Origin of the sequence: Cytobacillus gottheilii, from assembly GCF_001636345.1 — a bacterium.
Classification (GTDB): domain Bacteria; phylum Bacillota; class Bacilli; order Bacillales; family Cytobacillaceae; genus Cytobacillus; species Cytobacillus gottheilii.
This window is the reverse complement of record NZ_KV440945.1, coordinates 1,775,631-1,833,301: the sequence shown is the minus strand read 5'-3', so window position 1 is coordinate 1,833,301 and position 57,671 is coordinate 1,775,631. Positions and strand designations below refer to the sequence as shown.

54 protein-coding genes and 2 other annotated features (1 of these 56 only partly in view) are annotated in these 57,671 nt (G+C 41.2%); of the genes, 9 read left to right on the top strand and 45 right to left on the bottom strand.

All coding sequences use genetic code 11. The features are described 5' to 3' along the window. The 4 genes from A6754_RS08810 to A6754_RS08795 form a co-directional block, all read right to left on the bottom strand. Positions 1 to 695, bottom strand: partial view of a hypothetical protein gene (locus A6754_RS08810; protein WP_066443909.1) — the 5' portion only. The gene continues 19 nt to the left of window position 1, outside the view; 695 of the gene's 714 nt are visible here — the first part of the coding sequence; it begins with the start codon at positions 693 to 695; its stop codon lies beyond the left edge, outside the window. Between the two features lie 159 nt (positions 696 to 854). Next, on the bottom strand, positions 855 to 974 hold the full coding sequence (locus tag A6754_RS08805) for a DUF4023 domain-containing protein (RefSeq protein WP_066443905.1): 120 nt from the start codon (positions 972 to 974) through the stop codon (positions 855 to 857). Between the two features lie 66 nt (positions 975 to 1,040). After that, complete coding sequence (locus tag A6754_RS08800; protein ID WP_066443896.1) at positions 1,041 to 1,829, bottom strand: SDR family NAD(P)-dependent oxidoreductase; 789 nt, start codon at positions 1,827 to 1,829, stop codon at positions 1,041 to 1,043. Between the two features lie 96 nt (positions 1,830 to 1,925). Further along, positions 1,926 to 2,894 (bottom strand): MBL fold metallo-hydrolase, encoded by a 969-nt coding sequence (locus tag A6754_RS08795; RefSeq protein ID WP_156495735.1) that lies wholly within the window; start codon positions 2,892 to 2,894, stop codon positions 1,926 to 1,928. 371 nt (positions 2,895 to 3,265) lie between these two features. Further along, positions 3,266 to 3,490, top strand: a binding site (T-box leader). 51 nt (positions 3,491 to 3,541) lie between these two features. On the opposite strand from A6754_RS08795, the gene proC reads away from it, so the two are divergent. Next, positions 3,542 to 4,372 (top strand): pyrroline-5-carboxylate reductase, encoded by an 831-nt coding sequence (gene proC, locus A6754_RS08790; RefSeq protein ID WP_066451524.1) that lies wholly within the window; start codon positions 3,542 to 3,544, stop codon positions 4,370 to 4,372. A 77-nt stretch (positions 4,373 to 4,449) separates the two neighbouring features. Next, on the top strand, positions 4,450 to 5,469 hold the full coding sequence (namA, locus tag A6754_RS08785) for an NADPH dehydrogenase NamA (RefSeq protein WP_066443891.1): 1,020 nt from the start codon (positions 4,450 to 4,452) through the stop codon (positions 5,467 to 5,469). Between the two features lie 87 nt (positions 5,470 to 5,556). Here the strand turns inward: namA and A6754_RS08780 are convergent, their stop codons facing one another. From A6754_RS08780 to rnz, 6 genes are all read right to left on the bottom strand, one after another. Further along, positions 5,557 to 6,417 (bottom strand): phosphotransferase family protein, encoded by an 861-nt coding sequence (locus A6754_RS08780; protein WP_066443881.1) that lies wholly within the window; start codon positions 6,415 to 6,417, stop codon positions 5,557 to 5,559. A gap of 104 nt (positions 6,418 to 6,521) precedes the next feature. Continuing rightward, positions 6,522 to 6,827 (bottom strand): putative quinol monooxygenase, encoded by a 306-nt coding sequence (locus tag A6754_RS08775; RefSeq protein ID WP_066443879.1) that lies wholly within the window; start codon positions 6,825 to 6,827, stop codon positions 6,522 to 6,524. 185 nt (positions 6,828 to 7,012) lie between these two features. Further along, positions 7,013 to 8,356 (bottom strand): sodium-dependent transporter, encoded by a 1,344-nt coding sequence (locus A6754_RS08770; protein ID WP_066443877.1) that lies wholly within the window; start codon positions 8,354 to 8,356, stop codon positions 7,013 to 7,015. Positions 8,357 to 8,480: 124 nt separating this feature from the next. After that, positions 8,481 to 8,707, bottom strand: a binding site (T-box leader). 161 nt (positions 8,708 to 8,868) lie between these two features. Then, complete coding sequence (locus A6754_RS08765; protein ID WP_066443875.1) at positions 8,869 to 9,234, bottom strand: PH domain-containing protein; 366 nt, start codon at positions 9,232 to 9,234, stop codon at positions 8,869 to 8,871. Between the two features lie 49 nt (positions 9,235 to 9,283). Then, positions 9,284 to 9,832, bottom strand: coding sequence for a histidine phosphatase family protein (locus tag A6754_RS08760; protein ID WP_066443871.1), 549 nt, complete (start codon positions 9,830 to 9,832; stop codon positions 9,284 to 9,286). Further along, positions 9,829 to 10,767, bottom strand: a complete 939-nt coding sequence (gene rnz / locus A6754_RS08755) for a ribonuclease Z (protein ID WP_066443869.1) — start codon at positions 10,765 to 10,767, stop codon at positions 9,829 to 9,831. Before rnz ends, A6754_RS08760 begins: the two co-directional genes overlap by 4 nt. Positions 10,768 to 10,998: 231 nt before the next feature. Here rnz and zwf point away from each other — a divergent pair, with 231 nt between their 5' ends. Further along, complete coding sequence (gene zwf / locus A6754_RS08750) at positions 10,999 to 12,501, top strand: glucose-6-phosphate dehydrogenase (RefSeq protein WP_066443866.1); 1,503 nt, start codon at positions 10,999 to 11,001, stop codon at positions 12,499 to 12,501. Between the two features lie 232 nt (positions 12,502 to 12,733). Here zwf and gnd read toward each other — a convergent pair whose 3' ends face one another. The 7 genes from gnd to mce form a co-directional block, all read right to left on the bottom strand. Beyond that, positions 12,734 to 14,143 (bottom strand): NADP-dependent phosphogluconate dehydrogenase, encoded by a 1,410-nt coding sequence (gene gnd / locus A6754_RS08745; RefSeq protein ID WP_066443863.1) that lies wholly within the window; start codon positions 14,141 to 14,143, stop codon positions 12,734 to 12,736. Positions 14,144 to 14,458: 315 nt separating this feature from the next. After that, a complete protein-coding gene (locus tag A6754_RS08740) occupies positions 14,459 to 17,887 on the bottom strand; it encodes a beta strand repeat-containing protein (protein WP_066443859.1) in 3,429 nt (1,142 codons plus the stop codon). 124 nt (positions 17,888 to 18,011) lie between these two features. Beyond that, the gene (locus A6754_RS08735) at positions 18,012 to 19,277 is read right to left on the bottom strand and encodes a DNA polymerase IV (RefSeq protein ID WP_066443856.1); all 1,266 of its coding nucleotides are present in this window, start codon (positions 19,275 to 19,277) and stop codon (positions 18,012 to 18,014) included. A gap of 121 nt (positions 19,278 to 19,398) precedes the next feature. After that, positions 19,399 to 19,875 (bottom strand): chemotaxis protein CheW, encoded by a 477-nt coding sequence (locus A6754_RS08730; protein ID WP_066443850.1) that lies wholly within the window; start codon positions 19,873 to 19,875, stop codon positions 19,399 to 19,401. Positions 19,876 to 20,172: 297 nt separating this feature from the next. Continuing rightward, the gene (locus A6754_RS08725) at positions 20,173 to 21,291 is read right to left on the bottom strand and encodes a M20/M25/M40 family metallo-hydrolase (protein ID WP_066443847.1); all 1,119 of its coding nucleotides are present in this window, start codon (positions 21,289 to 21,291) and stop codon (positions 20,173 to 20,175) included. A gap of 177 nt (positions 21,292 to 21,468) precedes the next feature. Further along, positions 21,469 to 23,019: an acyl-CoA carboxylase subunit beta gene (locus A6754_RS08720; RefSeq protein ID WP_066443845.1), complete on the bottom strand. Its 1,551-nt coding sequence runs from the start codon at positions 23,017 to 23,019 to the stop codon at positions 21,469 to 21,471. A gap of 9 nt (positions 23,020 to 23,028) precedes the next feature. Beyond that, on the bottom strand, positions 23,029 to 23,433 hold the full coding sequence (mce, locus tag A6754_RS08715; RefSeq protein ID WP_066443843.1) for a methylmalonyl-CoA epimerase: 405 nt from the start codon (positions 23,431 to 23,433) through the stop codon (positions 23,029 to 23,031). A gap of 176 nt (positions 23,434 to 23,609) precedes the next feature. Between mce and prli42 the strand changes: the two genes are divergently transcribed. The 3 genes from prli42 (at position 23,610) to A6754_RS08705 (ending at position 24,751) form a co-directional block, all read left to right on the top strand. After that, positions 23,610 to 23,702: a stressosome-associated protein Prli42 gene (gene prli42 / locus A6754_RS22735; protein WP_139785591.1), complete on the top strand. Its 93-nt coding sequence runs from the start codon at positions 23,610 to 23,612 to the stop codon at positions 23,700 to 23,702. Between the two features lie 111 nt (positions 23,703 to 23,813). Then, positions 23,814 to 24,299: a hypothetical protein gene (locus A6754_RS08710; protein WP_066451521.1), complete on the top strand. Its 486-nt coding sequence runs from the start codon at positions 23,814 to 23,816 to the stop codon at positions 24,297 to 24,299. A 59-nt stretch (positions 24,300 to 24,358) separates the two neighbouring features. Then, complete coding sequence (locus tag A6754_RS08705) at positions 24,359 to 24,751, top strand: hypothetical protein (protein ID WP_066443840.1); 393 nt, start codon at positions 24,359 to 24,361, stop codon at positions 24,749 to 24,751. Positions 24,752 to 24,847: 96 nt separating this feature from the next. On the opposite strand, the gene A6754_RS08700 is transcribed toward A6754_RS08705, so the two are convergent. The 14 genes from A6754_RS08700 to A6754_RS08635 all read right to left on the bottom strand — a co-directional run bounded on the left by A6754_RS08700 (position 24,848) and on the right by A6754_RS08635 (position 40,450). After that, complete coding sequence (locus A6754_RS08700; protein ID WP_066443837.1) at positions 24,848 to 25,360, bottom strand: L,D-transpeptidase; 513 nt, start codon at positions 25,358 to 25,360, stop codon at positions 24,848 to 24,850. A 26-nt stretch (positions 25,361 to 25,386) separates the two neighbouring features. Next, a complete protein-coding gene (locus A6754_RS08695; protein WP_066443834.1) occupies positions 25,387 to 26,382 on the bottom strand; it encodes an aromatic acid exporter family protein in 996 nt (331 codons plus the stop codon). A 228-nt stretch (positions 26,383 to 26,610) separates the two neighbouring features. After that, positions 26,611 to 27,333, bottom strand: coding sequence for an amino acid ABC transporter ATP-binding protein (locus A6754_RS08690; RefSeq protein ID WP_066443832.1), 723 nt, complete (start codon positions 27,331 to 27,333; stop codon positions 26,611 to 26,613). Then, entirely contained in the window at positions 27,326 to 27,985 is a 660-nt protein-coding gene (locus tag A6754_RS08685) for an amino acid ABC transporter permease (protein ID WP_066443831.1), read from the bottom strand. Before A6754_RS08685 ends, A6754_RS08690 begins: the two co-directional genes overlap by 8 nt. 190 nt (positions 27,986 to 28,175) lie before the next feature. Beyond that, on the bottom strand, positions 28,176 to 28,964 hold the full coding sequence (locus A6754_RS08680) for a transporter substrate-binding domain-containing protein (RefSeq protein WP_066443829.1): 789 nt from the start codon (positions 28,962 to 28,964) through the stop codon (positions 28,176 to 28,178). A gap of 367 nt (positions 28,965 to 29,331) precedes the next feature. Further along, positions 29,332 to 29,769 (bottom strand): BrxA/BrxB family bacilliredoxin, encoded by a 438-nt coding sequence (locus A6754_RS08675; protein ID WP_066443826.1) that lies wholly within the window; start codon positions 29,767 to 29,769, stop codon positions 29,332 to 29,334. A 304-nt stretch (positions 29,770 to 30,073) separates the two neighbouring features. Next, positions 30,074 to 31,390, bottom strand: coding sequence for a dihydrolipoamide acetyltransferase family protein (locus tag A6754_RS08670; protein ID WP_066443822.1), 1,317 nt, complete (start codon positions 31,388 to 31,390; stop codon positions 30,074 to 30,076). A gap of 48 nt (positions 31,391 to 31,438) precedes the next feature. Then, a complete protein-coding gene (locus A6754_RS08665; protein ID WP_066443819.1) occupies positions 31,439 to 32,422 on the bottom strand; it encodes an alpha-ketoacid dehydrogenase subunit beta in 984 nt (327 codons plus the stop codon). 15 nt (positions 32,423 to 32,437) lie between these two features. Next, entirely contained in the window at positions 32,438 to 33,430 is a 993-nt protein-coding gene (locus tag A6754_RS08660) for a thiamine pyrophosphate-dependent dehydrogenase E1 component subunit alpha (RefSeq protein WP_066443817.1), read from the bottom strand. Between the two features lie 33 nt (positions 33,431 to 33,463). Then, a complete protein-coding gene (gene lpdA, locus A6754_RS08655) occupies positions 33,464 to 34,882 on the bottom strand; it encodes a dihydrolipoyl dehydrogenase (RefSeq protein ID WP_066443814.1) in 1,419 nt (472 codons plus the stop codon). A gap of 11 nt (positions 34,883 to 34,893) precedes the next feature. Continuing rightward, complete coding sequence (gene buk, locus A6754_RS08650; protein ID WP_066443812.1) at positions 34,894 to 36,003, bottom strand: butyrate kinase; 1,110 nt, start codon at positions 36,001 to 36,003, stop codon at positions 34,894 to 34,896. A 110-nt stretch (positions 36,004 to 36,113) separates the two neighbouring features. Continuing rightward, positions 36,114 to 37,208 carry a branched-chain amino acid dehydrogenase gene (gene bcd / locus A6754_RS08645; RefSeq protein ID WP_066443808.1) on the bottom strand — a complete coding sequence of 365 codons (1,095 nt, stop codon included), beginning with the start codon at positions 37,206 to 37,208 and terminating at the stop codon, positions 36,114 to 36,116. An 88-nt stretch (positions 37,209 to 37,296) separates the two neighbouring features. Next, positions 37,297 to 38,202 carry a phosphate butyryltransferase gene (gene yqiS / locus A6754_RS08640; RefSeq protein ID WP_066443805.1) on the bottom strand — a complete coding sequence of 302 codons (906 nt, stop codon included), beginning with the start codon at positions 38,200 to 38,202 and terminating at the stop codon, positions 37,297 to 37,299. A 178-nt stretch (positions 38,203 to 38,380) separates the two neighbouring features. After that, positions 38,381 to 40,450, bottom strand: a complete 2,070-nt coding sequence (locus A6754_RS08635; protein ID WP_066451518.1) for a sigma-54 interaction domain-containing protein — start codon at positions 40,448 to 40,450, stop codon at positions 38,381 to 38,383. Between the two features lie 159 nt (positions 40,451 to 40,609). Here A6754_RS08635 and A6754_RS08630 point away from each other — a divergent pair, with 159 nt between their 5' ends. Beyond that, positions 40,610 to 40,867 carry a DUF2627 domain-containing protein gene (locus A6754_RS08630; protein WP_066443801.1) on the top strand — a complete coding sequence of 86 codons (258 nt, stop codon included), beginning with the start codon at positions 40,610 to 40,612 and terminating at the stop codon, positions 40,865 to 40,867. Further along, positions 40,864 to 41,022, top strand: coding sequence for a YycC family protein (locus tag A6754_RS08625; RefSeq protein WP_066443799.1), 159 nt, complete (start codon positions 40,864 to 40,866; stop codon positions 41,020 to 41,022). The genes A6754_RS08630 and A6754_RS08625 overlap by 4 nt, the downstream gene beginning before the upstream one ends. A 137-nt stretch (positions 41,023 to 41,159) precedes the next feature. On the opposite strand, the gene spo0A is transcribed toward A6754_RS08625, so the two are convergent. The 14 genes from spo0A to accB form a co-directional block, all read right to left on the bottom strand. Further along, positions 41,160 to 41,957: a sporulation transcription factor Spo0A gene (gene spo0A / locus A6754_RS08620; RefSeq protein WP_066443796.1), complete on the bottom strand. Its 798-nt coding sequence runs from the start codon at positions 41,955 to 41,957 to the stop codon at positions 41,160 to 41,162. 581 nt (positions 41,958 to 42,538) lie between these two features. Further along, a complete protein-coding gene (gene ltrA / locus A6754_RS08615; protein WP_066442417.1) occupies positions 42,539 to 43,801 on the bottom strand; it encodes a group II intron reverse transcriptase/maturase in 1,263 nt (420 codons plus the stop codon). A 583-nt stretch (positions 43,802 to 44,384) separates the two neighbouring features. Further along, positions 44,385 to 45,674 carry a SpoIVB peptidase gene (gene spoIVB / locus A6754_RS08610; RefSeq protein WP_066443793.1) on the bottom strand — a complete coding sequence of 430 codons (1,290 nt, stop codon included), beginning with the start codon at positions 45,672 to 45,674 and terminating at the stop codon, positions 44,385 to 44,387. Positions 45,675 to 45,796: 122 nt separating this feature from the next. Then, positions 45,797 to 47,485 carry a DNA repair protein RecN gene (gene recN / locus A6754_RS08605; RefSeq protein WP_066443790.1) on the bottom strand — a complete coding sequence of 563 codons (1,689 nt, stop codon included), beginning with the start codon at positions 47,483 to 47,485 and terminating at the stop codon, positions 45,797 to 45,799. Positions 47,486 to 47,501: 16 nt separating this feature from the next. Next, a complete protein-coding gene (ahrC, locus tag A6754_RS08600) occupies positions 47,502 to 47,951 on the bottom strand; it encodes a transcriptional regulator AhrC/ArgR (protein WP_066443788.1) in 450 nt (149 codons plus the stop codon). 289 nt (positions 47,952 to 48,240) lie between these two features. Then, complete coding sequence (locus A6754_RS08595; protein WP_066443785.1) at positions 48,241 to 49,086, bottom strand: TlyA family RNA methyltransferase; 846 nt, start codon at positions 49,084 to 49,086, stop codon at positions 48,241 to 48,243. A gap of 3 nt (positions 49,087 to 49,089) precedes the next feature. Next, positions 49,090 to 50,982 (bottom strand): 1-deoxy-D-xylulose-5-phosphate synthase, encoded by a 1,893-nt coding sequence (gene dxs, locus A6754_RS08590; protein ID WP_066451516.1) that lies wholly within the window; start codon positions 50,980 to 50,982, stop codon positions 49,090 to 49,092. Positions 50,983 to 51,144: 162 nt separating this feature from the next. Further along, positions 51,145 to 52,035, bottom strand: coding sequence for a polyprenyl synthetase family protein (locus A6754_RS08585; RefSeq protein ID WP_066443782.1), 891 nt, complete (start codon positions 52,033 to 52,035; stop codon positions 51,145 to 51,147). A 4-nt stretch (positions 52,036 to 52,039) separates the two neighbouring features. After that, complete coding sequence (locus A6754_RS08580) at positions 52,040 to 52,273, bottom strand: exodeoxyribonuclease VII small subunit (protein WP_066443781.1); 234 nt, start codon at positions 52,271 to 52,273, stop codon at positions 52,040 to 52,042. Further along, complete coding sequence (xseA, locus tag A6754_RS08575; RefSeq protein ID WP_066443780.1) at positions 52,270 to 53,619, bottom strand: exodeoxyribonuclease VII large subunit; 1,350 nt, start codon at positions 53,617 to 53,619, stop codon at positions 52,270 to 52,272. Before xseA ends, A6754_RS08580 begins: the two co-directional genes overlap by 4 nt. Before the next feature lie 119 nt (positions 53,620 to 53,738). Further along, a complete protein-coding gene (gene nusB / locus A6754_RS08570; protein ID WP_066443774.1) occupies positions 53,739 to 54,131 on the bottom strand; it encodes a transcription antitermination factor NusB in 393 nt (130 codons plus the stop codon). A 196-nt stretch (positions 54,132 to 54,327) separates the two neighbouring features. Next, positions 54,328 to 54,735, bottom strand: a complete 408-nt coding sequence (locus tag A6754_RS08565; RefSeq protein ID WP_066443772.1) for an Asp23/Gls24 family envelope stress response protein — start codon at positions 54,733 to 54,735, stop codon at positions 54,328 to 54,330. A gap of 16 nt (positions 54,736 to 54,751) precedes the next feature. Next, a complete protein-coding gene (accC, locus tag A6754_RS08560) occupies positions 54,752 to 56,110 on the bottom strand; it encodes an acetyl-CoA carboxylase biotin carboxylase subunit (RefSeq protein ID WP_066451515.1) in 1,359 nt (452 codons plus the stop codon). Between the two features lie 23 nt (positions 56,111 to 56,133). Continuing rightward, on the bottom strand, positions 56,134 to 56,637 hold the full coding sequence (accB, locus tag A6754_RS08555) for an acetyl-CoA carboxylase biotin carboxyl carrier protein (RefSeq protein ID WP_066443769.1): 504 nt from the start codon (positions 56,635 to 56,637) through the stop codon (positions 56,134 to 56,136). A gap of 510 nt (positions 56,638 to 57,147) precedes the next feature. On the opposite strand from accB, the gene A6754_RS08550 reads away from it, so the two are divergent. Further along, positions 57,148 to 57,671: transposase (locus tag A6754_RS08550; protein ID WP_180320279.1), on the top strand; the 524-nt coding region annotated here is incomplete at its 3' end.

Here is a 57,671-nt window from a genome sequence, read left to right as displayed (position 1 = left end):
ATTTGATGGGCATCTATAAATTTAGTACTCTCTCTTGTCGATAGATCCAATATATAAGTATTGCCCACAGAGTCAGCAAAGATCCCTTCTAAAATGGTCCCGATTGGCGTAAAGTGTTCCATCGAACGATAGACTAAATAGTTTCCATTTGGTGAAAATCCAATAGAGTCATAGCCTGTATATTTTTCATCATAAATTCCGTTAAATTTCTTAAGTATGCTTTCGTTTCCGTTCTCAGAAAGATAAAGGGACCCTTTTTTGGAAGCAACAGAAAGATCCTGATTCTCGTTCTGCAGATAGTCCGTGTCCATTTCCATTACATCTGCTTGGAGTACAGTCGGATTGCTTTCTCCTTCTTTTAGGGAAAACAAGCTCCAAGAGCCGTTATTCATTGCAATAAAAGTAAACGTTTCACTTATACGATCATAATGAAAATCGATAATATTATGATTAAAATCTCCGTAACCATCATTTCCTTTCCCGTTATGGCTATATACTAAGACTTTGTGTTGTAAAGAGGCATCCGATTTAAATAATGTTAATACACCATCAACTCTTTCGGTAAAGTAAATCGTCCCTTCTAAATCAGACAATAAATCTGAATTGGCGCTGCGTGTAAAAAATTGAAAAGCATTCAAGAAAATAACCAAAATTAAAATAAGCAATAAACTTCCTAAAACCACCTTTTTCTTCACGAGTTCACCTCTTATAAATTCCAAATATCATGTCAAAATCCTTATAATCATTTTACTATAAATACCAATTTCTTCACTATATAATTCTAAATGTGAAAAGACCACATATAAATGCGGTCTTTTCAGGTGGAATTTATGAGATCTTATTTACCTTCATGATTAGTGCTGCTTATTCGGAAGCTTTTCGCTAGCATGCTTCTTACCTTGACGCTCTTCGTTCTTTTTGGCTTTTTCCTGTCTTTCGTGCAGTTTTTCAACAAATTCGTGTGTATTATCCATATGAAAGTCCCCCTTTTCAGAATTCATTTTTAATGTATCCTGATTAGGGAAGTTCATACAGATGCATTACTTTTTATTAAAGGCACGCCTGCCGGCTTTTTCAAATAATCCCGGAAAGAGCGCAAATATTTTACTGCCGAGATTCATCCAGCCTGGCAGATTAATTTCACGGACAGGCATTTCCATTGCGGCTACAATTCTTTGTGCAACATACTCAGGCTTCAGCATATATCTTTGGACATTTTTTACATATGTGCCCTCTGTATCAGCTGTTGCAAAAAAATCGGTTGCAATCGGTCCAGGATTAACAGCTGTGACATGGATGCCAGCTTCCGCTACTTCCATCCGCAGACTGTTTGTAAACCCTAAGACTGCGTGTTTCGTTGCAGAATAAACACTGGATTTTGGTGTCGCAATTTTGCCGGCCTGTGATGCAATATTGATAATATGCCCGCTTCTCCTTGCCCGCATGGCAGGAAGCACTGCGTTTGTGCAAGAGATCAGTCCAAAGACATTTACAGCAAACATGGTCTTTACTTCATCCATCGGCACTTCATGCGCATGGCGAAAAACGCCAAATCCAGCATTGTTTACAAGAATGTCTACATGGCCAATTTCCTTATGTATTTGCTCAAAAACAGCCTGAACTTGATCTGTATCGGAAACATCTAAAGCAAAAACAGATATAGCTGCACCATATTTCGCTTCCCAATCTGCTTTCATTTGCTCAAGCTTGCTGACAGTTCGGGCAAGTAAAACAAGACGGGCTCCCTGCTCTGCACAAAGCTCAGCCATTTTAGCGCCGATGCCGCCAGAAGCTCCTGTTATGACAATATGTTTATGTTTTAAACTCAAAAGTAAATCACCTCAATTAGCATAGTAAAGAAACAAGCCAGCAAAACCACAGGCTTAGTTAGCCAATGCACTGATTTTTTTCCTTGTGCAGCTAAATTATCCTTTCACACAAGTATAAAGAAATGCTGCTGCTTCTTTATTAATACTAATTTCCCCTAATACTTGCAAATAGTCAAGCTGGGCAATGGTTTCGGAAAGAGTTAGGGCAAGCTCTCTTTCATAAACAGAAGGAAAAAGCCGTTTACACACTTGAAAAACCGTAAGCGCTTCCTCTTCAAGCCATTCTTTTACCATCATAGCACGCTCATGCTGACGTCTTAGGCGTTTATCAACTAATTCATTTACATTCTCAATATTTTCACCGTGACCAGGATAGACCAATGAAATCGGCAGCTGCTTCAATTTTTCAAGAGATTCATTAAACTGAAGCTGTGGCTTGGGGCGCTCATTGCTGCCCAGAAGCGGAGGCTCTAATAATGGATTGGCTGAAATATGTGCAAGCAAGTGGTCACCGCCAATAAAAATTCCATCTTTTTCGCGGATTAAGCCAATATGGCTTTGTGCATGGCCTGGTGTTTCAATGACAGTCCAGCCTTCAAGTCCCGGAATGGAATCTCCCTCTTCCAGCACGCCTGTTAAAGAGCGGCTGCATGCAAAGCGCAATGATCTTTTTAATAAAGGAATCACCATTTTATATTTCTCAGGAATTCCAAACTCTGCAAATAATTTAAAATAAAAATCATCATGTGCCTGCAAAAATTCATCTGTACGATTAAGCCATCTTTCATTTAAAAAGTGCCCATAGACCGGGAGATCCTTAGGGAAGAAATCAAGCATCCCCGCATGATCAGGATGATGATGTGTCAGTATTACTTGATCAATATCATCTGGTGTAAGACCCAGCTCCCACAGCTGGCTTTTCAAAATCTGCCATGCCTCTTCTGTCTTTGGGCCGGCATCAACTAAAGTCATCCTCTCTCCCCTAATAGCATAAACATGAACATCACCAACAGGAAAAGGTGTTGGCACTGTAAGTTTAGCCACTCCATTTTTCCATCCTATCACGATCATCACCCTTTATTATGGTTATATAATTTGGTTCATTTGGGGAACCATGCGCAGAATCTCTATGTCTTGTTTCTGGTCCAAATACATTACAACATATTTACTCTTATAAATTTTATGTATGAAATTAGTTTACCTTTCTTCCGAGTAATTGTCATTATTTTCACATAATAATAAAAGGTATGAAGTAAGCATTTACATTTAATTAACCATTTATCCCTTGACAACTTAAGTGGTTTCTTAGATAATCACTGTAAAAATCCACAATATTATAAAAATTAAACACTTCAAAACAGAAGCTATATAAAAAACTTCTGAAGAACTTCTATAAAGAATACCTGCAGAATACACTAACACCCTAAAACTAAATAACAAAAGCAATGAATAAGACTAGTAAATGGAAAAGCGCAAAAGAGAGTGGAGCCCACCGGCTGAAAGGCTTCATTGCCCCCTTGACCATTGAACCTGCTTATGAGCTGTCAGGGAAACCTGCTACCGTGTTTCGGCGTTAACGAAATTGAGATGCTTTTTACATGCTGCATGGTAAAAAGCAAATGAAGGTGGTACCACGGAAGATCAGTCCTTTCGTCCTTTACAGGATGAAGGGACTTTTTATTTTTATCAAGCAAACGAAAGGAGCAAAAATTATGAAAAAGCTTGCTGTTGTAGGTGCTGGATCAATGGCAGAAGCCATTATCGCGGGCATTTTGGAAAGTAACCTTTTAAAGAGTTCGCAAATCTATGTAACGAATAAATGCAATCAGGAAAAGTTAGAGGAATTGAGTTCAAACTATCATGTAAAGATAGGGTATGACATGCAGCAGATCTTTACAGATGCTGACGCTATCATGTTAGCCATGAAACCAAAGGATGCGGCAGACGCAATTCGTGCGATTAAAGACCATTTAACCTCTGATACGCTGATTATCTCTGTTTTAGCAGGTGTATCCATCAGCAGCATCGAGCAGCTGGCCGGGAAAGAGCTTGCTGTTGTAAGAACGATGCCAAACACATCTGCCGCCATCGGAAAATCAGCAAGCGCATTGGCCATCAATGAACGTGTATCGGAACAGCAAATGCAAAAATGCAAAAAAATCTTTGAAACCATTGGCTTCACTGCGATCGTGGAAGAAGAACAGCTGGATGCTGTTACAGGGTTATCAGGAAGCGGCCCAGCTTATGTTTATTATCTGGCTGAGGCGATGGAAAAAAGCGCAAAAGAAATTGGACTTGATAATGAAATGGCAAAAGGACTCATTATCCAAACGCTGATCGGCGCAGCCGAAATGCTGGCAAAATCACACAAAACACCAGCAGAATTGCGCAAAGCCGTTACAAGTCCAGGAGGCACAACAGAAGCTGGGATACAGGTGCTCGAGGCAAATGAGGTGCAGCAATCGGTTATTGATTGTATTAAAACAGCTGCGGAGCGGTCAAAGCAGCTTGGTGAAAACTTTAGCAGCAAAGTAAAAGTGTAGACGGCAGAGCTGAATTTTTTCCAATTGCACGCCCTCCTGCTATACTTGGATTATTGAAGGAAAAAGGAGGCAAAGCAATGAGCACAAAGCTTTTTTCACCAATTACAATTAAAAATGTCACGATGAAAAACCGCATTGTCATGGCACCAATGTGCATGTATTCAAGCCATAATGAAGACGGCAAGGTAGAAAACTGGCACCGTACTCACTATACAACGAGAGCAGTCGGCGGGGTTGGCTTAATCATTATTGAAGCAACAGCCGTAACGGCGCAAGGCAGAATTTCTCAGCAGGATTTAGGCATCTGGAATGATGAACAGGTCGAAGGATTGCGGGAGCTAACATCATTAATGAAGGAAAATGGTGCTGTTTCAGGCATTCAGCTAGCACATGCAGGCAGAAAAGCTGTCATTGATGGTGACATTATTGCTCCATCACCGCTTGCCTTTAATGATCAAATGAAGCAGCCGCTGGAAATGTCAAAAGAAGATATTGTTGAGACTGTTGACGCGTTCCGCAAGGGTGCAGAGCGCGCCAAGCAAGCTGGATTTGATGTGATTGAAATTCATGCAGCACATGGATATTTAATTAACCAGTTCCTTTCTCCTCTATCCAACAAAAGAACAGATGAATATGGCGGCAGTGCTGAAAACCGCTACCGATTCCTGAAAGAAATTATGGAAGCTGTTAATACAGTCTGGGATGGACCTCTCCTCGTCCGTATTTCCGCTTCTGATTACCATGAGGAAGGGCTGAAACCTGAAGATTATGTCACATTCTGTACATGGCTGAAAGAGCAAGGTGCAGATTTAATTGATGTTAGCTCAGGTGCAGTGGTTCCTGCAAGGATCCATAGCTATCCAGGTTATCAGGTGAAATTTGCTGAAACGGTTAAAAACGCTGCAAACATTGCAACTGGAGCAGTCGGCCTGATCACGACCGGCATCCAAGCAGAAGAAATACTGCAAAATGAACGAGCAGACATGATCTTTATTGCACGTGAATTGCTTCGCGACCCCTATTGGCCGCGTACAGCTGCCAAAGAACTTGGCGCAGAGATTGAATCGCCGAAGCAGTATGAGCGAGGCTGGCTGTAAAATAATTGATCAGTAAAATAGTTGATTACATAGATAAACGCACAGTATAAACATTGCTGTGCGTTTATCTTATTTCAAAAAATGGTATTACAGTAGCTTTTTTAAGATTTCCAGGTTTTCCTCATAAAAAGCAGCATTCTTCTTCATCCCGCGCCGTTTGCACCAGCCGATGCTATTAAACGCATCTGTAAAACGATAAAAAGGCAATACTGCCTCTAAATCAATCAAGGTTCTGACACTATTGTAGCCGTCTTTATATGCTTTGTATTTCGCAGAATCCAAACTTAAAAAATCACGGTATAGTTTAGTAAAATCAATTTCGGTGGAACCAAATCGTACACTTTCAAAATCGATTATGCCTGAAACCTTATCATGATCTACTATAATATTAGCTGGGCGAAAGTCCATATGTATAAAGCTTGGTCCATCTGGTGAAGGAAGTTCCTGCTTCATTTTCAGAAACCTTGCGATAGCTTTATTATATAAATCATTATCCAGCACTTCTCTTACATCCTCAGCAAAACTATTAAATTGCTTTTCAATAAAAATCGGCCAGTCTGGTAATTCATTTTTCAAACCAGTCAGCACTTTCCCAGGAGGAGGCTGTACGGAATGCATTTCGGCATGAATGACTCCCACCTGAAAGGCAACTTGAGGTGAAGCTTCCGCAGTTAATACATTCCCTTTTAATTGCGATAATAAAAAAGCGCCAGGACATTCCTCATCTCCCGGCCAATAATTAAGCATTTCTGGAATAGCAACTTGACCTTTCAGAATTTCATAGGCCTCCAATTCCCGCTGAAATTTCAATTGGGTATATGGAATTTTTATAAAAACATTCTCTCTATTAAGCAGCGTACATTTATATACGGTCGAACTAAAAGAATCAGCAGCTTCATTAACAGACAATAGTTGCAAACCAAATTGGCTTATTATTTTGTCTAACATTCAATGATCATCTCTATTCCCTCAAAGGCGTAATGTATATGAAAGCGATAATAAAGTTTTTCGAAACAGCACCTCAGCCGCAAGGCTATAACAGCCGGCTACATTCAGATTCCTTTGCCGCCCATTGTCTTTAACGTGCTGATTCTCTCCATTCCGGTAATAATTGGTTTCGCTCTGCTTATTAACGTTTGAGTTGCTTCAAGCTTTAGAGAGGCTTGATGAGCGTTTTCGCTGCTCCATACTTCATACACGTATACACAATCAGGCTCGCCGTCAGCAGTGTTCACTAGATAGATTTCGCAATCATCCAAATCCCTCATCGACTCTGCTGCTTCCAGCAAAATTCCCACCATCGTATTACGCTCGCCTTCTTTTACAGTAAACTTGCCAAACAAACTGTGTTTGCTCATAATGTGCCTCCTTATATTGACTATCGCAGTTTGTTTCTCCAAACAAATCAAATATCCTTTAAAATGTTTTACTTTTTCGTAAATTTTGTTGCTTCAAATTACCATTAGTACATCACAGGAAACCAGATAAATCAAAAAGCGCACCAATTCTACAGAATTGGTACGCCGTAATGTTGATAACCGTATTAAATGACTCCAAGCACATCCAAAAATACAACAATAATAACGAGTGGAACAACATATCGAATAAGGATAAACCAAACCTTAAACAGGCCATGTAAAGATTTTGATCCTTGAACGACTTCGCTTGTCAAAAGATCCTTCTTCATTTTAAAGGATACAAAAATAGAGATAAGGAAAGCACCAATTGGCATCAGTATATTGCTGACAAGGAAATCAGCACCGTCAAAAATAGTTTTTCCAAAAATCATAAAGTCTGATAACACACTATAAGATAGCGCCGACGGAATACCGACAATAAAAATGGCTGCTCCCATTAACCAGGCCATTTTCCCTCTCGACTTGCCAGGGTTCTTGCTTGTGAACGCCGCGACGACGATCTCCAGCATGGAAAACGCAGAGGTAAGCGTAGCAAACAAGAATAATAGAAGGAATAAAAGTAAAAATACTTGCCCAAACATCAGTTCATTAAAGACAGATGGCAGAACAATAAACAATAGTCCTGGACCTTGTGCGGGTTCGAAGCCTAACGAAAAGACCGCTGGAAAAATCGCTAAACCAGATAAAATTGAAATAAATAAATTCATCCCTACTACAGAAACAGCCGGCTGTACAAGGCTCTCTTTTTTCGATAAGTACGAACTATACGTCACCATAACCGATACCCCGACACTTAACGAGAAGAATGATTGACCCATTGCATATAGAACACTTTCAGACGTAATACTTGAAAAGTCTGGCTTTAAAAAGAAAGACACACCTTCCATTGCATTCTCTAATGTTAAAGAGCGTACAATTAAAATGACAAATAAAATAAATAAAGCAGGCATAAACACTTTATTCATTTTTTCAATTCCATTTTGCACTCCTCTTGAAATAACAAGAACGGTTAAGATTAGAAACAGAGCTTGAGCTCCGATCGCAGTGTATGGATTCGAAACAGCTTGATTAAACAATTCCTCATACCCATTTTCATAGCTGCTTCCCACTCCGGTCACTGCATAATACAAATATTGAATAATCCAGCCGCCAATTACACTATAAAAGGACAAAAGAAGAAAACAGGCAAACACTCCTAAATAGCCAATCCAATGCCATTTCGTATTTGGAGCAATTTGCTTATATGCTGAAATGGCTTCCTTACCAGTGCTTCGTCCAACGATAAACTCTGCAAGCAGCAGCGGCAACCCGATTAAAACAGAAAACAATACAAATAAAAGAATAAATGCGCCTCCACCGCTCATTCCCGTTACATACGGAAGCTTCCATATCGCTCCAAGCCCGATGGCTGATCCTGCAGAAGCTAAAATAAATCCAATTCTTGATGACCATTGCTCATTTTGCTGCATGTGTGTTCCTCCTTGATTATTCCTCTATCTTTTTTAAAACTGCCTCTGGCTAGCCTAAAAGGGCAATGCCAATGGCCTAGTTGTATTTATACTTCTGAAAACACAAAAAAGCCACATGCATCCTGAAAGGGACGTGCAAATTGCACGCGGTACCACCCTTTTTGAAAGCATGTGACTTTCCACTCGAAAATATAACGGTTAAAACCGCCTTGTCTGAAATAACACGCGCGTAATAGACAAGGAAAGCTCAAAGAGTGAAATTCATCTTATTTATGTGCCGGTCTTTCACCAACCGCCGGCTCTCTATAACAGGGAAATAAGACTTAATAGGATTCTTATCATCGCTTAAATCATATGATGTTTTAAAGTATAAGTGTGATTATAGTATGGAGTGCAGTAAGAGTCAATGATAAAATTTTGAAAATATTCGATTCTTTTAATAAAAATACAAACGAGTTTGATGCCCCTATATGAATACAGATACAATAAAAAGTTTATTTCAAAATCATTTTTTATAAAATATATTTGGCAATCAGCTTATCGAGCTTTCGAATATCTACTTTTTTGTTTAAATTCAATTTAAAATGCCCCGCTCTGGTCCACAGCTCAAGCTCGGCATTAAAGTCGAGCCTGCCAGCGTTTTCGGTGGAATACATGACAATTGATTTAAAAGGAATGGTATAAATCTCTGTTTTCTTGCCTGTGATTCCTTGGCGATCTGCAATTATCAGCCGTTTGTTTGTGATAACGGCAACATCGCGGATGGTTTTATACGCCGTCTCTACATATTCACCCTCAACTAATAGATGCTGGACATCTTCGGGCACGGGTACTTCTTCATGAAAGGTCCAAGCCATAATTGTATTCATTTCTGCCATAAATCAATCACTCCCGTAACTGTCATATTTAGGCGGCATAGGTTATTGACTATCGCTGTTCCTCCCACAGTCTGCGCAGTGCCGTTTTCTCATTCTCTACAGTAATTTCAAATACATCTGGATTGCTCATCTTCATTAGATCTTTAAAACCAATTTTTTGGTCAAAATACCGAAGCAGCAAGGTGCTTAGATTGCCATGACTGACAAGGACAATGTTGTTTACTTCCAGTTTTAAAACATGCTGAATCATCTCTTGAGCCCTTTTCATGCCAGAGGTTTGTGATTCTCCCCCTTCATACACAAGCTCAAAATCATCAAAACTCTTTTGTAATTTGTCCTGCCAATCCGGAAACATTTCGGAACTAAGGACCCGCTCTCCCAGCCTCGCATCCTCCACGATCTGCAATCCGCGTTCTTGTGCCAGTGGCTTAATCGTTTCGATTGCACGTATAAAAGGACTGCTGTAAATGACCTCAATCTGTTTATCCTTGAAAAAATTTTTAAGCAAATGAGCCTGTTCCTGGCCGCCTTCTGTAAGCTTTGCATCAAAGTGCTGACCATCTGCTTTTGCATGTCTCACAACATAAATGGTTTTCATAGGATCTGCTCCTTTTTCGCTTCGATATGGATTTCTTTAAAATCTTCAGAAATGACCGTGTTTGGGAAGAGTTCCTGAGCTTCTTTTTCGAGTGTTCTCCATTCGCTGCGTTCATAACGGGAACTAATATGTGTTAAACATAACATTGAGACATTCGCACGCTCGGCGATTTCGGCTGCCTGGGTGGTGGTTGAATGAAAATAGTCATATGCGAGCTGCTCTTCTCCGGCAGAAAACGTGGCTTCATGAATTAATAAATCTGCATTTTGCGCCAGCCGAACTGCTGCATCGCATTTTCTTGTATCACCCAAGATGGCGATGACTCTTCCTTTTTGATCAGGACCAATATAATCATGTGGATTAATAAGACGGCCATCCTCCAGCTCAACGCTCTCTTTTGCTTTAATTTTTTTATAAATCGGACCAGGCTTTATTCCGTCCTCTAACAGCTTATCCGCCAGCAATGTGCCCGGGCGATCCTTTTCCGTTACCCGGTAACCGTAGGAGGGTATTCCATGTTCCAATAGCTCTGCTTCCACTTTAAATTCATCATCTTCGAACACGGTTCCCTGCTCGATTTCAACAACGGAAAGCGGATATTTCAAATATGTTTGACTGATCGCAAGTGATATTTGTATGTATTCCTTCAAACCCTTAGGACCATATACAACGACTTCCGTTTCTCCGCCTTGAAAAGATCTGCTCGAAAGCAATCCAGGAAGGCCGTAGATATGATCACCATGCAGATGCGTGATGAAAATCTTTTCAATTCTGCGCGGCTTTATGCTTGTGTGCAGGATCTGGTGCTGTGTCGCTTCTCCACAGTCAAAAAGCCAGATGGCTCCCCTTTCCTCGAGAAGCTTTAAGGCAATGGCCGTCACATTTCGGGGCTTTGCAGGGACTCCTGCTCCAGTGCCCAAGAAAAAAATATCCAAATAAACTCCTCCCTTGTACCTTTCTTTATAATTATCATACTATAATTGCAAAGGCATTTCACGGCAGTGTTACGGATAGTTCATCAGATTATGCAAAAACTAAGATCATAATGGTTGCTGTTTTTGCAAGAAAAGGCTAAAATTTTATACTTGAGTGGGTACATTATTTTAGGCTACTAAATTGTCATACATATACCACAGCCAATTTTAATGAAAAGAGGTACGGCCTAAATGAAACATACGGAAAAACCAGCCGGGTTAATTATGATTTTCGGGGCAACAGGTGACTTGGCGAAACGAAAGCTGTTTCCTTCACTATACAGGCTATATAAAAAAGGGAATCTCTCCGAGCAATTTGCAGTCGTTGGTGTTGCCCGCCGGCCGCTTACGAACGAGGAGTTTCAAGCTAGCGTCAAAACATCAGTAGAGAATGCAATAGAAGATCACAAAGATCTCGATGACTTTGTCTCTCATTTTTATTACCATTCACATGATGTGACAGATTCAAGTTCCTACCAGACATTAAAAGGAATCGCATCTGATTTAGATCGCCACTATTCGTTAGAAGGAAATCGGATCTTTTACTTGGCAATGGCTCCTGAATTTTTCGGAACAATTGCTGAACATTTAAAAACAGATGGCCTGACAGATGTTTCTGGTTTTAAAAGACTGGTGATCGAGAAGCCGTTTGGACATGATTTAGAATCAGCCAAAGAGCTTAATGAGCGTATTCGAAAAGCATTCTCTGAGGACGAGATCTATCGGATTGACCATTATTTAGGAAAAGAAATGGTACAAAATATTGAAGTTATCCGATTTGCTAACGCCATCTTTGAACCGCTCTGGAATAACCGTTATATTTCCAATATCCAGGTAACATCAAGCGAAGTGCTTGGGGTAGAGGAACGCGGCAGATATTATGAAACAAGCGGAGCGCTCCGCGATATGGTGCAAAACCATATGCTGCAAATGGTTGCCTTGCTGGCAATGGAGCCGCCAATTCGCCTCAATACAGATGAAATCCGTTCTGAAAAAGTAAAGGTGCTTAGAGCCATGCGCACCATTAAGGGCGACGAAGTTAAGGATGCTTTTGTGCGCGGACAATATGGAGCAGGAGAAATGGATGGAAATGCTGTCCCTGCTTACCGTAAAGAGACAATGGTAAATCCAGAGTCTAACACAGAAACATTTGTAGCAGGCAAGCTCTTAATTGATAATTTCCGCTGGGCTGGCGTCCCATTCTATATCCGAACAGGAAAAAGAATGGCTGCCAAGTCAACGAAGATTGTCATCCAGTTTAAAGATATACCAATGAATTTGTACTACGGAACAGAACAAACATTAAATCCAAATTTGCTTGTCATTCATATTCAGCCTGAAGAAGGCATTACCTTATATTTAAATGCCCAAAAATCAGGACAGAACATGGAAGCAACACCTGTTAAGCTTAACTTTGCGAACAAAGGCACCGCAGGCATGAACACACCTGAGGCTTATGAGCGTCTTCTTTATGACTGTATGCGCGGTGATGCCACAAACTTCACACATTGGAACGAGGTTGCCCTTTCCTGGAGCTTCGTTGATAACATTTCTGAGGTTTGGGAAAACACAAAAGCAGAAAACTTCCCGAATTATGAATCAGGCACAATGGGCCCGCGCGGAGCGGATCTCCTTCTCGAAAAAGATGGGTTCTTCTGGTGGCCAGTGACAGATTTAGATGTAGAGAATTGTTAAATTTTAATCTCCACAATTGGTACAGCACGCTTATTCACTGAAGCGTGCTGTTTTTTATGCATATTTTTTCTCAGGAGATCATAGCAGCCCATTTGAAATGAAGAAACTTAAAAAAGATACGCAGATTAGTTTGCGTATCTTTTTATATCTAGAAATTAACAATTATTCAATCAAAAGAAATAAAAAAACCCCGATAATGAACATAAATAGTTCTTATCGGGGGTCTGAGTGATTATTCCATCCAATTTGTATGGAATACTCCTTCTTTATCAACACGCTGATATGTGTGTGCACCAAAGTAGTCACGCTGTGCTTGAAGCAGGTTGGCAGGCAATGTTTCTGTGCGGTAGCTGTCATAATAAGCTAGAGCAGCCGAGAAACTTGGTACTGGAATACCGTTCTGGATTGCAACACCAATGATTTCACGAGTTGCTGATTGATAGCCTTCTACAATTTCCTTGAAGTAAGGATCAAGAAGAAGATTTTTCAAGCCAGCATCACGATCATAAGCATCCTTAATCTTTTGCAGGAATTGTGCACGGATGATACAGCCTCCGCGGAAGATCATCGCGATCTCACCATACTGCAGATCCCAGTTGTATTCTTCAGAAGCTGCACGCATTTGGGCAAATCCTTGGGCATATGAACAGATTTTGCTCATGTATAGTGCTTTTCTAACTGCTTCAATGAACGCTTTTTTATCGCCTTTAAATTCCTGTTGCTCAGGACCAGAAAGGATTTTGCTTGCATGTACACGTTCTTCTTTCATAGCAGAAATGAAACGGGCAAATACAGACTCTGTAATGATTGGAAGCGGCACACCAAGATCTAGAGCACTTTGGCTTGTCCATTTTCCTGTTCCCTTTTGACCAGCTGTATCTAAAATAACATCTACAAGCGGCTTGCCTGTTTCTTCATCTTTTTTCGTAAAAATGTCAGCTGTAATTTCGATTAAATAGCTGTCAAGTTCGCCTTTATTCCAGTCAGCAAATACTTCATGCAATTCATCCGCATTTAGACCAAGAACATTTTTTAAAAGGAAATATGCTTCAGAAATCAGCTGCATATCGCCATATTCGATCCCATTATGGACCATTTTCACATAGTGTCCCGCGCCATCTGGACCGATGTATGTTGTACAAGGCTCTCCGTTTACTTTAGCAGAAATATCCTTGAAAATAGGAGCCACAAGTTCATATGCTTCCTTTTGACCGCCAGGCATGATGGATGGACCTTTTAAAGCTCCTTCTTCACCGCCGGATACACCTGTGCCGATAAAATGAATGCCAAGCTCGCTCAGCTCTTGATTACGGCGCTGTGTATCTGCGAAAAACGTGTTTCCGCCATCGATTAAGATATCTCCTTTATCTAAAAGAGGTTTTAGTTGTTCAATTGTTGCATCTGTTGGTCCGCCTGCTTTGACCATAAGCATGATTTTACGAGGCTTCTCAAGAGAACCTACAAATTCTTCCATTGAATATGTACCAGTGAACTGTCTGCCTTCAACTTCACTCAGCATTTCATCTGTTTTTTCTGATGAACGATTATAAACAGAAACCGTATAGCCTCTGCTTTCAATATTCATTGCGAGATTTTTTCCCATTACAGCTAAACCTATGACACCAAATTGTGATTTTGCCATATTTTATATCTTCCCTTCTTACATTATCAATAATGTATTAATCCCACTTTACTTTAGCAATAAGACATGTAATGTGCAAATAAAAAAGAGCGAAACAGGAGTCATTCTAGATATTCACCAAATGAAAGCGGACACAAACTTGTGCTTAATCTTAAAAAAGTTAATATTGTTTGTTTCTTAACGTTTACTAATCTATAGAGAAAAACTCATAAAATAGATTTTTTTCTGTGATAAGAATAATTTTTTATTCTGAACTGAACTATTAAAAACCCTTTAAACTGATTGCAGAAGTTTAAAGGGTTTTTGAGTAAATCTCTATGAAAAAGATATTATATTCATTGCTCTAGTTCCCGCTGTTAAGGACGTTATATTTGTAAATGTTTGAGGTGCGATCCTAAGCTGGTATGTGTAGGTTCCAGCTGCACCTGGCTGATCTGTAAAGGTTGTATTTGGCAGATATATATCTGTCCCAGCTCCACCCTGAAACGATCTTGACACCTCAAAAGCTGCGAGTAGTGTAGTATTTCTGTAAAGACGAATGGAAAAACTAAGTGCTTTAGTTCCTGATGTTGTTACTGCATTTAATTGGGCTGCAGTATCAATTTTGAGTCTAGTAGAAGGGGCAGTTACAGTGACAGGGATCGTTAATATCGGTGTTTCCGTCCCCTGTGTAAGAGTAATTGGAGCTGCAGTTGAAGCTTGGGTGAAATTGAATTGGGAACCTGTTCCTGGGATACCGGTTGCTCCGGTTGGACCTGTTGCTCCCGTTGCTCCTGTTGGGCCGGTTACTCCTGGTACTCCCGTCGCTCCTGTTGGGCCGGTTACCCCTGGTAGTCCCGTCGCTCCTGTTGCTCCCGTTGGACCCGTTACCCCTGGTGTTCCCGTCGCTCCTGTTGGACCCGTTACTCCTGGTAGTCCCGTCACCCCTGTTGCTCCCGTTGGACCGGTTACTCCTGGTAGTCCCGTCGCTCCTGTTGCTCCCGTCACTCCCGTTGGGCCGGTTACTCCTGCTGGTCCCGTTGCTCCTGTTGCTCCCGTTGGACCGGTTACTCCTGGCGTTCCTGTTGCTCCTGGTGTTCCCGTCGCTCCTGTTGCTCCTGGTGTTCCCGTCGCTCCTGTTGGACCCGTTACTCCTGGTAGTCCCGTCACCCCTGTTGCTCCCGTTGGACCGGTTACTCCTGGTAGTCCCGTCGCTCCTGTTGCTCCCGTCCCTCCCGTCGGTCCGGTTCCTCCTGCTGTTCCGGTTGGTCCTGTCGCTCCTGGTAGTCCTGTTGCTCCCGTTGCTCCTGTTGTTCCTGGCGTTCCCGTCGCTCCCGTTGGACCCGTTACCCCTGGTGTTCCCGTCGCTCCTGTTGAACCGGTTACTCCTGGCGTTCCGGTTGCCCCTCTTGGGCCTGTTACTCCTGGCGTTCCGGTTGCCCCTGTTGATCCTGTTACTCCTGGCGTTCCGGTGGCCCCTGTTGGTCCTGTTACTCCTGCTGTTCCCGTCGCTCCTGATGGACCTGTCACTCCGGGCGTTCCCGTCGCTCCTGTTGGACCCGTTACTCCTGGCGTTCCGGTTGCCCCTGTTGATCCTGTTACTCCTGGCGTTCCGGTGGCCCCTGTTGGTCCTGTTACTCCTGCTGTTCCCGTCGCTCCTGATGGACCTGTCACTCCGGGCGTTCCCGTCGCTCCTGTTGGACCCGTTACTCCTGGCGTTCCGGTTGCCCCTGTTGATCCTGTTACTCCTGGCGTTCCGGTGGCCCCTGTTGGTCCTGTTACTCCTGCTGTTCCCGTCGCTCCTGATGGACCTGTCACTCCGGGCGTTCCCGTCGCTCCTGTTGGACCCGTTACTCCTGGCGTTCCCGTCGCTCCTGTTGCTCCCGTTACTCCTGGTGTTCCCGTCGCTCCTGGTAGTCCCGTCACCCCTGTTGCTCCCGTTGGACCGGTTACCCCTGGTGTTCCCGTCGCTCCTGTTGAACCGGTTACTCCTGGCGTTCCGGTTGCCCCTGTTGGGCCTGTTACTCCTGGCGTTCCGGTTGCCCCTGTTGGGCCTGTTACTCCTGCTGTTCCCGTCGCTCCTGTTGGACCTGTCACTCCTGGCGTTCCCGTCGCTCCTGTTGGACCCGTTACTCCTGGTGTTCCCGTTACTCCTGTTGGACCCGTTATTCCTGGTGTTCCCGTTGGACCGGTTACTCCCGGTGTTCCCGTTGCCCCTGTTGAACCGGTTACTCCTGGTGTTCCGGTCGCTCCCGTTGGACCGGTTACTCCTGCTGTTCCGGTTGGGCCTGTCACTCCTGGTAGTCCTGTTGCTCCCGTTGGACCCGTTATTCCTGGCGTTCCCGTTGGGCCGGTTACTCCTGGTGTTCCCGTTACTCCTGTTGGACCCGTTACTCCTGTTGGACCCGTTATTCCTGGCGTTCCCGTTGCTCCCGTTGGACCCGTTACTCCTGGTGTTCCCGTCGTTCCTGTTGCTCCCGTTGGACCGGTTACTCCTGGCGTTCCCGTCGCTCCTGTTGCTCCCGTTACTCCTGGTGTTCCCGTCGCTCCTGTTGGACCCGTTACTCCTGGCGTTCCCGTCGCTCCTGTCGGACCCGTTACTCCTGGCGTTCCCGTCGCCCCCGTTGGACCCGTTACTCCTGGTGTTCCCGTCGCTCCTGTTGCTCCTGTCACTCCTGGTCTACCCGTCGCTCCTGTTGGACCTGTCACTCCTGGCGTTCCCGTCGCTCCTGGCGTTCCCGTCGCTCCTGGCGTTCCCGTCGCTCCTGGCGTTCCCGTCGCTCCTGGCGTTCCCGTCGCTCCTGGCGTTCCCGTCGCTCCTGGCGTTCCCGTCGCTCCTGGCGTTCCCGTCGCTCCTGTTGGACCGGTTACTCCTGGTGTTCCCGTCGCTCCTGTTGGACCTGTCACTCCTGGCGTTCCCGTCGCTCCTGGCGTTCCCGTCGCTCCTGTTTGACCCGTTACTCCTGGTACTCCCGTCGCTCCTGTTGCTCCCGTTACTCCTGGTGTTCCCGTCGCTCCTGTTGGACCCGTTACTCCTGGCGTTCCCGTTGCTCCCGTTGGACCGGTTACTCCTGGTACTCCCGTCGCTCCTGTTGGGCCCGTCACTCCTGGTGTTCCGGTCGCCCCCGTTGAACCCGTCAACCCAGGTGTTCCTGTTGCCCCTGTTGGGCCGGTCACTCCGGATATTCCCGTCGCTCCTGTTGGACCCGTTACTCCCGATGTTCCCGTTGCTCCCGTTGGACCGGTTACTCCGGGTGTTCCTGTTGCTCCTGTTGGACCGGTTACTCCTGGGATTCCTGTCGCTCCCGTTGGACCGGTTACTCCCGTTGTTCCCGTTGCTCCCGTTGGACCGGTTGCTCCTGGTATTCCTGTCGCTCCCGTTGGACCGGTTACTCCGGGTGTTCCTGTTGCTCCTGTTGGACCGGTTACTCCTGGGATTCCTGTCACTCCCGTTGGGCCGGTTACCCCTGGTACTCCCGTCGCTCCCGTTGGACCGGTTACTCCCGATGTTCCTGTTGCTCCCGCTGGACCGGTTACTCCGGATGTTCCCGTCGCTCCTGTTGGACCTGCTGCTCCCGTTGGACCCGTCGCCCCGGATGGACCCGGTACTCCGGGTATGCCTGGTACTCCCGTTGGACCGGTAGCCCCAATTGGACCCCTTGGACCTGGAGGACCTGTTTGCCCTCTTATTTGCGTGACGTCTTCAACGATTTCAAAAACATCTGACAAAATGATTTCAATTAAATTTAAGATAAACCGAACCATTTTATTATCTAACCCTCCTCATAAAAAAGCCTGCTTTATAAACAAGCTATTAAAAATAGAAAAAAAGAGTGAGTGAATTAGGTATAACACACTCGCCCTTTTTCTTAGGAGAATAAAATATAAACTATCGCTCAGTATGATTTCTCATCTGCAAAAAATCCTTATTAAAACTAGTCGCTGTTCCAACATCATCTTTTTTATTCTTCATTTCATTGATTGCACCTGCATGATCAATAATATCCGCTCCGAATTTAAGCTTAAGCTCCTCCATTGCTTTTAAGAGAGGCTCCTTCTTGGCTTCTTTTTCAAAATTAAATAAATCCAGCTGCATAACCGCAGAACCTTGTTCTACTAAATCTCCGCCAGTTATTCCAAGTAATCTGACGGCGTTGCCGTTCCAATGCTTTCTGAATAACGCTTTGGCCTGATCTGCGATCTCCTCCACTTGTACAATAGGCTGGTCCAGCTGCTTGCTTCTTGTAATCGTTTTTCGATCCTTGTATCGGATCATAATGGAGATGCTTGTGGCTAATACCTTCTTCCTTTTTAACCGCACTGACACTTTTTCAGCTAAACCGGCAAACACGGTAAATAGCTCTTGCTGATTGGTTGTATCTCTCGGTAGTGTCGTTGAGTTCCCAACGCTTTTAAATTCTGCTGCCGCTTCTGGATCTACCCGCCGTCTATCTTCCCCATTCGCCTTTTCCTTAAGCCTCGGCCCATTAATGCCTAATTTCGCCTTCAGCTGTATGGAATCCGCCTTTGCAAGGTCTCCGATCGTCTGAATGCCAAAACTCCGCAGCTTTTCACCTGTTTTCTTGCCGACTCCATGCATCTCTTCCACTTCCAGCGGCCATAAAATCTGCGGAACATCCCGTTTTCGCAAGATCGTTATGCCTAGCGGTTTTTTCATATCAGATGCCATCTTTGCCAAAAACTTATTTGGTGCGATTCCAATACTGCACGGCAAGTCCAGCTGTTCATATATTCTCTTTTGAATGGTTTCGGCAATCTGTACAGGATTTCCATATTCCTGACTATCGGTTATATCAACATAGCCTTCATCAATGGATACGGGTTCTACAAGATCAGAATATTGTCCAAGAATTTCAAACATGCCAATAGATGCCGCCCGATAACGCTCAAAATTGGGTCTCATAATGATAAGCTGCGGACAAAGCTTTTTAGCCTCCCAAAGTGGCATCGTCGTTTTTACGCCATATTTACGAGCTTCATAGCTGCATGTTACAATAATGCCCCGCCTTTCCTCTGGATTGCCCGCAATCGCCAATGGCTTTCCCTTTAATGAAGGGTCAAAAGCCATTTCAACAGAGGCATAGAAACTATTCATATCGACATGCAAAATGACCCTTCCGTTTTTTGGATACATCTATCACACTTCCCGGTTTCTTGTTTATCATTATTTTATCAAATAGCAGACCTCTTTACATACAAACTAAAGCGTTTAAGGATAGAAAAAGAGGAGATATACTGATCTCCTCCACTTCACCTTATTGCAATTGTGTTTGGCTATTCATATATTCCTTAATATCCTTAATCCCTTCCAGTGATTCAACAAGTACAGAAGGATCAATCAAGGTAATCAGCTTGCTGTTTAGGTTCGCCACACCTGAAAAATAGGATGTTTTTTGGTAGGCTGCAAGCCCTAAAGGTTTCACAGCTTCATTGGGAATATCAATAATTTCTTTCGCCTCGTCGACAATGATTCCAACAGACAATTCCTCTGTCTGCAAAACTATTTTCCTTGAAGCTTCTTCAAGATTTGTGCCTTGATGGTAGAGAACTTGCTTTAAGTCAATGACTGGGATCAGCTCGTCTCTTACCTTCGCAATTCCATTCACATAATGAGGCAAATGGGGAATTGGCGTAATCCCTGCTATTTTCTCAATAGATATGACAAATTCAATAGGAATAGCATACTCTTCCCCTTGAATTCGAAACACAACAACTTTTCTGTTTTCAGCCATTTCATATCCCCCTGCTTGAATGATGTTACTTCCAATATACCATATTTCACACCTAAAGCAGTACAAATAGGGTCATTGCTTTTAGGTAAAAATACCTAAAAGCAAGTTTATATGAATACTCATTTTTCATGTGAGATAATACCGGTTATTCCCTTACGGTGCATACCCTAAGAAGCTTTCCTGTACTTCTCTGCAAAAGACGTACACCCTCTCCAAAACTCAAAAAAACCGAACAATTAGACAGATAGTCGAATATCTGCTGATTGTTCGGGTTTTTATCGGCTGGATCTTTATCTTTTACGCGGATACTTCTTCAATAATCGCAATGACCATCTCTGCCAATTTGTTTAATTCTTCAACTGGCATGCGCTCATTTGTTGTATGAATTTCTTCATAGCCTACAGCCAGATTTACTGTTGGAACACCAAAGCCTGCAATGACATTGGCATCACTTCCGCCGCCGCTATGAAGCAGTTCACAGCTTCTGCCGATCTTTTCTGCAGCTTTGCGTGCCACTTCAACTACATGATCACCAGCAGCAAATTTAAAGCCAGGATACATAACCTCGATTTCCACTTCCGCTTTTCCGCCCATTTCCTCAGCAGCACTTTCGAAAGCGTCCTTCATCTTAGCAACCTGCTGCTCCATCTTTTCACCAATTAAGGAACGAGCTTCCGCTAAAATATCAACACGGTCACATACGATGTTTGTCTGCTGTCCGCCTTCAAAGCGGCCGATGTTTGCAGTTGTTTCTTCATCAATTCTGCCAAGCGGCATTCTTGCAATCGCCTTAGACGCAATGGTAATCGCAGAAATTCCTTTTTCGGGAGCAACTCCAGCATGTGCTGTTTTCCCAATAATTCTTGCTTTTACCTTTGCTTGTGTAGGAGCAGCAACAACGATATTGCCGACTTTTCCATCGCTATCAAGCGCATAGCCAAACTTCGCTTTTAAAAGAGCTGGGTCCAGCACTTTTGCACCGACTAAACCAGACTCTTCCCCAACAGTTATAATGAATTGGATCGTACCATGCTCAATGTTTTGCTCTTTCAGCACTTTTACAATCTCAAGCATAACAGCAAGTCCTGCCTTATCATCCGCTCCAAGGATTGTGGTACCATCTGTTACCACATAACCATCCTTAATGGCTGGCTTGATCCCGTTGCCAGGGACGACAGTATCCATATGAGAAGTGAAGTAAATGGGATCTACTCCTTCTTTTGTTCCTTGAAGCGTACAAATTAAGTTTCCTGCTCCATGACCGGTTTGATCTGTTGTATCATCTTCGTACACTTCTACCCCAAGGTCACGAAACTTCTTCTTTAATTCCTTTGCTATTTGCGTTTCAAATTTTGTTTCTGAATCAATTTGAACAAGCTCCAAAAATTCATTTAACAATCTTTCCTCGTTAATCATTCTCCAACCTCCAAGTAAGCTTATGATTATGTAAAGATGAATCTAAAAAAAGAGATTCAAGCTTCTTATCTATTAAGTATACTCTTATCAAAACATGTCAGCAAATAGATTTACAGGCAAAACCCTTTTTAACTCCTATACAAAATTCCAGTTTTCATACAATTCTTGTAATAAAGTTTATAATGGGATATTCCCATGCTTTTTATTTTGTCTCTGTATTTTCTTATGCTGAAGCATTTCCAAGGACTGAATGAGCTTAATCCGCGTTTCTCGAGGGTCAATCACGTCATCAATCATTCCTCTTTTTGCTGCAATATATGGATTAGCAAACGTCTCCCGATATTCTTCAATTTTTTGTTCTCTTGTTTCTGCCTGGTTCTTACTTTCATATATTTCTTTAGAGAAAATGATATTAGCTGCCCCCTGAGGACCCATAACAGCTACCTCAGCATTTGGCCATGCAAAAACCAAATCTGCACCAATGGACTTGCTGTTTAGAGCTACATAGGCTCCGCCATAGGCTTTTCTCAGGATCACCGTTATTTTCGGAACCGTAGCTTCTGCATATGCATATAGAATTTTTGCGCCATGGCGAATAATGCCTGCGTGTTCCTGTTTAACTCCTGGAAAAAATCCTGTTACATCTTCAAGTGTGATAATCGGGATATTAAACGAATCACAAAAACGGATAAATCTTGCTGCTTTATCAGAGGAATCATTATCAAGACTCCCAGCCATTACTTTCGGCTGATTACATACCATCCCCACTGTTTGCCCTTTAATTCGTGCAAAGCCAATGACCAAGTTCTTGGCGAAACCGCATTGTACTTCGAAAAAGGATTGAGCATCCACTATTTCTTGAATCACAGCTTTAACATCATACGTTCTTGTACAATCAGAAGGAATGATCTCTGTCAGCTGCTTACGATATTCATCAGATTCGTGATAAGGCAATTGTACTGGCTTTTCCGTATGATTTTGCGGCAAATAGCTTAAAAGACAACGCACCTGTCCAATGACTTCTGCTTCTGTTTCTCCACAAAAATGCGCATTGCCGCTAATATAATTATGAACATATGCACCGCCTAAGTCGTCTGCTGAAATTTTTTCCCCTGTAACGGTTTCAATGACCTTAGGACCTGTAATAAACATTTGGCTGATCTTTTCTGCCATAAACACAAAATCTGTAAGAGCCGGCGAATAAACAGCTCCACCTGCACAAGGCCCCAATATGACAGAAATTTGCGGAACGACTCCAGAATACAGTACGTTCCTTTTAAAAATCTGGCCGTAGCCATCAAGCGCCATTACTCCTTCTTGAATTCGCGCTCCTCCTGAATCATTTAATCCAATAATTGGTGCCCCGTTTTCAGCAGCTAAATCCATTACATGAGCGATTTTCTTGGCATGCATTTCTCCAAGAGCACCGCCAAAACAAGTAAAATCCTGAGAAAATAAAAAAATAGGGCGGCCATTTACCTTTCCATATCCGGTCACTACTCCATCACCTGATATCTTCTGCTGATCTAAGCCAAACTCCTGGCTCCGATGCTCCATAAAAGGATTCAACTCTACTAATGTGCCGGGATCTACTAGTAACTTGATTCTCTCACGGGCAGTAAGCTTCCCTTTTGCCTGCTGGCGGGACAATTGTTCTTCACCGCCGCCTAGCTCCGTTTCTTGGCGGCGCTTGTTTAGTTCGCGGATTTTTTCATAGATGTCAGCCAATGGACGATTTCATTCCTTTCTCTCACATAACTCAACTAATACTCTGCCAGTAGATTGCGGATGCATAAACGCAACAGCAGCTCCCCCGGCTCCTGTTTTTGGCTGGCTGCTGACCATTTTGATTCCTTTTTCATTTATTTCTTCTATTCTTTCTTCAATTGAATCTACCACAAACGCAATATGATGCATTCCTTCACCATATTTACGAATATAACGCGCAACAGCACATTCTTCATTTATCGGTTCTAAAAGTTCTATTTTTGTTTCACCAGCCGCGATAAAAGCAATCTTTACTCCTTCGCTCTCCACTTCCTCAATATGCAAAAGCTCAAGCTGCATAATGTCTATATAAAAAGGTAATATTTTTTCCAGTGATGACACGGCAATGCCGATGTGATCGATCTTCTTAATCATGTCTAGTCACCTCTTTATGCCAGTTGGAGAAAAAGTTTATTACAATTATGTTAATATGTACCAAAACAGCCAATATCATTCATCCAGACATAAACAGAATAAGTTTTGCCCACAACTCTTGCGATTTTCTCAATACCTAGTAAAATATAATTATCATAATGATAGGAGGATGACCGTTGTCTAAAAAAGCACAAAAAATTATCGTTTACGTTATGATCTTTATCATGCTCGCATCCACATTACTTATGGGATTATCGATGCTATTTTAATAAAGGCAATTTCACTGCCGGAACTAAATGAAAATACTCGTATGTAAGGAGCGTGAATTCACATTTGAATCACGCTTTATTTTTGTTCTGAAATAAAGGAGTGCTGTAATGTTGAATGCACAGGAGAAAGTTCAGGCTGAACAAGTATTAAAGCATCTTTTTATGGGGACGCAAGTGGACGGATTACAATTTGGCTTGTCCTCTTCGACAAATAAGCTTTATTTTACAAACTACAAGGAGATTGAGGATATTGGCGGCCAATTATACTTGAATATTGAAACAAAATGGTGCTTATTCGAGAATTCGCCTATAGAATACCCAGCTAATGAAAATGAAATAGAAGATTATACTGAGGCTGAACAATATAATAGGATTTACCAGATCCGAAGGCAGAAAGTGACCAATGTACAATTAGGAGAAACAGCTCCCCATTTGCTGCTTACACTAGAGAACGGCTATACGATTTTTATAAACGGTTGTAATGATATGTATGAATGCTGGCAGGCTGGTGTGGAAGATGAAGAGGAGTTATGGCTTGTTGTTGCTGCACCAGGAAATGAAATTGCCTTTTGGGTTCCAGATCGGTTTCAATGGTAGCTCAGAAAGTGTAACTAAACCCATGATTTTCCGTCTATAAATAGAAGGGAGGGTTCCGTTTGAAAAGCAAATTAATTCTATTGCTTATATTTTGCTCTTTCATTACAGGATGTGGATTAGAAACAAAAACACTTTCCGAATTTTATGAGAACAGTCTGGAAGATGTAAATCAAATTAACATTCTTGATGGAAGTACGGGATATAAAAAAATCATAAAGGATAAAGAATTGATAGATGAGTTTTTAAGTGAGATTAAAGATACTAAGTTTATACCTGATAAAAACCAAGAAGATCGAAGTGGTTTTACGTATTCTTTGTCACTGCATCAAGATGGAGAAGCCCCTTTTATATTTTCGCTTAGTTCAGTAAATGACCATTATTATTATACAGAGCCAGATATATTTCCAATTGTAAATGACTTCTATAAAAACCTGGACGTTCAAGAAGAGTAAATCTTTTCTCGTGAAAGCTGACATTTGGTACATAAACTAAAGAAATAAAAAACCGCTTAGAGCCTCAAGCGGTTTTTTCGTGTAGTATCTGCACTATCATTCTATTGCTCCATATTCCTTCGCGATGTCTTCGAAGCTTAGATCTGTTGAAAGTACCAGCACTTTTGTTCCTATTGGCACGACATCATAAAGTGCTTCAACATGTTCATTTTGCAGCCGTATACAGCCTAAAGAAGCATAGGTCCCAATTGACGAAGGATTATTTGTGCCATGAATACCGTATGTTCGCCCATCTGAATTTTCTGCGTCAAAGCCAATCCAGCGTGTTCCAAGCGGATTGTTCGGATCGCCGCCTGGTATATCTTTTTTCCGGTAGTAAGGATCTGAGGCTTTAACTGTTATGGTAAATAAACCTTCGGGTGTTAATTCCTCTGTTTTGCCTGTGGCAGCACGATATACAGTTTGGACTTTATTTTCGTTTATATAAGCTGCCTCATTCGTTTCTTTATTAACAATAACAAAAGGATCGCCTGGAAGCGGATTCTGCCCAAGAGGCCATAGAGGTGAAATTACTCCTAATAGAAGCAAGGATGTAAGGAATTTCATCATACGTTTTCACTCCATCCATTTTTCTCCTAGTTTGCTTCAGTCACCTGTTTTTGATTCAGCTCCTTTTTCATTTTTAACCCTTTAAAGTTACTTTTAATGATTAAATATTGTTCCATTTCTTGGGTAAAATGAAGCAAGGCAGCACGTGCTTCAAATTCTTCACGTGTTTTTGGAAGCTCCATATTCTGAAATTGCAGTCTCATGCGCAGCAGCTTTTCGATATATACAATCGCCGTATTGCCTGGATGAATATGCTCTGAAAGCTCTTCAATGAAATCAGCGATCATTTCCCCCTGCTCAAGCTGAAGCGAAATAGAGGTGATACTTGGCAATACCCGTTCAATAATTTCAAATTGCTTTTCCCTCATGCGAAAATAACTATAATATAAATTCTCCTGCTGAATAAATCGATTTTCTGTGTCTCTATTGGCTAGTGCTCGAGCTTCTTCAATGAGGGCATAGGTCTCGGTCAGTTCACTTCCATCCCAATTGCTTTCATTTGTCCGTAAATATTTTACAATTTCTTCAAAGATGATTTTGAAGTTCTCTTCAATTTGCTGCTGATACTCAATCAGCTTTCCATCCAAGCTTGGCATATACAGGTTTGCGAGCAACGCAACTCCAATACCAATTGTAATAAGTCCTAGTTCATTGATTAACAGTTCCCTTGTGACTTCACCCGCATTGTAAATATGCAAAATAATAACTGAACTTGTAACAATCCCATCATTTACTTTCATCATGACCGTAATAGGAATAAATAACAGCAGCAGCAGTCCAATGACCAGCGGATGAAACGCGATCAATTCAAAAAAGAGGGAAGCAAAAACCATTGACATCAGGCATGCAAAAAATCTAGCCCAGGAAGCCATTAATGATTTTTTCTTCGTCACTTGAATGCAAAGAATAGTTATAATGCCGGCCGATACATAATTTTCCAACCCAAACATTTGCGCGATCATGATTGCAATTGATGTGCCAACAGCCGTTTTAATCGTTCTGTAGCCAATTCGAAACTTCATAGCAAAACTCCCATATGTTCATTAATGATGTATTTATGTATTTTATAACTGAAGTCAAATGTTTGACCACACTATTTTTGCAAAGGATAACCTTTTGTATATTTTATGATTAATTACAGAAATTAGCCTATTGTTCAGTTAAAAACCTACAATTAAGGTTGCATTATTGCAACAAAAAGCAAAAAGATGATCATCATCTGACCATCTTTTACTATAAGCATATAACCATTACAACATTTTTTGCAAGAAATCTTTTGCACGATTTGTTACAGGATTTGAGAAAAATTGTGAAGGTGGAGCATCTTCAACAAGATTGCCTCCATCTAAAAACAGAACCCGGTCTGCAACTTCACGCGCAAATCCCATTTCATGCGTCACAATGGCCATTGTCATACCTGTATGTGCAAGTGACTTCATTACATCTAGCACCTCTTTTACCATCTCTGGATCAAGTGCAGATGTTGGTTCATCAAACAGCATGAAATCCGGCTCCATAGCAAGCGCCCGTGCAATGGCAACCCTCTGCTTTTGTCCGCCTGAAAGACGGTTTGGATATTCATTTGCCTTTGCTGCCAAGCCAACTTGTTCAAGCAGCTGTAGTCCTTTTTTTTCTGCTTCCTGCCTGGACTTCCCTTTTACCTTCATTGGTGCATATGTTAAGTTTTCAAGTACTGTTTTATGAGGGAACAAGTGAAAATGCTGAAATACCATTCCTACATTCTCGCGTACCTTCATAATATCAGTTTTTTTGTTTGTAATATCCTGATCGTTGATCCAAATGTTTCCGCTTGTTGGTGTTTCCAATAAATTAATGCAGCGAAGAAACGTCGATTTCCCAGATCCAGATGGCCCGATAATCGCGACAACTTCTCCATCATTAATAGTCGTTGAAATCCCTTTTAAAACATCCAGAGATCCGAAACTTTTATGCAAATTTTCAATTTTAATCACTGCGCTTCATTCTCCTTTCGACGAGTTTGCCGAGGAAGGTTAACGTAATAACCATAATATAATAAATCAAGCCAGCTAATAATAACGGCTCAATAAATCTGAATTTATCAGCACCAATAATATAAGCTCTACGCATGATATCCATTACACCGATTGTTGTGACAATAGCTGATTCTTTTGTCAGTGTAATAAACTCGTTCATTAGAGCAGGTAAAATGTTTTTCATAGCCTGCGGCAGGATAATATTCAGCATCATCGGACGATAAGGCACTCCAAGCGCCATTGCGGCTTCGCTTTGTCCCTTGTCCACAGCTTGAATGCCTGCACGAATAATCTCTGAGATATATGCAGCTGAATTCAGTGCAAAAGCAGCTACTGCAGCAGTAACTGGTTCAATTTGATAGCCGAATATTTGCGGCGAGCCAAAATAAATAATCATCAGCTGAAGTACTAATGGAGTACCCCGAAAGATGGATGTATAAATATCTGCGATGACACCAAGAACTTTAATAGAACTAATTTTAAATAACGATAAAATAATACCGAGTATAAACCCAATTACGCCTGCCAAAAGGACAATTTGAAGTGTAACCAAAATTCCCTTTAAGATAAACGGCAGGGATGGGAGGATAGATGTAAAATCTAATGTCATGTTAAGAATCCTCTCATATTGAAATAATGTAATTAGAAATTCTATGACAGCTCAAATCCTATATAAATGCTGCATTCGAATTTGCATAGGATTTGAGCCGGACTGTTTATATAGGAATTACCAAAACCAGCATTCTTTCTTTCAAGGGAAAACGTTCAGAAGAGAAAACTCTCCTGAACGCTGCTGATTATTATTCCCCTTCAAACCATTTTTTAATGATTTCATCAAGTTCACCGTTATCGATCATTTCTTGAAGAGCACCATTAAATTCTTCTGTTAATTCACTATCCTTTGGAAGAGCAATTGCATAACCGCCATCTGCATCTTCTACTGTAAATCCTTCAAGATCTTCATTTTCCTCAAAGTAGCCTTGTGCTACAGTATCTTCAATAATTGCAGCATCAAAGCGGCCCGCTTTGATTTCCTGAATAAGCTCAGGGATACGGTTTCTGCTTTCAATCGTCATATCTACTTCTTCAGCCAGCTCATCCCCTTTGCCCTCCTGGATAGAACCTAACTGTACACCAACCGTCTTACCTGCTAAATCCTCTACTGATTCAATGCCGCTTCCAGCTTGAGATACGATCATATGCTTAGAAGTATAGTAGATTTCACTGAAATCAACACTTTCTTTACGCTCATCTGTTGCTGACATGGCAGAAAGAACAAAATCAACCTGACCAGATTGCAATGCTTGAATAAGACCAGCAAAGTCCATATCTTTAACTGTAAACTCATAACCTAGCTTTTCTGTCACTGCCTTTGCAATATCAACATCAAGACCAATGATATCATCGCCTTCAGCTGTGTCAATATACTCAAACGGCGGATAGTCAGCTGATGTTCCCATAACTAATTCTTTCTTTTCAGCATCATCGCCATTTGTACCGTTGCTAGAATCTCCTTCATCAGTTCCACATGCAGCTAAAATGCCTGCAAATAATACGCACATTAGCATTAATGATAATAGCTTTTTCATTTTTTATTTTCCCCCTAAATATTATATGATTAAAATAATTTTTATGCATAAACATGTAATAAATATACATCTAAGTGTATTTTAACACATGTTTATATTTATGCAATATAATTTTAATAATATAAATAATAATTGAACATTCAGATAATAGCAAGCAAAATCCTTTCTATTTATATGTTTAAATTTCATCATTTAAGAACTTTTTTCTGATTGGAAAGTGAAAGAAGTTGAGAATGAAGGAATGCCTTATAGTCTCTTATAAATGAAAAGTTGACTAGGAATTTTCTACTGTTATGCTTATTTCTGCTTTCTGTAAATGAAATAACAAAAAAAATCTCCATACAGAGATTTTTTTTGTTTACCAATATTAAAGTTCTGAGCAATGTGTTTCAAATGCACTTTGCAGTTTATGCACAACTTCCATTGGCTGGTGTCCTTCGATTTCATGACGCTCAACCATTGTACATAGCTTGCCATCTTTTAATAATGCAAATGATGGTGAGGACGGGGGATAACCTGTAAAATAAGTGCGCGCAAGCTCTGTTGCTTCTTTATCCTGACCCGCAAATACAGTTACCAGATGATCTGGACGCTGATCGAAATGCACAGAATGAGCAGCAGCAGGACGAGCGATGCCGCCAGCACAGCCGCAGACAGAGTTCACCATAACAAGTGTTGTGCCCTCTTTAGCAAACGCTTCTTTTACTTCTTCAGGCGTCTTTAATTCTGTATATCCTGCAGCAGCAATTTCTTTGCGAGCCTGCTGAACGACGTCATTCATTAAAAAGTTAAAATCCATATTCATATCTCCAGCACTCCTTTAATAAAATATATATGCTTATTTACATTATCTATCATACCAATTTAACAACTGTTTTTACAATGAAGAGAGTTTTTTGCCACAAAAGTTTAACATCCTCTTGATCGGGGAAGTATATATGTACATCAAGATCCATACCCCTAATACTCCCTAGATTGACCAGTGCTTGCAGAGGCACTGGTCTTTTTTTGCATTTAAGGAAACTTAAGACTGACAAGACTGATAAATGAATAAGGGGTTTTTTACTTTGAATAATAAAAGACCGCTGCAGAAAGCAGCGGCATTTCTATTAATAAACAAACGTATTCTCTTTTGAAATGTTTTCAAGAATTTCTTTCACACGCTGTAAGAATCTTCCGCATACAAGACCATCTAGTACACGGTGATCAAGTGACAGACATAGGTTAACCATGTCACGAACAGCGATCATGCCATTGTTCATGACTACTGGACGTTTGACAATCGACTCAACCTGTAAGATGGCAGCTTGAGGGTAATTAATGATGCCCATTGATTGGACAGAGCCAAAAGAACCTGTATTGTTAACTGTAAATGTGCCGCCTTGCATTTCAGCTGATGTAAGCTTGCCGGATCTAACCTTTCCTGCAAGTTCACCGATTTCGCGGCCGATTCCTTTAATCGTTTTTTCATCGGCATTTTTAATAACCGGCACAAACAAAGCATCTTCTGTGGCAACGGCAATTGAAATATTGATATCTTTCTTTTGAATGATTTTGTCGCCTGCCCACATGGAATTCATTTGTGGATATTCCTTCAGTGCTTGTGAAACTGCTTTTACAAAGAAGGCGAAGAATGTTAAATTAAAGCCTTCCTTCTTTTTGAACTCATCTTTAATAGAGTTTCTATATTCTACAAGATTTGTAACATCTACTTCCATCATTGTCCAAGCGTGTGGTGCTTCATGCTTGCTGCGCAGCATATTAGCAGCAATTGCTTTTCTGACACCAGTAACAGGAATTTCAATATCCCCAGGGACAACAGGCACATTGGCTGCTGGTGCAGTTGTTTTTGGTGCCGGAGCAGGAGCTTCTGCTTTTGTCTCTGCAGCCTGCTGCTGTTCCTTCACTTCTTCTTTCGCTGCAGTCTGAGTTGGAATTTGGCCGGATTCAATGATTTTCATTAAATCTTTTCTTGTAATCCTTCCTTCTGCACCCGTACCAGCTACTTGATTTAAGTCAATGCCATGTTCCTGTGAAAGCTTTAAAACGGCTGGAGAATAACGGACCTTGCTTCCAGCAGAACGATCCTGTTTTACAGCTGGCGCTTTCTCTGCTGCCGCTTCGGTTTTAGATTCTTCCTTTACTGGTTCTGAGTGATTTGGAGAAGCACCTGAACTTCCTGCAGATTCTGTTTCAATCGTCATAATTACTTGCCCGACTTCATATGTTTCGCCTTCTTCTGCGATAAGTTCTTTAATCACTCCTGCAAAGGATGAAGGCACCTCTGCATTTACTTTATCTGTCATGACCTCTGCTAATGGATCATATTTATTTACTTTGTCCCCAACAGCAACCAGCCACTTGCTGATTGTTCCTTCGGTTACACTTTCCCCTAATTGAGGCATTTTAATTTGTTCGATTGCCAATGCTTTGACCTCCTATACCGCTTGTATTTGACCTGCAATCCGATCTATTTAAAATTCAGCTAGCTCTCTCATTGCTTTTTCTACTTTATCTGGGTTTACCATAAAGTATTTTTCCATTGTTGGAGCATATGGCATTGCCGGTACATCTGGACCTGCTAATCGTTTAATCGGCGCATCCAATTCAAATAAGCAGTTTTCTGCGATAATAGCAGCCACTTCACCCATAATGCTTCCTTCTTTATTGTCCTCAGTAAGAAGAAGCACTTTCCCAGTCTTCGAAGCAGCTTCGATGATTGCTTCTTTATCGAGCGGGTAAATGGTTCTTAAATCAAGAATATGAGCGGAAATGCCGTCCTTAGCCAATCTTTCAGCCGCCTGCAGTGCAAAGTGGACACATAAACCATATGTAATAACCGTTATGTCTTCACCTTCGCGTTTTACGTCTGCTTTGCCAATTGGCAATACATAATCATCAGCAGGCACTTCACCTTTGATCAAACGGTACGCACGCTTATGTTCAAAGAATAAAACTGGATCTTCATCTCGAATGGCTGCCTTGAGCAAGCCTTTCACATCGTAAGGAGTAGAAGGCATGACAATTTTCAATCCTGGCTGGTTAGCAAAAACCGCTTCAACGGATTGAGAATGATATAATGCACCATGCACGCCGCCTCCATAAGGAGCACGGATAACCATTGGACAGCTCCAATCGTTATTAGAACGATAACGAATTCTGGCAGCTTCCGAAATAATTTGGTTAACAGCAGGCATAATAAAGTCAGCAAACTGCATTTCAGCAATCGGACGCATGCCATACATTGCTGCGCCAATCCCAACCCCTGCAATAGCAGATTCAGCCAAAGGTGTATCAATTACACGCTCTTCGCCAAACTGATCATACAATCCTTGAGTCGCTTTAAAAACTCCACCTTTTAACCCTACATCTTCACCTAATACAAATACCTTTGAATCTCTTTCCATTTCTTCGCGGATTGCCATTGTTACCGCATCAATATAAGAAATAACAGCCATGTTTTCTCCCCCCTGCTATTCAGCGTAAACGTATTTTAATGCATCTTCTGGATTTGCATATGGCGCATTCTCCGCGTAATCCGTTGCTTCATTCACCAGTTCCATAATACGGTCATTGATTTCTTTTTCCTTTGCATCATCCATGATGCCATTTTCTTTTAAATACGCACCAAAAGTAATGATAGAATCCTTTGTTTTCGCTTCAGCTACTTCTTCTGGTGCGCGGTAGCTGCGGTCATCGTCATCCGAAGAGTGCGGTGTTAAACGATAAGAAACAGTTTCAACTAATGTTGGCCCTTCTCCGCGGCGTCCTCTGTCAGCTGCTTCTTTTACAGCTTCATAAACCGCTAATGGATCATTTCCATCAACCGTAACGCCTGGCATCCCATAGCCAATAGCACGATCAGATACTTTTTCACATGCCAATTGCTTTTCAATTGGAACAGAAATTGCATATTTGTTATTTTCGCACATAAAAATGACAGGAAGTTTGTGTACACCTGCAAAATTGGCGCCTTCATGGAAGTCACCCTGGTTGGAAGAACCTTCTCCAAAGGTTACGAACGTAACAAGATCTTTGCCTTCCATTTTGCCTGCCAATGCGATTCCGACTGCGTGCGGCACTTGAGTTGTAACAGGCGAAGATCCTGTAACAATTCGATTTTTCTTTTGTCCAAAGTGTCCTGGCATCTGGCGGCCGCCTGAGTTCGGATCCTCTGCCTTAGCAAATCCTGAAAGCATAAGCTCTCTTGCAGTCATTCCAAAAGCTAATACCACGCCCATATCGCGATAATAAGGAAGTGCATAATCTTTTTCACGATCTAAGGCAAATGCGGCTCCAACTTGTGCAGCTTCCTGCCCCTGACATGAAATAACAAAAGGAATTTTACCTGCACGGTTTAAAAGCCACATCCGCTCGTCGATTCGGCGAGCAAGCAGCATTGTTTCATACATTTCAAGAACTTGTTCATCACTTAACCCTAATGCTTTATGACGGTTTTTATCCATTATATAACCTCCTAAATATATGTAATGTCGGTACTAGCCGTGAATAGCCTTGCCTTCAACAGCAAGAGCAGCTTCCCCGATTGCTTCTGATAATGTTGGATGCGGATGAATCGTATGTGCAACCTCCCATGGTGTTGCATCTAATACCATTGCAAGACCAGCTTCAGAAATCATATCTGTCACATGCGGCCCAATCATATGCACGCCTAAAAGATCGTTTGTTTCTTCATCAGCAATGATTTTGACAAAGCCATCTGATTCACCATATACGAGCGCTTTTCCAATCGCACGGAAAGAGAACTTGCCGGTTTTCACTTTATATCCTTTTTCCTTCGCTTCATCTTCTGTATAACCAACACTTGCCGCTTCCGGTGAACTATAAATACATTTCGCAATCAAACGGTAATCCAGCGGTGAAGGATTTTCTCCGGCAATATGTTCAACTGCAGTAATGCCTTCGTGTGAAGCAACATGTGCAAGCTGCAAGCCGCCGATGACATCTCCAATCGCATAAATATGTGATTCTTTTGTTTGATAGTATTCGTTGACAAGAATAGCACCTTTTTCAACCTGAATATCGGTATTTTCAATGCCGATTCCCTCAGTATTTGCCTGTCTGCCGACAGAAACCAGCAGTTTTTCAGCCGAAAATTGTTTCTGTTCGCCCTTTACTTCAGCAGAGATGGTTACTTGATCACCTTGTGAAAGTGTTTCAGGCAATACTTTAGCATTTGTTACGATTTTAACGCCTTTTTTCTTCATCAGACGCTGCATTTCTTTTGAAATCTCTTTATCTTCTGTCGGAATAATGCGGTCTGCATACTCAATAACCGTCACTTCAGCCCCAAAATCCGATAACATCGATGCCCACTCAATCCCGATTACACCGCCGCCGACGATGATAATAGAAGAAGGAATTTCCTCCAGCTTAAGCGCCTCATCAGATGTCATAACATTTCCGCCAATTTCTAATCCTGGCAATGTGCGTGGACGGGAACCTGTAGCGACAATCACATTCTTAGGAATCAGCATTTCATTTTCTTCGCCATTGTTCATCTCTACGGAAATGGTCCCAGGCATCGGTGAGAAGATCGATGGTCCCAGTATACGGCCAAGACCTTCATACACATCAATTTTTCCTTGCTTCATTAAATGCTGAACCCCTTTATGAAGAGTCTCAACAATTTTCCCTTTACGTTCTTGTACTTTGCCGAAATCTACTGTTACATCACTTGTCATAACACCATATTCATCGCTGCGCTTTGCCGTAGCATATACTTCAGCACTTCTTAACAAAGCCTTGCTCGGAATACATCCATTATGCAGACATGTACCCCCAAGCTTTCCTTTTTCAACTAACGCTGTCTTTAAACCAAGCTGAGATGCGCGGATCGCTGCTACATAACCGCCTGTACCTCCGCCAAGAATGACCAGATCATATTCTTGTGCCATGTTCGTTCCTCCTATTTTACAGCCGTTCTGCTTGATATTGTACCAGGATAATCTTTCGCTCTCTCTTCCCCGCGCAATACCCGCAATGCCCCTTCTGCCAGAGCCTGCAGTTCGTTTTCTCCCGGTTTAACAATCACATCTGCAATCCAGCTGATGCGATTGCTTATTTCCTTCACAAAATCCTTGCCGTAAGCCAAGCCGCCTGTAATAATTATGGCGTCAACCTTGCCGCTGAGCACAGCACCGGCAGATCCAATTTCTTTCGCAACCTGATAAGCCATGGCATCATATACAAGCTTAGCCTTTTCATCGCCATTTTTAATCATGTCTTCAACTTTAATGGCATCATTTGTACCTAAATAACCCACAAGTCCGCCTTGACCTACTAACATTTTCATAACTTCCTCGCGGTAATAGCTGCCGGAATAGCATAAAGAAATAAGATCACCAGCCGGCACCGTACCGGCACGTTCCGGGCTAAATGGACCATCTCCATGCAGTCCGTTATTTACATCAATAACTCTGCCGTTTTTATGTGCGCCAACCGTTATCCCGCCGCCCATATGTGTCACAATTAAATTTAACTGCTCATAAGGCTTTCCAAGCTCCTTTGCCACTCTGCGTGCAACTGCTTTCTGATTCAGAGCATGAAAAATACTTGTTCTTTCAATCAGGGAGAAGCCTGAGATTTTTGCAATTGGTTCTAATTCATCCACAACAACCGGATCAACGATAAATGATGGAATATTCAAGCCTGAAGCAATTTCAAACGCTAAAATTCCGCCCAGGTTTGAGGCATGCTGTCCCGCAAATCCTGCACGCAGGTCTTTTAACATTTCGTCGTTAACAGAATATGTTCCGCCCTCAATTGGACGCAATAATCCCCCGCGCCCGCATACTGCGCTAAGCTTGGAAATATTCATTCCTTCGCTATCTAAGGATTCTAATATGGCATTTTTGCGAAATTCATATTGATCTATAATTTGTTCAAACGCACTGATTTGTTCAGTGTCATGCCGAATAGTTTTTTCAAAAATAGATTGATCATTATCGAAAACGCCAATTTTCGTAGATGTAGATCCCGGATTAATGACGAGGATTCGATTTATATGCTCCTGCACGGTTAAACCTCCAGTGAATTCGCGGCAATAATCCGCATTTATTTATTCAAAATACAAAGACGCTGAAATTTAGTTCAGCGCTTTGTATTTTAATCTTGAAGCTAGCCCAATTAGCGACGGCTTAAGATATTGTGGCCATTTTGCAAAAATTGGCTGCGGGAATTACGCATTCTTTCAATTCTTTCTTCCGCCATGCGATCTGCAGCTTTATATGTTGGAATGCCATCACGTTTAGAAATTTCCATTACCTTGGCGATCGTGTCATAAAGACCTTCTACTTTTTTCATCGCACGCTCAGCGTTGTAGCCATATAGCTCATCTGCAACGTTGATAACTCCGCCAGCATTAATAACATAATCCGGAGCATAAACGATGCCCATTTCGTGAATCAGGTCACCATGGCGTTCTTCTTTCAGTTGGTTATTGGCAGAACCAGCAATCACTTTCGCTTTCAGCTGTAGAATCGTTTCATCGTTGATTGTTGCACCAAGTGCACAAGGTGCATAAATATCACAGTCAACACCATAAATTTCATCTGGCTCAACCGCTTTAGCTCCAAAATCATCTACTGCACGCTGAACTGCTTCTTTATTAATATCTGTTACGATTAATTGTGCGCCTTCTTCATGAAGATGCTTGCATAAGTGATAAGCAACGTTTCCAACGCCTTGTACAGCTACAACTTTGCCTTCTAATGAATCTGATCCGAACGCTTCTTTAGCAGCCGCCTTCATGCCCACATAACAGCCATATGCCGTTACAGGAGAAGGATTTCCTGAAGAACCGAAAGCTGGAGAAATACCTGTTACGTAATCTGTTTCTTCATGAATTAAATCCATATCTGCAACCGTAGTACCAACATCCTCTGCCGTAATATAGCGGCCATTCAGTCCTTGAATATAGCGGCCAAAAGCACGGAACATTTCTTCGTTTTTATCTTTGCGAGGATCTCCAATGATAACTGTTTTTCCTCCGCCAAGGTTTAATCCAGCTGCAGCGTTTTTATAAGTCATTCCTTTTGCAAGACGCAATGCATCTTCAATTGCATCTTCTTCGGATGCATATGTCCACATCCGCGTTCCGCCAAGTGCTGGACCAAGTGTTGTATCATGTATAGCAATAATAGCTTTTAATCCTGATTGCTTATCCTGACAAAAAACGACTTGTTCATAATCATATTTTTCTAGATATTTGAAAATTTCCATTTGTAAAATCCTCCCCAGGAAGTTTTATTAAGTATTTAAGAACAAAAAATTGTGTATCAACCTTATGTTCAGCAAAGCATTTTAAATTTTATTTTTGTACAGAGCAAATGGCAAGAGCTAATGAATAGAGCTTGCTTTCAGCTGAATCTGCTCTTGAAGTCAGAACAATTGGAGCTTTTGCTCCTGCGATGATGGCGCCAACCTTGGCCTGCGCAAAATAAATAAGTGATTTATAAAGAGTATTCCCAACTTCAATGGTCGGTACAAGCAAAATATCAGCCTGACCAGCTACACCACTTTGAATGCCCTTTTGTTCGGCTGCCTGCAGTGAAACAGCATTATCGAGTGCAAGCGGACCATCAATCAGACAATTTTTTATTTGTCCGCGCTGATTCATTTGCGTTAATGCTGCAGCATCAAGTGTTGCTTGCATAGCAGGGTTGACAACTTCAACTGCTGCAATGGCTGCCACTTTAGGCAATTCAATTCCAATACTTCTAGCAATACTTACAGCATTATTTGTGATCTGCACCTTCTGATTTAGATCTGGAGCAAGATTCATCGCAGCATCTGTAACAATTTTTAAAGATTGAAACCCTGGCACTTCAAAGAGTGCTACATGGGAAAGAACACTACCTGTTCTAAGACCAAACTCCTTGTTTAATACAGACTTTAAAATAACTGCTGTACTGACATGACCCTTCATAAGCACATCTGCATCTTTTTGGCTTACTGCCCTTACAGCAAGATCTGATGCTATAGAAGGTGTATCAGCATGAATGATCTTCACCTTGTCATTCGTAATCAGCCTGTCGTCTATTTGACTGAGAATATTTGCGATCTTATCTTGATTACCAAAAAGCAAAAAATGAGCAAGGTTCCTTTCAAGCGCATCTGCAACAGCCTGCAATACTTCGTGGTCCTCTGCAGCAGCAACAGCTACAGTTTTCCCTTCAATTTGGGCTGCCTTTGTTAAAAGCACATCCAATTTCAATTGCTTCAACCCCTAACATGAAAATAAGTATCAGTTTTTGTTGTGCATATCTTATGAGAAAAAACGAGAGGTTGTTATCACCATTAAAATAATATGCAAGAAGCGTGCCAACTTAAAAATCAGTGAAAACGCTTTATATCCACTTAAATTCCATGAAGTTTTTTGCACGGTACGCAAATTATTGCATGCTATTATTTGCAAGATTATACTTTTCCATCTTGTAATACAGATTACGGACTGACAGACCAAGCATTTTGGCCGCAAGTGTTTTATTGCCATTGGCCTTCAAAAGGGTTAGCCTGATTTGTTTGGCTTCAAAGTCCTCTACAAGCTGTGATAAGGTCAATTTTTGATCAATTGATTCATGATATACTTCCTTGCCCTGTGATTTAGAAAAGCTGACCAGCACGGGGATATGGGAAGCATCAATTTCGGTTTCATGATAACCCATGAAAATAATGGCTCTGCCCAGGATATTATCTAGCTCCCGCACATTTCCTGGCCAATCATAAGCCATAAGTTTAGCAACGGCCCCCTCTGTCAATCCTTCAACATTGCGGCCATATTCCTGATTGATCTTTTGCAGCAAATGTTCACATAATTGCGGAATATCCTCTTTTCTCTTTCTTAAAGAAGGAATATGAATAGGCATTCTGTTTAACCGATAATAGAGGTCCTCACGAAAGGCTCCATTAGCAATGGCTTTTTCCAGATTAACGTTTGTTGCGGCTATGATCCGAACATTAATCTGAATAGGCTTTGTACTTCCTACTCGAGTAATTTCACCCTCTTGCAGTACTCTCAATAGTTTGGCTTGGGTATTGGCTGTTAACTCGCCAATTTCATCCAGAAAGATACTGCCTTTATCTGCTTCTTCAAAAAGGCCTCGCTTTCCGCCTCTTTTTGCACCGGAAAATGCTCCTTCTTCATACCCAAATAGTTCACTTTCCAGCAGTGACTCAGAAATTGCCGCGCAATTTACACGTACAAATTTGTTATATTTCCGATCACTTGCGTTATGTATGGCATGTGCAAATAACTCTTTTCCTGTTCCTGATTCTCCCCTGAGCAGAACAGTAGCCGGAGTCTTCGCCCCTAGCTTTGCCTGTTCAATCGCTATTGTCATTTCCTCTGAGCTCCCAATAATATCCTGAAACGAATACTTGGCTTCCAGAGTACGAATCAGCTGTCTTGCTCTTGAAAGCTCTCTATTAAGATTCTGCATTTCAGATACATCATGAAGGACACCGACACTTCCCTTTAGAACTCCATCAACAATAACTGGAGCCACGTTCACAACTACTTCTTTTTCCTTCGGTCCAACCCGCATCGCAACTCCTCTAACTGCTCTTCTAGTTTGGAGAACTTTCATATGAACACTTTCTCCTTCAGATATGTCGGCAGTTGCAGGTTTGCCAATGATCTCTGTTTCTGACAGTCCCGTTATTCGGGAATAGGCAGGATTAATCATCATCCCTTTTCCATTCTCATCAACAACAGATATGGCTTCATCGCTAGATTGAATAATCGCCTGGAGCATTGTCTTTATTTCTTTTAGATCCGTTATTTCTTCAGCCAGACTAACCATCTCGGTAATATCTTTAAAAATAGCAATGGCACCAATTAATTCTTGTTCATCTCCAATAATCGGAATTCTGGTTGTGATAATTTTCTGCCCATTATTAAGTGTAAATTCCTGATTTACTTCCGCTTTTCTAGTTTTCAGTATGTATGGCAATCGACTTTCTTTAATCACATCCGTTATTTTCTTGCCAATAACGGTGTCTTGCTTAACTTCAGTCATAGTGGCTGCACTTTTATTAAAGAGAATGATTTCTTCGTCTCTATTGATGACAATCATCCCATTATCGGTTGAGTTGAAGATTAAATCAAATTTATGTGTTTGATTTTTCAGCCTTGTAATTAAACTTTCTTTTTCTTCCAAAAGCTGCGAAATGAGAAAAGCTACCGTACCAGGGATCAATACTGTATTCCTGCTGCGGGCATCACGCAAATCAGTGAACACCTTTTCATCCCCAGTCACTTCTACAATAATGTCAATATCCTGATGAATATATGCTTTCCAATCTGTACCCGTAGAAATATTTTCGCTTTTTGCCAGCAGAATACCCGGTGCATCATGATTCTTATCAATCACTGCGACGACTTGAAGGACACTGAGTGATTTAATCAATTTCAATATGGCTGTTCCGCCTTTACCGGCCCCTACAATCAATACCTTTTGCATAAATGCACGATCCTCCAGCTTGAAATTTTTTTCAAGATGCTGCGCAAATCTTTTCACAGTATATTGTATCCTTTTAGCAGGCACTTGACAAATGACAGCATTGATTTATCATTTTTACTATATAGAAAAATTCTAGATGATAATTGAGGGAATATCGATATGATCCGAATAATTGCACTTATCGTACTGCTCATACCTGGCGCGTTAGCTGCCTATGGAATCAAACTGATGCGGGATATGGTTTTTGGAATCCTGCAAGCTCCATTTCCGTATTTATGGATGCAGTTTATTGCCGGTCTCATCCTTTTTATACTAGGTCTTGGGTTTGTGGCAGGTTTTATCCTGCATCGTGACCGCAAAAAAAATAAAGTTCAAACCCGCTTTCAAAGACCTAGCGGAAGGGAGCGCAATTCATGAGACCACTGCAAATCAGTCCGAGTACTGCCTTAAAGCTGGCAGAAAGGCTAAATCTGCCGCTCGAACAAATTATGCATATGCCTCAGCATATCTTAATTCAAAAGCTGGCAGAACTAAACAAAGAAGCCTCTGAACAAATCGATCCGAAAGAGTAAGATAAAGTTTCTTCTGCTTACTTTCACTCAAAGGATATAAAAAGCATCATGCTTCCATCAGAAGATGGAGCATGATGCTTTTTTAGTACGTATAAAAATATAAAGACAATTTTTGTGTATGATTAATTCTTACCCTCTCATGAAGCTTTATGCTCCAGGCGCAGCTTATCAGCGACCATCGCAATAAATTCTGAATTCGTTGGTTTCGCTTTTGACATTGACACTGTATAGCCAAATAAGGAAGAAATAGAATCGATGTTACCGCGGCTCCATGCAACTTCAATCGCGTGTCTGATCGCACGTTCCACTCGTGAAGCCGTTGTGTTGTATTTCTTTGCAATATCAGGATAAAGAACTTTCGTAATTGATCCAAGCAGTTCAATATCATTGTAAACCATGGAAATGGCTTCACGTAGATATAAGTATCCTTTAATATGAGCAGGGACACCAATTTCGTGGATGATACTTGTAATGCTTGCATCAAGATTTTTTGGCTTTGCTTCTGTCTGGTGTGAAGAACGGAGTACTGATGACGATGAAGGCTTTCTCATCACAGGGCTTGTTTTTCCGCTGACCTGACGAATATGACTCGCAAGATAATCCATGTCAAAAGGCTTTAATATAAAGTAAGATGCTCCAAGATCAACTGCTTTCTTTGTTACATCCTCTTGGCCGAAAGCTGTCAGCATAATGACATTGGGAAGCGGCTTATTCAGCTCACGCATTTTTTCAAGAACTGCTAATCCGTCTAAATGAGGCATAATGATGTCAAGAACAAGAACATCAATTTCTGTATCTTCAATGATATTTAGACAATCTTGGCCATTATGGGCTACTCCTACCACTTCCATATCTTCCTGAGATGACATATACTCCTCTAATAAAGCGACAAGCTCGCGGTTGTCGTCAACTACGCACACTTTAATATTCTTCACTACTTGTTTCCTCCTCGATCCATTTGTGGTCTCTTTTTTTACACTTTATAAATATTGTGATTAGCAGCGCAGAAGCAAAACTGGGAAGTAGCTAATTTATTTTCGTATAAAGTGCAGTTAAACCTGCACCACTGTTTGAGCAGTATGCAAAAAGCAGACGGCAAGTTTTTTTATTTATATATTTTATTCTAAAGTACAATTTCGACAATGCAACATAAAATCCTCTAGTTTTTTTAATATTTCTTAAAAAACCTATAAAATCTTTTATTTCCTTCTATTTTCTCTTATTTTCGACCTTATTCGCTATTTAATTCAAAACGATTAACACTTTGTCGAAAAATCTTTATTTAATCATAGCATAGGTGGAATAAATTGAATAGATGCCTGCTGATATAACCTCAAATCAAATTACCCCATTCTCCTTTGCGGTTCCATGTTCTCACTGAAGTCCACACGTCCACCTAACAGCATATTCTCTAAAAGCAACAAATTTAATATGAATTGAGATAGGGGGAGGCGATTAACCTCCATTTATCCCTCTCACACCACCGTACGTACGGTTCCGTATACGGCGGTTCCGATTAAGTCGAACGCAGTAAGTCATATCTAGCAGAAATACTTTTTAACCCAAGGGAAAGCCAGTAGGCTTTCCCTAATGTTTTATGAAGAATTGGACTTTTGGATATCCTCCAATAAGCCTTTCTTGTATTTCCCCATTCATATGCTTTCCCTTTCGAAACACCTAGTTTAATAAGTTTCTTGACCTTCGTTTGGGGAAGTTTCCATTCCTTCCATCGAATCATTCTTAACCTTCGATTAAGCCATCCTTCGAGTTTTGCGATTACTGAACGGGTATCTGCTAAATGATAATAATTAACCCATCCCACTAGATATTGGTTAAGGTTATGAATCCTATCTTCCATGGCAATTGACCTTCGTCTGCTTGTAAGCTTTCTTATTTTATCTTTAAACCGTTTAACTGATTGGGGAGATATTCTCACCTTCGGTTTTAGATTACTTGTAAAACTGAACCCAAGAAATTTCCTTTTCCAAGGGCGGTCTACAGCACTTTTATCCTTGTTAACCTTCAGTTTAAGATTCCTCTCGATAAAATGGGTCATTGCCTTCATAACTCTTTCTCCAGCTCTTTTAGATTTCACATAGATATTACAATCATCGGCGTAGCGGACAAAGCGATGTCCTCTGCGCTCCAGTTCTTTATCCAGTTCATCCAACACAATATTCGAAAGTAAAGGGCTTAAAGGTCCACCTTGCGGTGTCCCCTCAAGGTTAGGACTGACAAGTCCGCCTTCCATAACACCAGAGGTTAAGAACCGTCTTATTAGTTTGAGGAGAGTACTATCCTTTATCCTCATGGCTAATTTACTCATTAATCTATCGTGGTTAACCTTGTCAAAGAACTTTTCAAGGTCAATGTCGACTACCCATCGATAACCCTCTTCTATATAGCTTTGGGCTAATTTAACAGCCTGGTGCGCTCGCCTGTTAGGGCGAAAGCCGAAGCTACATTCAGAGAAACTAGGGTCATACATTCTGGTAAGCACTTGGGTGATTGCTTGTTGAATGAAACGGTCTGTCACGGTTGGGATTCCCAGTTTCCTCTTCCCTTTGCCGTCTGGTTTCGGGATTTCGACTCGACGGACGGGGGATGGGATATAGGTTCCCTCGAAGAGGGATTTTCGCAGTTCGCTCCAGTTGAGCATAATATGTCCACGAAGAGCAGTGACGGGCATTTCGTCCACTCCATGTTTTCCCTTATTCTTTTCTACTCTTTTAATCGCATTAAGTAGGTTTTCCCGTGACATGATTCGTTCCATTAACATTGATATAACCTCCCGCGTAAATAGGTGTTCTGTTTGTGTCCTTTTCATTCTCCACCCTGTTTAATGACCCCCGCGGATTCACCGTTTCTTTCATTAAACAGGTACTATGTTTTCTGTTTCATCGAATGGAAAGATACGCCTAGTTCCTATTTTCCATAACCGGTTCAGCCCTTCCTTATCCTCTTAAGCGAATAAGTACTATGGCTTCTGCTGACGCCTGTCGTTCAACTTATCCTCACGGATAGGCTTACCGCATGAGTACGGCATATCGACAGGTTCTCCCCGGGTAAGAGTACAGACTTTCCTTCCATGTCTCCGCCTCATTTACTCTGTGACACCTTTGGCAGTATGGACTTTGTCTTGTATTGCAGACTCACCCAATGTCATCTAGCCTCATATGAGATTCGTGTTCCTCAGAGCGGAAGTTTGCCGCCGACTTCCTTCAGATAGGAGGGTCACCCCGCATATCCTTGTCTTAAGCTACGACTACTACTGCCTTCGCCGTTCGGGACTCGCACCCTAGAGCCTGCACCCATGCCGGGCACACAATAATAAAAATAACGGGGATTATTCCCCGTTATTTTTATGAAGCCTTTTCTTCAGGCTGTTCGTATATGTTAATGCCTGCTTCATTTAACATCCACTCAATGTGAACACCATACCCGCTTGTTGGGTCATTAACGAATACGTGTGTGACCGCTCCGATTACTTTATCATTTTGGATAATGGGACTTCCGCTCATTCCTTGAACAATTCCGCCTGTCTTATTTAAGAGTTCGTCATCAACAACCTTAATGACCATACCCTTTGTAGCTGGAAATTTCTGCGGAATGGTGCTAACGATCTCAATATCAAAAAGTTTCACTTCATCATTTTCAACAACCGTCAGAATTTTAGCAGGTCCTTCTTTTACTTGGTGTGATAAAGCAATTGGCATCGGCTTATCCATAATGCCATTTTTAATGCCGCGATTCAGTTCACCAAAGATGCCAAATGGACTATTCCTGACAATGTTACCAATTACTTCTTTATCTGAGGAAAATCTGGCCAGCTTTTCACCAGGATTTCCATTGCTTCCTTTTTCAATGGATGTGACCGTTGATCGAACAATCTGGCCATCATCAACTACAATTGGCTTTTTTGTATCCATATCTGATATGACATGGCCAAGTGCGCCATATTTTTTTGATTGAGGATGAAAGAATGTCATTGTTCCAATTCCTGCTGCTGAATCTCTTATATAAAGGCCCAGCTTATACAATTCTTCATTTTCTTCTTTAAGAGGAGTTAATTGTGTTTTTACCTTACCATCTTCTCTAGTTACAATGATCTGCAAAGGGTTGCCCGACTTACCGGCTTCTTGAACAAATGGAGCTACATCAGCCATTTTTTCAATTGTTTTGCCATTAATTTCAGTGATAATGTCTCCAACCTTAATTCCTGCTAGTTCGCCTGGAGACGTTTTGCCATTGCTAGTGTTAACCTGGTGATGTCCAACAACTAATACGCCTACCGTATTGAGTTTGACACCGATGGATTGGCCGCCAGGTATTACTTTAAAATCCTTTAAGACGTTTACATCAACTTTTTTAACCGGAAAGCCTGCAAGTTCAAGCAGCATTTCATTTTTGCCGTTTTCCAGCCCATTTATAGCGATTGAATCAGTACTCTGCTCAATGGAGACACTATTCTGTGGCTGTGCCAATGTTCCGGAAACAGGTCTTGCTTTTGAAAATTCCAATTGATCTCCTTCAAACATGGTGATGCTTTTTGGAATTTGAATATACTCCTGAAAGGGTTTAGAGAAACCAATTGCAATTAATGAAACAAGGAGAATTCCACCAACTATTTTTCGCAAAACATCATATGACAATTTAATTCACTCTCCTCGCTTCTAGTCCAACACGAAATGGCTACATCTATAATTTTGCCTGCTTCACTTGCATTTATAACCCCCAAGCCGATAAAAAAAGCTACCCACCTTTGGATAGCTTTTCATGGTATTTTAATTTGACGGGCAAGCTTCAGTAATTCCTTGGCATGTTCCTTCGTTAAATCCGTAATTTCAACACCTGAAATCATTCTTCCAATTTCTTTTACCTTCTCTTCATCAGTTAAAGGCTTTACCGTTGTTTTGGTTCGTCCATTTTTTGTATTCTTCGCAATAAAGAGATGTGTATCTGCCATCGCCGCTACTTGCGGAAGATGGGATATGCAGAGCACCTGTGATCCAATTGCAACATGATGGATCTTTTCAGCAATCGATTGAGCAACCCTTCCGCTTACACCGGTATCCACCTCATCAAAAATGATCGAGGTAACGCCCTGATGTTTGGAAAAGATGCTTTTTAATGCCAGCATAATTCGCGACAGTTCTCCGCCTGAAGCAATTTTTGAGAGCGGCTTTAAAGGCTCGCCAGGATTTGTTGATATATAAAATTCAGCTTCATCTATGCCATTTTTATAAAATCGGTCTTCTTCATTTGAAAAAACAACCTCAAATACAGTCTTTTCCATATATAACTCTTTTAATTCCTTATGAATTAATTTTGTTAGCTGGACAGCTGCATTTTTTCGCAGTTTACTTAGTTCTGCCGCTTCCACTAAGAGATCTTTTTTAAGCATGGCAGCTTGTTTTTCGAGCTGGTCAATATGTGTTTCTTTATTGAGGAGCGTTTCAATTTCTTCTTCAATTTTGGAGGCATATTCTAAAATATCAAGGACACTTTTGCCATATTTCCTCTTTAATTGATGAATTTCATTTAATCTTTCCTCAATTTCATTGAGCCGTCCAGGATCAAATTCAAGATAATCCAATTCATTGCGAATGGTTCTGACCGCGTCTTCCATTTGATAAAAACTGCTTGAAACAGATTCTGCTAACTCTTTGTATTTCGGCTCTAATTCAGCAGCAGTCTCCAAATTGCTGACAGCAAGGCTCAGCCAGTCAATTCCTCTTTGCTCTCCCTGCAGTGCATTATAGCCAGTCTGCATGGCATCGTAAATGCTTTCAAAGTTGGCCAGCTTCCTTTTCTCTTCAATCAGTTCTTCATCTTCATTTAATTTTAAATTCGCTGATTGAATTTCTTCTAATTGAAACTGAATTAAATCCAGACGATGGGCCATCTGCTGTTCATTTTCATTCAGACTTTTTAGTCTTTTATTTGTCTCCTCATATGAGTGGTAGATGTCCTCATATTCATGAATGGCTGCACGGATTTTTTCTCCGCCAAATTGATCCAGCAAGTTCAAATGCAAGGATTCGTCCATAAGCTCCTGATGCTCATGCTGTCCATGTATATCAATTAATGCACTTCCGAATTCTCTTAATGTGGAAATCGTCACAAGCTTACCGTTTACACGGCACACACTTTTGCCGGATTTAGAAATATCACGGCGCAAAACAACCATGCCATCGTCAATGTCGATCCCAAATTCGGCTGCTTTTTTGTAGCTGGGATGATTTTTGTCATCGAGAAGAAAGAGTCCTTCAATTTCGGCTTTATCTTCCCCGTGTCTGACAAATTCACTCGAACCCCTGCCTCCAACCAGCAAGTGAATAGCATCAATTATGATTGATTTACCTGCTCCTGTTTCTCCAGATAGTACGGTTAACCCTTTTTCAAACGAAATTTCCAAGCCTTCAATAATAGCAAAATTTCTTATACAAAGCTCATTTAACATGTAACCTCACCCCAAATTACAGCATATCTAAAAAGCGATTTGAAATCGCTTCTGTGTCTTCAGGAGTTCTACAAATGATTAAACACGTATCATCTCCACAAATGGTGCCGAGAATTTCATCCCAATCAAGATTATCAATTAAGGCACCGATCGCCATGGCATTACCCGGTAATGTTTTCATGACCAGAAGGTGTCCTGCCATATCAATTCGTACAAAAGCATCCATTAGGTTCCTTTTGAGTTTTTGCAGCGGATTAAAGCGCTGATCAGCCGGCAGACTGTACTTGTATCGTCCATCTAACAATGGCACTTTCACAAGATGCAGTTCTTTAATATCTCTTGAAACAGTTGCCTGTGTTACGTTATACCCTGCATTCTTTAATTCATCCACTAAATCATCCTGTGTTTCAATATCATTCATGGTAATGATTTCCCGTATTTTTATATGGCGCTGTCCTTTATTCATGAAACTACCACCTCAAGGTTCTTGAAATTTTTCTATATATAAACTGTATTGTGTACAAGTAAAGATCGTTGCCTTTCTTACATATGTTAGCCGATTTTAGCAATATTGTACAATAATATTAAAGAACAAGAAGGGAAACTATTCAAGAGTGCAAGATAAAAAAATGGCCGATTGGACAACAGCAAGTTGAAAAAAAGACTTAACTGCTCTTTGCTTTATTTTCTAATTAGAAATTTCATCTTATCTTTATTTTTTCTTATAGCATGAAAAAGGATAAGCCCTAGACGGCTTATCCTTCATCACTCTTCTTCTTAGATTTCAGTTCGTCATGTGCAGTTTTAACTACTTCTTCTACATTTGTCATTAAGTCATTTTGTCCAGTTTCTTTTTCGCCTGACCAATACAAATGAAGCAGAAATTCAATGTTGCCATCTCCGCCCGTTATAGGCGAGAAGGATAATTCCTTAACATCATATCCAATATTTAAAGCGAATTGAATGATTTTTTCAACGACACTTTTGTGTACCTTCGGATCCCGGACTATGCCTTTTTTGCCCACTTGATCTCGGCCAGCCTCAAATTGCGGCTTTACAAGAGCCACAACGTCACTGCCCTGAACAAGGAGAGTTTTAAGAACAGGCAAAATGAGTTCCAAAGATATAAATGAAACATCAATAGATGCAAAATTCGGCATTCCTTTTGGAAGGTCAGCAGGGGTCACATAACGGAAATTGGTTCTCTCCATAACATGTACCCGTTCATCCTGACGCAGTTTCCATGCGAGCTGGTTATAACCGACATCTAAGGCATAGGACATAACCGCCCCATTTTGCAATGCACAATCTGTGAATCCGCCTGTTGAAGCACCGATATCCAAAAGAATTTTGTCTTTCACATCTAAATCAAACACTTGCAATGCTTTTTCGAGTTTTAATCCGCCGCGGCTGACATAAGGCATCGCTTTGCCTTTAATCATCAGCGGGATCTCTGAGTCCACTTTTTCCCCGGGTTTATCGAGCCGGGTTTCATTGCTGAAAACAAGACCTGCCATTACTGACCGTTTGGCTTTTTCTCTTGTTTCCGCAAGACCTCTTTCAACAAGAAGTATATCTAAACGCTCTTTTTTATTTTTCATCCGTTAAGCCCTTTTTTGTTTTTTTCCGGCAAGCATCACTAATCTCTTCACTACTTCATCGGTAGTCATGCCAATTTCCTTTAAGAGTTCATTCACACTTCCATGCTCAATGAACTCATCCGGAATTCCAATACGATCTATTTCAGCATGATGGAATCCTTGTTCATGTGCGTATTCAAGCACAGCACTTCCAAATCCGCCCTGCAGCACAGCTTCTTCTATCGTTAAAATTGGCATATTGCTGCCCAATAGCCCGGACATCATTTTTTCATCAAGCGGCTTAATGAATCGTGCATTCACTACTTTAATCGAATAGCCTTGTTTTTCAAGGAGAACTGCTGCTTCCATCGCCATCGGAATGGTCGTTCCAAACGTTAGGATGGCTGCATCTTTTCCTTCCTTCAAAACTTCCCAAGAGCCAATTGGGATTTGCTTTAAGGTTTCGTCCATTGGTACTCCAATGCCGTTTCCACGGGGAAATCTCATTGCAATTGGGCCATCTTCATAGGAAAGAGCTGTATTAACCATATGCTGTCCTTCATTTTCATCTTTCGGCATCATCAATACCACGTTTGGCAAATGGCGCATAAAAGCTATATCAAAGACACCTTGGTGTGTTTCACCATCAGCTCCAACCAAGCCGGCACGGTCAATGCCAATAAAGACATTTAAGTTCTGACGGCAGATATCGTGCAGCACTTGATCATAAGCACGCTGCAGGAATGTTGAGTATATCGCTAAAAATGGCTTCATTTTTTGCGTAGCCAGCCCAGCTGCAACAGTTGCCGCGTGCTGTTCTGCAATTCCTACATCAAACATTCTGTCAGGAAACTCACTGGCAAACCCTTCTAGCTTTGAACCGACAGGCATTGCAGGCGTAATCGCTACAATTCTTTCATCCTTGCGAGCCAGCTTCCGAACCGTTTCACTGACAAGCTTGCTCCATGCCGGAGGAGGATTTACAGGCTTTACAAAATCACCTGTCTCGATTTTATATGGGCCTGTACCATGCCATGTTCCAACGGTATCACTTTCAGCTGGGTCATAGCCCTTCCCTTTTTTCGTAATGACGTGCAAAAGGACTGGCCCTTCCGTTTTCTTAGCATATCTTAAGTTTTCAAACAGTTCTTCATAATTATGCCCGTCAATTGGTCCTAAATAAGTGAAACCCATCTCTTCAAAAAACATACCAGAAACGAACAAGTACTTTAAGCTATCCTTTAGCCTTTCAGCGGTGGAAGCTAATTTCCCGCCAACAGCAGGTACTTTTTTAAGGAGCATTTCAAGCTCATCTTTCACCCAATGATATTTGCCGGCTGTTCTCAGACGCCCAAGCACATTATGAAGCGCTCCCACGTTTGGTGCAATGGACATTTCATTATCATTTAGGATTACAATCATATTCTTTTGTTCATGCCCAATATGATTTAATGCTTCCAGAGCCATTCCGCCTGTTAGCGCTCCATCACCAATGACAGGTATGATGTGTGAATCTTCCTTTTTCAGGTCACGCGCAATGACCATTCCCATTGCAGCAGAAAGTGAAGTTGAACTATGTCCTGTTTCCCATACATCATGCTCACTTTCAACCATTTTCGGAAAGCCGCACAGTCCTTTATATTGTCTTAACGTATCAAATTGACCAGCGCGCCCGGTAAGAATTTTATGAACATACGATTGATGTCCAACATCCCATAGAAATTTGTCCTTAGGGCTGTCAAAGCACTTGTGCAGGGCAATCGTTAATTCAACTACTCCCAGGTTGGGGCCAATATGCCCTCCTGTTACAGAAAGCTTTTCAATAAGGAATGAACGAATATCTTCGCTTAACGCCTCGAGTTCCTTAATAGAAAGGTCTTTTAGGAATTTTGGGTCTTTAATGTCTAAAAGATCCATGTATGGATCACTCACTTTCATCATCTTATTCATACAGTATCCGGGCTTCTGCTATTCACTTTTTCATTACGTTGAATAAACAAGTTCCACAGAGTGTTTATATAGATTCAGTATCATTAGATTACATGATTTCGCTTCAATTTCCAAATAGAAACTTTTATACTAGTTGTCTCTTACAGCAATTAAGTCGGTAATGTCTTCGAGATAAGCTGTGTCTAGAGCTGTTTCCTTTAGATATTTTTTCGCTGCACTAATGTGTTCCTCTAGGGCTTTTTTTGCTCCTTCCATTGATAAAAGAGAAGGATAAGTGCTTTTATGGTTATCTTCATCACTGCCAACCGGTTTCCCAATCATTTCTTCGGTTCCTTCGAGATCAAGAATATCATCACGGATTTGGAAAGCCAGTCCTAAGTGGAAGGAGAAGGATCTTAGCTTATCAATTAAACTGTCATCAGCTTCAGCGAGCAATGCGCCAGCAATTACACTATAAGCAAGCAGCTTCCCTGTTTTGTGTACATGAATATATTCAAGTTCTTCAAGATTTAATTGCTTTTCTTCCCCCTGCATATCGGCTACTTGTCCGCCAACCATGCCTTCAGCACCAGCAGCTTTAGCAAATTCAGCAATTAAAGCAAGTTTCGTGTCTGCAGTTGTCTGCGCAGATTGAATGGTAGAGATTAACTGAAAGCTGTATGTTAATAATGCATCACCGGCCAGAATAGCGGCTGCTTCTCCGAAAACTTTATGATTTGTTGGCTTACCTCTGCGCAAGTCATCATCATCCATACTTGGCAAATCATCATGAATAAGCGAATAAGTGTGTACCATCTCTATTGCTGAAGCTGTCTCAAGACCCATTTTAGGATCCTTATTAAAAGCAGCCAATGTGGCAAAAAGTAAAAGAGGACGGATTCTTTTTCCTCCAGCTTCTAAAGAGTAGATCATTGCATCCTTTAAAATCTGCGGTGTTTCCAGTGTTTGCATTTCTGCCCGGAGATTGCTCTCCAGCAGTTCTTTATATTGTTTAGAAAACTCCTTAAACGTTTCCCCCATAAAACTATTCCTCCTCAGCGATGGCAAATGGCTCTCTCTTTCCATCCTCGGTAATCATTTCTGCTATTTGAGCTTCTACATTTTTCAGCTTATCATGGCATAGCTTAGAAAGCTCCATGCCTTTTTTATAGATGTCGATGGCTTCCTCTAGAGGAACATCGCCTTCTTCGAGCTGTTCGACAATCTCCTCAAGCTGTTCCATTGCTTCTTCAAATGTTACCTTTTTATCAGCTGTCATATGGATTTCCCCTCCGTATCAACGACAGTACACTCTGCCGATCCATCCGAAAATTGAATTTTCACCTTGTCATTCACATTTACTGCCTTTACCGATTTTGCTAACTCGCCGTTTTCAGAATATACGAGACTATAGCCTCTATCCATAATTTTCAGCGGGCTCATCGCCTCTAAAGAGGATAGGATATGTTTAAAGTCCTTCTGCTTAGAATGCAAAATAGCTGTCATATTTCTCGTTAAGTATTTATTTGAGTTTTCATAGCGCTGTTTTGCTTCCTGCAGCAGTTCTTGCGGTCTGGCACGATCTAGCCTTTTAAGGAGGAGCTTTTGTTCTTCCTGTTTTATAAGAAACAGTTTTTCTGCCCCGCGTTTTAGCTGTTCAGCATATTTATCAACTTGCTCTAATTTTTGCTCGTACAACTTTTGAGGATTCCTGAAAGCATAGGATTTACGAATCCTTGTTAGTCTGATATTTTGCCGCGACATGCTTTCTCTCATCGTTCTAATAAGCCTTGATTGCCGATTCCATATTCTTTCAGCCAGCTCATCTATATGCGGAACAGCTAATTCTGCCGCACCTGTTGGTGTTGGAGCCCGAAGATCAGCAACAAAATCAGCAATCGTAAAGTCTGTCTCATGCCCTACTGCAGAGATTATCGGAAGCTCTGACTTATAGATCGCACGAGCCACAATCTCCTCATTAAATGCCCATAGCTCTTCAATCGAACCGCCGCCTCTTCCAGCAATCAGAACATCAGCTTGTCCGTCTGCATTTGCTTGTTTAATGCAGTTAACGATTGATGGCGCAGCTTGATTTCCTTGAACCAAGGCAGGATACACAATGATTTTTGCAATTGGATAGCGCCTTCTTATCGTCGTTATAATATCCCTTACTGCCGCTCCTGTAGGTGAAGTAATGACTCCTACACATTCAGGGTATTTCGGAATATCCTGCTTCGCTTTTGGAGAAAATAGGCCTTCTGTTTCAAGCTTTTCTTTTAGCTGTTCATATGCTAAATACAATTCTCCAATTCCGTCCGGCTGCATTTCTTTTATGTAAATTTGGTATTGGCCGCTCTGCTCATAAACCGTCAGATCGCCCTTAATAAGAACTTTCATCCCGTTTTCAGGCTGAAACTTCATATTTTGATTATAGCGGGAGAACATGACAGCTAAAATCCGTGCTTTTTCATCCTTTAGCGTAAAATACATATGCCCGCTCGAGTGCTGTTTAAAATTAGAAATTTCACCTTTTACAAACACGTTCTGGAGATGAGGATCCTTGTCAAACTTTCTCTTAATATATTTTGTTAATGCAATGACAGTTAAATAACGCTCTGTACCCATCATACCCTCCTGGCATAAGTAATGATCGCCTTACCTGGCACAAATTCAGCCCACAAAAGCAGATATTTGGGGTATCATTTTACATTTATGGCCGACACCCTCAAACATCAGCATACGTGTCACTGCATATCTGCTTTAACTTTTGATAAGACACCATTAATAAACTTAGGTGATTTGTCATCACCAAATAATTTAGCTACTTCAATGGCTTCATCGAGTACTACATTAACAGGAACCGCTTCTTCCGTATATTTGAATTCAAAAATAGCTATTCTTAAGATGTTGCGATCAACAGTTGCCAGCCTTTCAATCGTCCATTTCTCAAGATGCTTCTGAATCAGCTGATCAATTTCATCACGATGTTTTATAACTCCTTCAACAACCATCGTTAAATATTGATCATGAGGGGCTCCATCAAGTACATGTTCAATTGCTTCGTTTATATCCGTTTCACTAACATCTATTTGAAATAATGCCTGTAAAGCTTTTTCCCTTGCTGTTCTTCTTTTCATTTAATATCATTAACCCCTTTTATTTCACATAATTTACGCGTCATCGAAAAAAACACATAACAAGATAATAGCATATGTCACCATTATGCGCACTTATGTACTTAATTTCTCCATGATTATGATTTTTAGCATAACGTTATTTGTTTAATAACATAATGAAAGCCAAAGACACTATTGGTCCTTGGCTTTCGGGATCTTACATTTCCTGATCGTATTCCGGCTCTTGCTTTTGGTTTTCGAATAATACACCAACAACGTGAATATTTACTTCACTTGCTTCAAGTGCCGTCATATTCAGGAGGGCTTGCCGAATGTTATCTTGAATCTTTTGAGCGACATTTGGGATAGATATGCCGAACTTCATTAAGCAATAAATATCCACCTTAATGCCAGCTTCAGTCAAATCTACTTTGACACCCTTGCCATGATTTTTCTTGCCCAGTCTTTCAACGACACCAGTTGCAAAGTTGCCGCGCATTTGTGCAACTCCTTCAACCTCTGCTGCTGCAATCCCGGCAATTACTTCAATTACCTCTGGTGCAATCTCTACTTTGCCTAAACCCGTATGCTCTTGATTCATTTCCAGCATTTGATTTTCACTCAATCTAAAGCACCTCCAATTATTCTTTACCACCCATTACATCATAAATGTCCAAGAATTTCGTATTAAAATTTCCTTCCACAAATTGATCATGATTTAAAAGCTTTAAGTGGAATGGAATGGTTGTGTGAACACCTTCAATAATAAATTCACTCAGTGCTCTTTTCATTCGGGATATTGCCTCTTCTCTAGTATCGCCGTAAGTGATCACTTTTGCAATCATTGAGTCATAAAATGGCGGAATCACATAACCAGGATAAGCAGCAGAATCTACACGAACACCTAAACCGCCTGGAGGAAGATACATATCTATTTTTCCAGCTGAAGGCATAAAGTTCTTTTCCGGATTCTCCGCATTGATTCTGCATTCAATCGACCAGCCGGAATACGTGATATCCTGCTGATTAAATGCCAGTTTTTCTCCAGATGCCACTTTAATTTGCTCTTTAATTAAATCTACACCGGTTACCATTTCAGTTACGGGGTGTTCCACCTGAATACGCGTATTCATTTCCATAAAATAGAATTTTCTATTTTTATAGTCATAAATAAACTCGATTGTTCCCGCTCCAGTATAATTAACTGCCTGTGCAGCTTTAACTGCAGCATTCCCCATCTCTTCACGTGTTTCACCATCTAATGCAGGTGAAGGCGTTTCTTCAAGCAGCTTTTGCAGCCTTCTCTGAATACTGCAATCACGTTCTCCTAAGTGAACCGTATTTCCATGGGAGTCAGCAAGCACCTGGATCTCCACATGACGGAAGTCTTCAATGTATTTCTCGATATAAACGCCAGGATTACCGAAGGCTGTAAGTGCCTCCTGCTGGGTGATCGTAATTCCTTTAATAAGCTCCTGCTCATTTTTAGCTACACGGATCCCTTTACCTCCGCCGCCGGCAGTTGCCTTAATGATCACTGGGTATTCAATTTGATTAGCCAGCTCTATCGCATCTTTTTCATCTTTAATAATCCCGTTCGAACCCGGAACAATAGGAACCCCAGCTGCTTTCATTGTTTCACGGGCAATATCCTTTGTGCCCATTTTTGAAATGGCTTCTGGTGTCGGTCCAACAAATATAATGTTGCACTCTCTGCAGAGTTCAGCAAAGTCAGCATTTTCTGCTAAGAATCCATAGCCCGGATGAATTGCGTCACAATCCGTCAGCTTAGCCACACTTATTATATTTGTAAAGTTTAAATAGCTGTCTTTAGACGATGTTGGACCAATACAGTAAGCTTCATCTGCAAGCTGTACATGCAATGCTTCCTTATCTGCCTCTGAATATACGGCAACAGACTCGATGCCCATTTCTCTGCAGGCGCGAATAATCCGAACAGCAATTTCCCCTCTATTTGCAATTAATAATTTTTTAATCATTGTATTCATCCTGTCAGCACCCCTTACTCAGGCTTCACTAAAAATAATGGCTGACCGTATTCTACTAATTGTCCGTCTTTTACAAGAATCTCAACAATTTCACCATTAACTTCTGCTTCGATTTCATTAAATAACTTCATTGCTTCAACGATACATACAACCGTTTCTTTATACACTTTGCTGCCGGCACTTACATATGGACCAGCTTCTGGTGAAGAGGATTGATAAAATGTACCAACCATTGGAGAAACGATTTTATGAAGATTTCCTTCATTTCCTGCTGGTGCGCTTTGCTGTTCAGCTTCTTTCGCAGTTTGTGCTTCAACAGCTGCTGCAGGCTGTACAGATGGCTGAGTATGTACTTGCGGGGCTTGCGCAATTGGTTTGAAAGACTCGGCAGAAACAATCGTTTCAGATGTATTTTTCTTCATTTTTATTTTGGAGCCTTCATGCTCATATACAAACTCATCAATCGTTGAATCGTCAACAAGCTTAATTAATTCGCGAATTTCTTCTACTTTTAACATTTAATGCACCCCTTGTTCACTTGGCACTTCACTTCAATCAAAAGCTTAAAGAAGAAGTGCATAATTTATGACTAGCTACTATAATCATACGATAAGACCTTATGTTAATTCAACTGTATTATTGTTCTCTTATTATTTTCTCTATTTTCTATCATGATTCCTTTGGTGTTTGTAAATTCCTTAATTTATGGTGAATACGGTTTAAATTTGCCTATTTTCTCTTAATTGAGATAGGGGGAGGCGATTAACCTCCATTTATCCCTCTCACACCACCGTACGTACGGTTCCGTATACGGCGGTTCCGATTAAGTCGAACGCAGTAAGTCATATCTAGCAGAAATACTTTTTAACCCAGAGGCTGGGACAAAACCTACCTCCAAGATAAAAAAGCCGGTGAAATTTTACTCATTGTAAAATTTCACCGGCTTTTATCATTTTTAAATAAAAATAAGGACCACTTCTGATAAAATAAAGTCACCACAACAAATTCAATCAGAAAGAAGGGTCCTTATGTTTAAAGATTATAACATGAATCAAATTATTTTGCCTTTAGATTTAGCAGTGAAATTACAAGAAAATGATATCGCCTTTTCCATCCATCATTTAGTCGAAAGTATTCCTCAAGAAGCTTTTCATTCCTTTAGCCGACAGACTGGCTGTCCATCCTATCATCCACGCATGATGCTGAAAATTATTTTATGCGGCTACACGCAATCTACTTTCTCTGGTCGTAAAATAGAAGGATTATTGAAAGATAGTATCCGCATGATGTGGCTCGCACAAGGATATGAGCCAAGCTACCGCACGATCAACCGGTTCCGTGTACACCCCGAAATGAAAGAATTAATACGCCAATGTTTCGTCCAATTCCGATGTCAGCTGGTTCAGGAGAACCTGATTGATCAAGAAGCGATCTTTATTGATGGCACAAAAATTGAGGCGAACGCTAATAAATTCACGTTTGTATGGAAGAAAGCCATTGAAAAATTCCATGCCAATCTCATTGAAAAGTCTAATCAGTTATACAGCCAGCT

Excerpts from the sequence above, each read along its gene's own strand:
- A6754_RS08635 (WP_066451518.1), bottom strand. The coding sequence starts at position 40,450 with ATGCAAAAGGTATTGATTGTAGGGGCCGGTAAAGGCGGAACAGCCATA.
- A6754_RS08725 (WP_066443847.1), bottom strand. The coding sequence starts at position 21,291 with ATGATTAACGAGGAAAGATTGTTAAATGAATTTTTGGAGCTTGTTCAA.
- A6754_RS08685 (WP_066443831.1), bottom strand. The coding sequence starts at position 27,985 with ATGACATTAGATTTTACATCTATCCTCCCATCCCTGCCGTTTATCTTA.
- A6754_RS08700 (WP_066443837.1), bottom strand. The coding sequence starts at position 25,360 with ATGATGAAATTCCTTACATCCTTGCTTCTATTAGGAGTAATTTCACCT.
- accB (WP_066443769.1), bottom strand. The coding sequence starts at position 56,637 with ATGTTAAAAGTAGAAGAAATTCGCGAATTAATTAAGCTTGTTGACGAT.
- A6754_RS08780 (WP_066443881.1), bottom strand. The coding sequence starts at position 6,417 with ATGTTAGACAAAATAATAAGCCAATTTGGTTTGCAACTATTGTCTGTT.
- A6754_RS08680 (WP_066443829.1), bottom strand. The coding sequence starts at position 28,964 with ATGAAAAAGCTATTATCATTAATGCTAATGTGCGTATTATTTGCAGGC.
- proC (WP_066451524.1), top strand. The coding sequence starts at position 3,542 with ATGAAAAAGCTTGCTGTTGTAGGTGCTGGATCAATGGCAGAAGCCATT.
- A6754_RS08805 (WP_066443905.1), bottom strand. The coding sequence starts at position 974 with ATGGATAATACACACGAATTTGTTGAAAAACTGCACGAAAGACAGGAA.
- mce (WP_066443843.1), bottom strand. The coding sequence starts at position 23,433 with ATGATTAAGAAGATCGATCACATCGGCATTGCCGTGTCATCACTGGAA.
- A6754_RS08730 (WP_066443850.1), bottom strand. The coding sequence starts at position 19,875 with ATGGCTGAAAACAGAAAAGTTGTTGTGTTTCGAATTCAAGGGGAAGAG.
- nusB (WP_066443774.1), bottom strand. The coding sequence starts at position 54,131 with ATGAAAAGAAGAACAGCAAGGGAAAAAGCTTTACAGGCATTATTTCAA.
- namA (WP_066443891.1), top strand. The coding sequence starts at position 4,450 with ATGAGCACAAAGCTTTTTTCACCAATTACAATTAAAAATGTCACGATG.
- A6754_RS08770 (WP_066443877.1), bottom strand. The coding sequence starts at position 8,356 with ATGCAGCAAAATGAGCAATGGTCATCAAGAATTGGATTTATTTTAGCT.
- lpdA (WP_066443814.1), bottom strand. The coding sequence starts at position 34,882 with ATGGCACAAGAATATGATCTGGTCATTCTTGGCGGAGGTACAGGCGGT.
- A6754_RS08630 (WP_066443801.1), top strand. The coding sequence starts at position 40,610 with ATGATCCGAATAATTGCACTTATCGTACTGCTCATACCTGGCGCGTTA.
- ltrA (WP_066442417.1), bottom strand. The coding sequence starts at position 43,801 with ATGTTAATGGAACGAATCATGTCACGGGAAAACCTACTTAATGCGATT.
- A6754_RS08675 (WP_066443826.1), bottom strand. The coding sequence starts at position 29,769 with ATGAATATGGATTTTAACTTTTTAATGAATGACGTCGTTCAGCAGGCT.
- A6754_RS08585 (WP_066443782.1), bottom strand. The coding sequence starts at position 52,035 with ATGGGGGAAACGTTTAAGGAGTTTTCTAAACAATATAAAGAACTGCTG.
- zwf (WP_066443866.1), top strand. The coding sequence starts at position 10,999 with ATGAAACATACGGAAAAACCAGCCGGGTTAATTATGATTTTCGGGGCA.
- A6754_RS08735 (WP_066443856.1), bottom strand. The coding sequence starts at position 19,277 with ATGTATCCAAAAAACGGAAGGGTCATTTTGCATGTCGATATGAATAGT.
- A6754_RS08695 (WP_066443834.1), bottom strand. The coding sequence starts at position 26,382 with ATGAAGTTTCGAATTGGCTACAGAACGATTAAAACGGCTGTTGGCACA.
- bcd (WP_066443808.1), bottom strand. The coding sequence starts at position 37,208 with ATGGAAATTTTCAAATATCTAGAAAAATATGATTATGAACAAGTCGTT.
- A6754_RS08765 (WP_066443875.1), bottom strand. The coding sequence starts at position 9,234 with ATGGCAGAAATGAATACAATTATGGCTTGGACCTTTCATGAAGAAGTA.
- A6754_RS08660 (WP_066443817.1), bottom strand. The coding sequence starts at position 33,430 with ATGGATAAAAACCGTCATAAAGCATTAGGGTTAAGTGATGAACAAGTT.
- A6754_RS08775 (WP_066443879.1), bottom strand. The coding sequence starts at position 6,827 with ATGAGCAAACACAGTTTGTTTGGCAAGTTTACTGTAAAAGAAGGCGAG.
- A6754_RS08760 (WP_066443871.1), bottom strand. The coding sequence starts at position 9,832 with ATGAAAACCATTTATGTTGTGAGACATGCAAAAGCAGATGGTCAGCAC.
- xseA (WP_066443780.1), bottom strand. The coding sequence starts at position 53,619 with ATGGGTACAGAGCGTTATTTAACTGTCATTGCATTAACAAAATATATT.
- recN (WP_066443790.1), bottom strand. The coding sequence starts at position 47,485 with ATGTTAAATGAGCTTTGTATAAGAAATTTTGCTATTATTGAAGGCTTG.
- A6754_RS08665 (WP_066443819.1), bottom strand. The coding sequence starts at position 32,422 with ATGGCTGTTATTTCTTATATTGATGCGGTAACAATGGCAATCCGCGAA.
- A6754_RS08580 (WP_066443781.1), bottom strand. The coding sequence starts at position 52,273 with ATGACAGCTGATAAAAAGGTAACATTTGAAGAAGCAATGGAACAGCTT.
- accC (WP_066451515.1), bottom strand. The coding sequence starts at position 56,110 with ATGATTAAAAAATTATTAATTGCAAATAGAGGGGAAATTGCTGTTCGG.
- dxs (WP_066451516.1), bottom strand. The coding sequence starts at position 50,982 with ATGGATCTTTTAGACATTAAAGACCCAAAATTCCTAAAAGACCTTTCT.
- ahrC (WP_066443788.1), bottom strand. The coding sequence starts at position 47,951 with ATGAATAAAGGACAGCGCCATATAAAAATACGGGAAATCATTACCATG.
- gnd (WP_066443863.1), bottom strand. The coding sequence starts at position 14,143 with ATGGCAAAATCACAATTTGGTGTCATAGGTTTAGCTGTAATGGGAAAA.
- A6754_RS08595 (WP_066443785.1), bottom strand. The coding sequence starts at position 49,086 with ATGAAAAATAAAAAAGAGCGTTTAGATATACTTCTTGTTGAAAGAGGT.
- A6754_RS08625 (WP_066443799.1), top strand. The coding sequence starts at position 40,864 with ATGAGACCACTGCAAATCAGTCCGAGTACTGCCTTAAAGCTGGCAGAA.
- A6754_RS08740 (WP_066443859.1), bottom strand. The coding sequence starts at position 17,887 with ATGGTTCGGTTTATCTTAAATTTAATTGAAATCATTTTGTCAGATGTT.